The sequence below is a fragment of the Kitasatospora sp. NPDC048540 genome, assembly GCF_040651175.1.
In the GTDB taxonomy this organism is placed as follows: Bacteria; Actinomycetota; Actinomycetes; order Streptomycetales; family Streptomycetaceae; genus Kitasatospora.
In genome coordinates this window covers 1-55,453 of record NZ_JBEZIR010000046.1, presented here as the reverse complement: position 1 = coordinate 55,453, position 55,453 = coordinate 1, and the positions used below count along the sequence as shown (strand labels likewise).

Annotated in this window: 53 protein-coding genes and 1 tRNA gene (1 of these 54 cut by a window edge); 33 read left to right on the top strand and 21 right to left on the bottom strand. The window is 73.9% G+C overall.

Going from position 1 to position 55,453, the window contains the following annotated elements; genetic code table 11:
- On the top strand, window positions 1-569 hold the 3' portion of the coding sequence (locus AB0D08_RS19760; RefSeq protein ID WP_051812110.1) for a GNAT family N-acetyltransferase. The gene continues 94 nt to the left of window position 1, outside the view; the window shows 569 of its 663 coding nt (coding positions 95-663); its start codon lies beyond the left edge, outside the window; it ends in the stop codon at window positions 567-569.
- On the opposite strand, the gene AB0D08_RS19755 is transcribed toward AB0D08_RS19760, so the two are convergent.
- Window positions 550-1,029 carry a macro domain-containing protein gene (locus tag AB0D08_RS19755; RefSeq protein WP_033819681.1) on the bottom strand — a complete coding sequence of 160 codons (480 nt, stop codon included), beginning with the start codon at window positions 1,027-1,029 and terminating at the stop codon, window positions 550-552. The two genes, AB0D08_RS19760 and AB0D08_RS19755, sit on opposite strands and share 20 nt — an antisense overlap.
- A gap of 73 nt (window positions 1,030-1,102) precedes the next feature.
- Window positions 1,103-2,380: an MFS transporter gene (locus AB0D08_RS19750; protein WP_359890217.1), complete on the bottom strand. Its 1,278-nt coding sequence runs from the start codon at window positions 2,378-2,380 to the stop codon at window positions 1,103-1,105.
- A gap of 108 nt (window positions 2,381-2,488) precedes the next feature.
- Here AB0D08_RS19750 and AB0D08_RS19745 point away from each other — a divergent pair, with 108 nt between their 5' ends.
- The gene (locus tag AB0D08_RS19745) at window positions 2,489-3,475 is read left to right on the top strand and encodes a LysR family transcriptional regulator (protein WP_033818261.1); all 987 of its coding nucleotides are present in this window, start codon (window positions 2,489-2,491) and stop codon (window positions 3,473-3,475) included.
- A gap of 82 nt (window positions 3,476-3,557) precedes the next feature.
- Here the strand turns inward: AB0D08_RS19745 and dmpI are convergent, their stop codons facing one another.
- The 4 genes from dmpI to AB0D08_RS19725 form a co-directional block, all read right to left on the bottom strand.
- A complete protein-coding gene (dmpI, locus tag AB0D08_RS19740) occupies window positions 3,558-3,740 on the bottom strand; it encodes a 4-oxalocrotonate tautomerase DmpI (protein WP_033818262.1) in 183 nt (60 codons plus the stop codon).
- Between the two features lie 112 nt (window positions 3,741-3,852).
- Window positions 3,853-4,773, bottom strand: coding sequence for a LysR substrate-binding domain-containing protein (locus tag AB0D08_RS19735; protein WP_033818263.1), 921 nt, complete (start codon window positions 4,771-4,773; stop codon window positions 3,853-3,855).
- A gap of 184 nt (window positions 4,774-4,957) precedes the next feature.
- Entirely contained in the window at window positions 4,958-5,563 is a 606-nt protein-coding gene (locus tag AB0D08_RS19730) for a YceI family protein (RefSeq protein ID WP_033818264.1), read from the bottom strand.
- A gap of 195 nt (window positions 5,564-5,758) precedes the next feature.
- The gene (locus AB0D08_RS19725; RefSeq protein WP_359890212.1) at window positions 5,759-6,295 is read right to left on the bottom strand and encodes a DinB family protein; all 537 of its coding nucleotides are present in this window, start codon (window positions 6,293-6,295) and stop codon (window positions 5,759-5,761) included.
- 300 nt (window positions 6,296-6,595) lie between these two features.
- On the opposite strand from AB0D08_RS19725, the gene AB0D08_RS19720 reads away from it, so the two are divergent.
- From AB0D08_RS19720 to AB0D08_RS19690, 7 genes are all read left to right on the top strand, one after another.
- Complete coding sequence (locus AB0D08_RS19720) at window positions 6,596-9,811, top strand: DEAD/DEAH box helicase (protein ID WP_359890210.1); 3,216 nt, start codon at window positions 6,596-6,598, stop codon at window positions 9,809-9,811.
- A gap of 80 nt (window positions 9,812-9,891) precedes the next feature.
- A complete protein-coding gene (locus tag AB0D08_RS19715) occupies window positions 9,892-10,134 on the top strand; it encodes a hypothetical protein (RefSeq protein ID WP_359890208.1) in 243 nt (80 codons plus the stop codon).
- 205 nt (window positions 10,135-10,339) lie between these two features.
- Window positions 10,340-11,311 carry a hypothetical protein gene (locus AB0D08_RS19710; protein WP_359890206.1) on the top strand — a complete coding sequence of 324 codons (972 nt, stop codon included), beginning with the start codon at window positions 10,340-10,342 and terminating at the stop codon, window positions 11,309-11,311.
- Window positions 11,312-11,531: 220 nt separating this feature from the next.
- Window positions 11,532-11,963, top strand: a complete 432-nt coding sequence (locus tag AB0D08_RS19705; RefSeq protein WP_359890203.1) for a hypothetical protein — start codon at window positions 11,532-11,534, stop codon at window positions 11,961-11,963.
- 93 nt (window positions 11,964-12,056) lie between these two features.
- On the top strand, window positions 12,057-12,521 hold the full coding sequence (locus tag AB0D08_RS19700) for a helix-turn-helix transcriptional regulator (protein ID WP_359890201.1): 465 nt from the start codon (window positions 12,057-12,059) through the stop codon (window positions 12,519-12,521).
- A gap of 67 nt (window positions 12,522-12,588) precedes the next feature.
- Window positions 12,589-13,140 (top strand): hypothetical protein, encoded by a 552-nt coding sequence (locus AB0D08_RS19695; RefSeq protein WP_033818134.1) that lies wholly within the window; start codon window positions 12,589-12,591, stop codon window positions 13,138-13,140.
- Between the two features lie 197 nt (window positions 13,141-13,337).
- Entirely contained in the window at window positions 13,338-13,676 is a 339-nt protein-coding gene (locus AB0D08_RS19690; protein ID WP_255369491.1) for a DUF2516 family protein, read from the top strand.
- 144 nt (window positions 13,677-13,820) lie between these two features.
- Here the strand turns inward: AB0D08_RS19690 and AB0D08_RS19685 are convergent, their stop codons facing one another.
- Entirely contained in the window at window positions 13,821-15,560 is a 1,740-nt protein-coding gene (locus tag AB0D08_RS19685) for a fused response regulator/phosphatase (RefSeq protein ID WP_359890198.1), read from the bottom strand.
- Between the two features lie 216 nt (window positions 15,561-15,776).
- Here AB0D08_RS19685 and AB0D08_RS19680 point away from each other — a divergent pair, with 216 nt between their 5' ends.
- Window positions 15,777-16,340, top strand: coding sequence for an O-acetyl-ADP-ribose deacetylase (locus AB0D08_RS19680; RefSeq protein ID WP_033818132.1), 564 nt, complete (start codon window positions 15,777-15,779; stop codon window positions 16,338-16,340).
- 442 nt (window positions 16,341-16,782) lie between these two features.
- Here the strand turns inward: AB0D08_RS19680 and AB0D08_RS19675 are convergent, their stop codons facing one another.
- Window positions 16,783-17,607, bottom strand: coding sequence for a class I SAM-dependent methyltransferase (locus AB0D08_RS19675; protein WP_359890195.1), 825 nt, complete (start codon window positions 17,605-17,607; stop codon window positions 16,783-16,785).
- Between the two features lie 465 nt (window positions 17,608-18,072).
- On the opposite strand from AB0D08_RS19675, the gene mshA reads away from it, so the two are divergent.
- Together mshA and AB0D08_RS19665 are read left to right on the top strand one after the other, a co-directional pair.
- Window positions 18,073-19,398 (top strand): D-inositol-3-phosphate glycosyltransferase, encoded by a 1,326-nt coding sequence (gene mshA / locus AB0D08_RS19670; RefSeq protein ID WP_051814223.1) that lies wholly within the window; start codon window positions 18,073-18,075, stop codon window positions 19,396-19,398.
- Window positions 19,399-19,631: 233 nt separating this feature from the next.
- The gene (locus AB0D08_RS19665; protein ID WP_359890192.1) at window positions 19,632-20,198 is read left to right on the top strand and encodes a YbjN domain-containing protein; all 567 of its coding nucleotides are present in this window, start codon (window positions 19,632-19,634) and stop codon (window positions 20,196-20,198) included.
- 58 nt (window positions 20,199-20,256) lie between these two features.
- Here the strand turns inward: AB0D08_RS19665 and AB0D08_RS19660 are convergent, their stop codons facing one another.
- Complete coding sequence (locus AB0D08_RS19660; protein ID WP_359890189.1) at window positions 20,257-21,555, bottom strand: MFS transporter; 1,299 nt, start codon at window positions 21,553-21,555, stop codon at window positions 20,257-20,259.
- Window positions 21,556-21,702: 147 nt separating this feature from the next.
- On the opposite strand from AB0D08_RS19660, the gene AB0D08_RS19655 reads away from it, so the two are divergent.
- A complete protein-coding gene (locus tag AB0D08_RS19655) occupies window positions 21,703-22,461 on the top strand; it encodes a phosphoglyceromutase (protein ID WP_033825389.1) in 759 nt (252 codons plus the stop codon).
- A 133-nt stretch (window positions 22,462-22,594) separates the two neighbouring features.
- Here the strand turns inward: AB0D08_RS19655 and AB0D08_RS19650 are convergent, their stop codons facing one another.
- Together AB0D08_RS19650 and phoU are read right to left on the bottom strand one after the other, a co-directional pair.
- Window positions 22,595-22,774, bottom strand: a complete 180-nt coding sequence (locus tag AB0D08_RS19650) for a hypothetical protein (protein WP_359890187.1) — start codon at window positions 22,772-22,774, stop codon at window positions 22,595-22,597.
- A 179-nt stretch (window positions 22,775-22,953) separates the two neighbouring features.
- Entirely contained in the window at window positions 22,954-23,637 is a 684-nt protein-coding gene (gene phoU, locus AB0D08_RS19645; protein WP_033825388.1) for a phosphate signaling complex protein PhoU, read from the bottom strand.
- A 314-nt stretch (window positions 23,638-23,951) separates the two neighbouring features.
- Here phoU and AB0D08_RS19640 point away from each other — a divergent pair, with 314 nt between their 5' ends.
- Window positions 23,952-25,235, top strand: a complete 1,284-nt coding sequence (locus AB0D08_RS19640) for an ATP-binding protein (RefSeq protein WP_033825387.1) — start codon at window positions 23,952-23,954, stop codon at window positions 25,233-25,235.
- The gene (locus AB0D08_RS19635) at window positions 25,232-25,927 is read left to right on the top strand and encodes a response regulator transcription factor (protein WP_033825386.1); all 696 of its coding nucleotides are present in this window, start codon (window positions 25,232-25,234) and stop codon (window positions 25,925-25,927) included. Before AB0D08_RS19640 ends, AB0D08_RS19635 begins: the two co-directional genes overlap by 4 nt.
- A 99-nt stretch (window positions 25,928-26,026) precedes the next feature.
- Here the strand turns inward: AB0D08_RS19635 and AB0D08_RS19630 are convergent, their stop codons facing one another.
- The gene (locus tag AB0D08_RS19630) at window positions 26,027-26,731 is read right to left on the bottom strand and encodes a hypothetical protein (RefSeq protein ID WP_033825385.1); all 705 of its coding nucleotides are present in this window, start codon (window positions 26,729-26,731) and stop codon (window positions 26,027-26,029) included.
- Window positions 26,732-27,182: 451 nt separating this feature from the next.
- Here AB0D08_RS19630 and AB0D08_RS19625 point away from each other — a divergent pair, with 451 nt between their 5' ends.
- The 7 genes from AB0D08_RS19625 (at window position 27,183) to AB0D08_RS19595 (ending at window position 34,218) form a co-directional block, all read left to right on the top strand.
- Window positions 27,183-27,665 (top strand): CarD family transcriptional regulator, encoded by a 483-nt coding sequence (locus AB0D08_RS19625; protein WP_014136563.1) that lies wholly within the window; start codon window positions 27,183-27,185, stop codon window positions 27,663-27,665.
- 229 nt (window positions 27,666-27,894) lie between these two features.
- Complete coding sequence (ispD, locus tag AB0D08_RS19620; protein WP_033825384.1) at window positions 27,895-28,647, top strand: 2-C-methyl-D-erythritol 4-phosphate cytidylyltransferase; 753 nt, start codon at window positions 27,895-27,897, stop codon at window positions 28,645-28,647.
- Window positions 28,637-29,218: a 2-C-methyl-D-erythritol 2,4-cyclodiphosphate synthase gene (gene ispF, locus AB0D08_RS19615; RefSeq protein ID WP_082527189.1), complete on the top strand. Its 582-nt coding sequence runs from the start codon at window positions 28,637-28,639 to the stop codon at window positions 29,216-29,218. The genes ispD and ispF overlap by 11 nt, the downstream gene beginning before the upstream one ends.
- Window positions 29,219-29,332: 114 nt before the next feature.
- Window positions 29,333-29,725 (top strand): PPOX class F420-dependent oxidoreductase, encoded by a 393-nt coding sequence (locus AB0D08_RS19610; protein WP_033825382.1) that lies wholly within the window; start codon window positions 29,333-29,335, stop codon window positions 29,723-29,725.
- A 210-nt stretch (window positions 29,726-29,935) separates the two neighbouring features.
- Window positions 29,936-31,330 carry a cysteine--tRNA ligase gene (cysS, locus tag AB0D08_RS19605; RefSeq protein ID WP_359890182.1) on the top strand — a complete coding sequence of 465 codons (1,395 nt, stop codon included), beginning with the start codon at window positions 29,936-29,938 and terminating at the stop codon, window positions 31,328-31,330.
- Window positions 31,331-31,414: 84 nt separating this feature from the next.
- On the top strand, window positions 31,415-32,410 hold the full coding sequence (gene rlmB, locus AB0D08_RS19600; RefSeq protein ID WP_359890179.1) for a 23S rRNA (guanosine(2251)-2'-O)-methyltransferase RlmB: 996 nt from the start codon (window positions 31,415-31,417) through the stop codon (window positions 32,408-32,410).
- A gap of 182 nt (window positions 32,411-32,592) precedes the next feature.
- The gene (locus tag AB0D08_RS19595; protein WP_359890176.1) at window positions 32,593-34,218 is read left to right on the top strand and encodes a DoxX family membrane protein; all 1,626 of its coding nucleotides are present in this window, start codon (window positions 32,593-32,595) and stop codon (window positions 34,216-34,218) included.
- Window positions 34,219-34,370: 152 nt separating this feature from the next.
- Here AB0D08_RS19595 and AB0D08_RS19590 read toward each other — a convergent pair whose 3' ends face one another.
- The 3 genes from AB0D08_RS19590 to ugpC all read right to left on the bottom strand — a co-directional run bounded on the left by AB0D08_RS19590 (window position 34,371) and on the right by ugpC (window position 37,180).
- A complete protein-coding gene (locus tag AB0D08_RS19590) occupies window positions 34,371-35,123 on the bottom strand; it encodes a nucleotidyltransferase family protein (RefSeq protein ID WP_033820418.1) in 753 nt (250 codons plus the stop codon).
- 308 nt (window positions 35,124-35,431) lie between these two features.
- Window positions 35,432-35,869, bottom strand: a complete 438-nt coding sequence (locus tag AB0D08_RS19585; protein WP_033820417.1) for a hypothetical protein — start codon at window positions 35,867-35,869, stop codon at window positions 35,432-35,434.
- A gap of 219 nt (window positions 35,870-36,088) precedes the next feature.
- Window positions 36,089-37,180, bottom strand: coding sequence for a sn-glycerol-3-phosphate ABC transporter ATP-binding protein UgpC (ugpC, locus tag AB0D08_RS19580; protein ID WP_033820416.1), 1,092 nt, complete (start codon window positions 37,178-37,180; stop codon window positions 36,089-36,091).
- 303 nt (window positions 37,181-37,483) lie between these two features.
- On the opposite strand from ugpC, the gene AB0D08_RS19575 reads away from it, so the two are divergent.
- Together AB0D08_RS19575 and AB0D08_RS19570 are read left to right on the top strand one after the other, a co-directional pair.
- A tRNA-Thr gene (locus tag AB0D08_RS19575) sits at window positions 37,484-37,557 on the top strand.
- Between the two features lie 210 nt (window positions 37,558-37,767).
- Entirely contained in the window at window positions 37,768-38,004 is a 237-nt protein-coding gene (locus tag AB0D08_RS19570) for a hypothetical protein (RefSeq protein WP_033820425.1), read from the top strand.
- A 221-nt stretch (window positions 38,005-38,225) separates the two neighbouring features.
- Here AB0D08_RS19570 and AB0D08_RS19565 read toward each other — a convergent pair whose 3' ends face one another.
- On the bottom strand, window positions 38,226-38,657 hold the full coding sequence (locus AB0D08_RS19565) for a helix-turn-helix domain-containing protein (protein WP_082526507.1): 432 nt from the start codon (window positions 38,655-38,657) through the stop codon (window positions 38,226-38,228).
- A 95-nt stretch (window positions 38,658-38,752) separates the two neighbouring features.
- On the opposite strand from AB0D08_RS19565, the gene AB0D08_RS19560 reads away from it, so the two are divergent.
- Window positions 38,753-39,103 (top strand): DoxX family protein, encoded by a 351-nt coding sequence (locus AB0D08_RS19560; protein ID WP_033820423.1) that lies wholly within the window; start codon window positions 38,753-38,755, stop codon window positions 39,101-39,103.
- 36 nt (window positions 39,104-39,139) lie between these two features.
- Here the strand turns inward: AB0D08_RS19560 and AB0D08_RS19555 are convergent, their stop codons facing one another.
- A complete protein-coding gene (locus tag AB0D08_RS19555) occupies window positions 39,140-39,823 on the bottom strand; it encodes a hypothetical protein (protein WP_359890171.1) in 684 nt (227 codons plus the stop codon).
- Between the two features lie 238 nt (window positions 39,824-40,061).
- On the opposite strand from AB0D08_RS19555, the gene AB0D08_RS19550 reads away from it, so the two are divergent.
- Window positions 40,062-41,327, top strand: coding sequence for a hypothetical protein (locus tag AB0D08_RS19550; RefSeq protein WP_359890169.1), 1,266 nt, complete (start codon window positions 40,062-40,064; stop codon window positions 41,325-41,327).
- Between the two features lie 43 nt (window positions 41,328-41,370).
- Here AB0D08_RS19550 and AB0D08_RS19545 read toward each other — a convergent pair whose 3' ends face one another.
- The gene (locus AB0D08_RS19545; RefSeq protein ID WP_051812394.1) at window positions 41,371-43,146 is read right to left on the bottom strand and encodes a hypothetical protein; all 1,776 of its coding nucleotides are present in this window, start codon (window positions 43,144-43,146) and stop codon (window positions 41,371-41,373) included.
- A gap of 188 nt (window positions 43,147-43,334) precedes the next feature.
- Here AB0D08_RS19545 and AB0D08_RS19540 point away from each other — a divergent pair, with 188 nt between their 5' ends.
- The 3 genes from AB0D08_RS19540 (at window position 43,335) to AB0D08_RS19530 (ending at window position 44,920) form a co-directional block, all read left to right on the top strand.
- A complete protein-coding gene (locus AB0D08_RS19540; RefSeq protein ID WP_233289023.1) occupies window positions 43,335-43,826 on the top strand; it encodes an Lrp/AsnC family transcriptional regulator in 492 nt (163 codons plus the stop codon).
- A 100-nt stretch (window positions 43,827-43,926) separates the two neighbouring features.
- Window positions 43,927-44,160 (top strand): hypothetical protein, encoded by a 234-nt coding sequence (locus AB0D08_RS19535; RefSeq protein ID WP_033820413.1) that lies wholly within the window; start codon window positions 43,927-43,929, stop codon window positions 44,158-44,160.
- Window positions 44,161-44,365: 205 nt separating this feature from the next.
- Window positions 44,366-44,920, top strand: coding sequence for a methylated-DNA--[protein]-cysteine S-methyltransferase (locus AB0D08_RS19530; protein WP_033820412.1), 555 nt, complete (start codon window positions 44,366-44,368; stop codon window positions 44,918-44,920).
- 78 nt (window positions 44,921-44,998) lie between these two features.
- Here the strand turns inward: AB0D08_RS19530 and AB0D08_RS19525 are convergent, their stop codons facing one another.
- Window positions 44,999-46,093, bottom strand: a complete 1,095-nt coding sequence (locus AB0D08_RS19525; protein ID WP_033820411.1) for an ATP-grasp domain-containing protein — start codon at window positions 46,091-46,093, stop codon at window positions 44,999-45,001.
- A gap of 953 nt (window positions 46,094-47,046) precedes the next feature.
- Here AB0D08_RS19525 and AB0D08_RS19520 point away from each other — a divergent pair.
- A complete protein-coding gene (locus AB0D08_RS19520) occupies window positions 47,047-48,099 on the top strand; it encodes a family 2 encapsulin nanocompartment cargo protein polyprenyl transferase (RefSeq protein WP_033820410.1) in 1,053 nt (350 codons plus the stop codon).
- A gap of 132 nt (window positions 48,100-48,231) precedes the next feature.
- Here AB0D08_RS19520 and AB0D08_RS19515 read toward each other — a convergent pair whose 3' ends face one another.
- Window positions 48,232-49,236: an NAD-dependent epimerase/dehydratase family protein gene (locus tag AB0D08_RS19515; RefSeq protein WP_359890164.1), complete on the bottom strand. Its 1,005-nt coding sequence runs from the start codon at window positions 49,234-49,236 to the stop codon at window positions 48,232-48,234.
- A gap of 262 nt (window positions 49,237-49,498) precedes the next feature.
- Between AB0D08_RS19515 and AB0D08_RS19510 the strand changes: the two genes are divergently transcribed.
- The 3 genes from AB0D08_RS19510 to AB0D08_RS19500 all read left to right on the top strand — a co-directional run bounded on the left by AB0D08_RS19510 (window position 49,499) and on the right by AB0D08_RS19500 (window position 53,279).
- Window positions 49,499-50,902, top strand: a complete 1,404-nt coding sequence (locus tag AB0D08_RS19510) for a DUF1214 domain-containing protein (protein WP_359890162.1) — start codon at window positions 49,499-49,501, stop codon at window positions 50,900-50,902.
- Window positions 50,903-51,046: 144 nt separating this feature from the next.
- Window positions 51,047-52,489 carry a DUF1254 domain-containing protein gene (locus AB0D08_RS19505; protein WP_359890159.1) on the top strand — a complete coding sequence of 481 codons (1,443 nt, stop codon included), beginning with the start codon at window positions 51,047-51,049 and terminating at the stop codon, window positions 52,487-52,489.
- Between the two features lie 118 nt (window positions 52,490-52,607).
- Window positions 52,608-53,279 carry a GAP family protein gene (locus AB0D08_RS19500; RefSeq protein ID WP_359890156.1) on the top strand — a complete coding sequence of 224 codons (672 nt, stop codon included), beginning with the start codon at window positions 52,608-52,610 and terminating at the stop codon, window positions 53,277-53,279.
- A 79-nt stretch (window positions 53,280-53,358) separates the two neighbouring features.
- Here AB0D08_RS19500 and AB0D08_RS19495 read toward each other — a convergent pair whose 3' ends face one another.
- Window positions 53,359-55,212: a sigma-70 family RNA polymerase sigma factor gene (locus AB0D08_RS19495; RefSeq protein ID WP_359890220.1), complete on the bottom strand. Its 1,854-nt coding sequence runs from the start codon at window positions 55,210-55,212 to the stop codon at window positions 53,359-53,361.
- Between the last annotated feature and the right edge of the window lie 241 nt (window positions 55,213-55,453).

The following is a 55,453-nucleotide window of genomic DNA, read 5'->3' as shown; positions in this document are numbered from 1 at the left end:
AGGCCGCCTACCGCGGCATCGTGCCGCCCGGGGCGCTCGACGACGCGGGGCCGGCCTGGCAGCGCGAGCTGTGGCAGCTACGGCTAGGCGCGTACTACGGCGAGCCGGCCGAGACCCCGGTCCTGCTGCTGGCCGAGCCGGCGCCGCACCCCCGCGGCGGCCGGCCGGAGCCACATCCGGACGGCGGCCGGCCGGAGCCTCGGCCGGACGGCGGGCTGCTCGGCTTCGCGTACCTGGTGCCGGAGGCGGACGGCCGCGCACTGCTGGACAACCTGCACGTCCGCCCAGGACACACCGGCGCCGGCATCGGGCGTCGCCTGCTCCGGGCGGCGCTGGCCGCCGCGGACGGCCCGGTCCGGCTGCACGTCCTGCGGGCCAACCGCCGGGCGGTCGCGTTCTACCGGCGCGAGGGCGGGGTGCGCACGGCGGAGGGAGTGGCGGAGTTCCCGGGCGGGTTCCTGCTGCCCCAGGACGAGTACGGCTGGCCGGCGGCCGCGACCGGTCGTGGGGACGGCAGTGGCGCTGGGGGCGACACCGGCCGTCGGGACGTCACTGGTCGTAGACGGTGACCCGGACCCCGCGGGCGGTCAGCCGGGCGCGGACCATCGGCTCGACCAGGTCCCAGCGGCCGCCCGCCAGCCCGCAGCCGATCCGCGGCATGTGCACGGACGCGCCCAGCAGCAGCGCCTCGGTGCCCAGCCGGGCCAGTGCGGTGTCGAGGGCCGGGTAGCGGACCGGGGTGCCCGTGGAGCGACCGGTCCTGATGCCGCACTGGCCCACCATGTTGGCCACCCACAGGGTGGGGCCGACCCGCACCAGTTGCAGCGAGCCGAGACCGAAGTCGTTGCGCGCCCGCTCCTGGTGCCAGCGCCGGTACGCCGCCTCCGGCTCGGGCCAGCGCCGGGACAGTGAGAGCACGAAGCCCTTGCCCCAGCGGCCCAGGTCGTTGCAGACGTGCGCGATCACCTTGACGCCCTTGGCCTGTGGGGCGGTGGCGTCACCACGCAGGTACTCGATCGCCGCCTCCATGGACCGGAGCCTAAGGGGAGGCACTGACACGGCGCCGACGCGCGGCTGACCGCCCGCTCGACCCTCCGCCGCGTCACGCCGTCGCGGGTGCGGGTGCGGGCGGTCCGGCAGGACGCGCCGGGTCGGCCGGTTCGGACGGATGGGCCGGTTCGGACGGCGGGGCCGGCCGGCGCAGGTGGCGGCCGCCGGCGACCGCGGTCAGCAGGGCCAGCAGCGCGGCCGCGGCGGGCACCGCGTACCCGGCGCCGGGCGCGGCCCGTTCGGCGACCGCCCCGCCGAGCGCGGAACCGGCGGATATCCCGGCGAGGATGCCCGCGACCGCGACCGCCATGCCCTCGTTGAGCTGCCGCGGCGGCAGCAGTTCCTGGATCAGCGTCATACCGCTCACCATCGTGGGTGCCGTCCCGCACCCGGCCGCCAGCAGGGCCGCCGCGAGCGTCACCGGCCCGGCGCCCGCCAGCCCCGCGGCCAGCGGCAGGAGCAGCAGGACCGCCATCGCGCCGATCCCCGCCGTCAGCCGGGCGGCCGGCGAGCGGCGCGGCGGGCGCAGCCCGTACAGCAGGCCGCTGACGCACGAGCCCGCCGCCACCAGCGCCAGCAGGACGCCCGCGAGCGACCGGCGGCCGAGCGCGTCGGTGTAGGCGACGGTGGTGACCTCCAGCGAGCCGAACACCACCCCGGTGGCGAGGAACGCCAGCACCAGCACCCGCAGTCCGGCCGAGCGCAGGGGAGCCCGGGTGCCCGGCGGGACCGGCCGGACCGGCGGCTCGGTGGCGCGCCGGGCCGCGAACAGCAGCGCGCCGGCGGTGCCCAGCACGCCCGAGGCGAGCAGCGCGGCCTCGGGGGCGACGGCGGTGCTCAGCAGCATCGCCAGGACCGGGCCGGCCATGAAGCAGAGTTCGTCCAGCGCCTGTTCGAGCGAGTTGGCGTGGTGGCGGGCCACCGCGTCGTCCCGGTACAGGTGCGCCCACCGGGCCCGCGCCATCCCGCCGAAGTTGGGCGCGCCGGCGCCGGCCGCCGAGCACACCAGGAGGGTCCAGTCGGGCGCGCCGCCACGGACGCAGGCCACCAGCGCGGCGAGCGGTGCCAGCCGGACCAGCGTCGCGGGCACGGTGACCCTGGCCTGGCCGTACCGGTCGACCAGCCGGCCGAGCAGCGGCATCCCCACCGCCCCGGCGACCACCCCGGCCGCCACCACCCCGCCCGCCAGCGCGTACGAGCCCCGCCGGTCGGCGACCAGGACCAGGGTGGCGACACCGTTCATGGTGAAGAAGAGCCGGGCCACCAGCCCGGACAGGGTGAAGGCGAGGGCGCCGGGAGCGGCGAGGACACGGCGGTACGGGGAAAACACGGGTCTCCAAGGGGAATCGGGTGGGTCCCCAGCCTCTCGGCGGGCCGCGCCCGCGGTCCAACACCTGTTCGGTGCGATTGACGCACCGGTGTTGTTAATCTCTGCCGCATGCCCGCCGACCTGCATCCCCGCCTGCTGCGCGGCTTCGTGGCGACCGCCGAGACCCTGCACTTCGGCCGGGCCGCCGAGCGGCTGCACCTCGCCCAGCAGGCGCTCAGCCGGGACGTCCGGACCCTGGAACGCGCCCTGGGAGGACCGCTGTTCCTGCGCTCCACCCGCAGCGTGGAGCTGACCGCGGCCGGGCTCGCGCTCCTGCCCAAGGCCCGCCGGCTGCTGGCCCTGCACGACGAGATCCTGACCGGCTCGCATGCCCGGCCGCTGCTGGTCGACCTCAACAGCGAGCCGGGCGGCCCCGATCCGGCCGAGGCACGGGTGCTCGAAGCGGCCCGCCGGGCGCTGCCCGAGCAGGAGCTGCTGGCCCGATTCCACGGCGGGCTGGTGGCCGCGGCGGGCGAGTTGGTCGCCCACCGGCTGGATGTCTCGTTCGGCCGCTTCGCCGGGCTCCCGGCCGTGCTGCGCAGCCAACTCACCCACGTACCGGTCCGGTTGGAGCGGATGGCGGTGATCCTGCCGGTGGACCATCCGCTCGCCGGGCTGGCGGAGGTGCCGCTGCGCGCGCTGGCGGGCCACCCGGTGGACATCTGCGCGGGCAACCCGGCGACCAGCGAGTGGACCGATCTCGGCCGCCGACTCCTCGACGAACACGGCCTGGTGGCCGCGCCGGGGCGGGCGCCCGCGGTCGGCCTGGGAGAGTTCGGCCGCTATCTGGCCAGGCACCGCGAACCGGTGCTCTCCACCACCGGCGGCCCGGAGATCCCCGGCGGGGTCACCCGCCCGCTGGTCGAGCCGGTCGCGTTCAGCCTGCTGGGGCTGGTCCACCGGCCGGACCTGCGGCACCCCGGGCTGACCGCGCTGTGCACCGCGGCGGCCGAACTCGGCGCGGCGGAGGGCTGGTTGCGGCTGCCGCCGGGCAGCTGGCTGACGTCCGAGGACGCGGCCCTGCTGCCCGGCCGCGGCCACCGGGGCCGGCCGTGACGGCCGTGACGGCCGTGACGGCCGTAGCGGTGGCGGCGGCGGTGGCCGTGATGGCGGGCGGGCCGGTCCGGCGGCGGCGGCGTCAGTTGTCCGCGGTCAGCCGGCCGGCGGTGCCCCAGCTGTCGGTCGGTACCTCGTGGATCCAGACCTGGACGGACTCGGCCGGGATCCGGTAGGCGTCCACGAACGCGTCGGTGATCCGCTGCACCAGCTCGCGCTTGAGCTCGACGGTCCGGGGGCCCTGCTGAACGGTGACGACGGGCATCTGCTGCTCCTCGACTCGGTGTCGGGGCCGGTACCTCGTCCCGGCCCCGCGGTTGGGACCAGTCCACCCGACCCGGAGCCGTGGACCCAGACCCGATTCGCTCCGGCAGCGATCACGATTGACGATCGTCGCAGGTGGGAGCCGTCTCCCCGGCGCGGCAGGCGGCGAGCACCAGCGGGGGCGGCGGTACGCGGGGACGCAGCGCCAGCGCGGTGGGCAGGGCGAGGCCGGGGGAGCGCACCGGCCGGAAGACCACCCGGGGGATCTGCATCATGCGGGCGTTGGCGGCGTAGACGACCGTCCACATCGGAGGCCCGGTGCCGATCGCGGCCAGGGTGTCCTGGAGGGTGCTGGAGGCCGGGCCGGGGACCGGATCGAAGCCCGCGTCCCGGCAGGCGGCCAGGACCAGGTCGACCAGGGCGGGGTGGTTGCGGCGCTCGGTGAGCCGCAACGGGAGGGCGGCCAGGTCGGCAAGGCCGATCTCGGACCGGTCGGCCAGCGGGTGCCGCGCGGGCAGGGCGACCAGCAGGGGCTCCGGGTCGACGGGCAGGAAGCGCAGGGCCGGGCTCCGGTCGGGCACGGCACCGCGGACGAAGGCGGCGTCGAGGTGCCCGTCGGCCAGCCGGTCCAGGCGTTCGCCGACCGGCAGGGAGTGCAACTCGACCCGGACGGCGGGGGCGTGGCGCTGGTACGCGTCGAGGATGCGGTCGAGGCGCTCGCCGAGACCGGTGATGGTGCCGAGCCGCAGCACCCCCGGTGTGGCCAGACCGGGCGCGGCCAGGCCGGCCACGGCGGCCTTGGCAGCCTGTTCGGCGGTGAGCACCTGGCGGGCGGCGGGCAGGAACAGCTCGCCGGCCCTGGTCAGCCGGACGTACCGGGGCGAGCGGTCGAACAGCTCGACCTTCAGCTCGCGTTCCAGCCGCCTGATCTGCTGGCTGACGGCCGGCTGGCCGAGCAGCAGCCGCTCGGCGGCCCGGCCGAAGTGGAGTTCCTCCGCGACGGCGACGAAACAGTGCAGTTGGCGCAGCTCCATGCGGATCCCCCCCGGTCGGCCCGGGTCCCATTGTCGCGGAGACTGCGTGGCCGCAGGGCAGCAGGGCGGCAGGGCAGCGGGCGTCGCGCGGCGTGGGTGGCACGGGCCGGGGTCGGGTACGGCGGCGCCCCCACCGGTGGGGGCGGTGGGGGCGGTGCCGGGACAGTCGGTCGGGTCGGCCGGGTCAGGCCGCCTTCACTGCGGAGATGTCCAGGGTGAGCTTGACCTTCTCGCCGATCAGCACGCCGCCGGTCTCCAGGGCCGCGTTGTAGGTCAGGCCCCAGCTGGTGCGGTCCACGGTGGTGCCGCCCTCGAAGCCGACCCGGTCGGCGCCGTACACGTCGGTCGCGGAGCCGGTGAAGTCGAGGTCCAGCACGACCTGGCGGGTGGTGTCCTTGATGGTCAGGTCACCGTGCATCCGGTAGGTGTCGGAGTCGATCCGCTCGGCGGTGGTGGACTTGAAGGTGATCTCGGGGTACGTCTCGGCGGCGAAGAAGTCGCCGGTGCGCAGGTGCTCGTCGCGCTGGGCCTGGTTGGTGTTGACCGAGGCGACCTTGATGACCAGCTCGGCGGTCGAGTTGGCCGGGTTGGCGCCGTCGAGGTGGAGCTTGCCCTCGTACTCGGTGAACTCGCCGCGGACGTTGGTCACCATCGCGTGGCGGACGGCGAAGCCGATCCGGCTGTGGGTCTGGTCGATGGTGTAGTCGCCGGTCAGGTGAGCCAGGTCCGGGCCGGTGGTGGCCTCGGCTACGGCGACGGCGGTGTCGTTCTTGCGGCTGAAGATGCCCATGGTGGGTGCTCCTCGGGTCGGAAGCCAATTGTTGAGGCTTCAACTTGTCGATGGCTCCACCATAGACCCGTTTCGTTCAATGTTCAACCACCAGTTTCGGCCGACGTGCCGCCGCCGCGTCATTCAGGCGCGGGGTGGGCAGGGGGCGCGGCCCGGTCGAGGCCGCCCTTCGCCGCCCTGCCGACCCGCCCTTGCTCAGGCCGCGCCGGTCTCGTCGACCAACTCGAACGCCGTCTTCCCGTCCAGCGTCTCGCGGATGATGTCGGCGTGGCCGGCATGCCGGGCGCCCTCCTGGATCAGGTGCAGCAGCACCCAGCGGGCCGTCCGGCGGCTGTTCGGCGGGAACCAGGGAGCGGTCGGCAGCGGGAAGTCCACCGCCAGGTCGGGCAGCTCCCGGATGATCTTCTCGGTCTCGGCCGCGACCTGCTCGTAGGTGTCCAGCCAGGCCGCCAGCGTCTCGCCCTCGGCCAGCCGGTACTCCTCCGCCCAGTCGTTCTCGTCCGGGGTGGCGTGCACCCCGCCGCCCTGCAGGTTGTCGACGATCCAGAACCGCTCGCACCGGGCCGCGTGCTTGATCAGCACGGTGAGGGAGAGTGCGCTCACGGTCGGGGTGCTCGCGGCCTGCTCCTCGGTCAGCCCGTGCACCGCGCGGCGCAGACCGCCGCGCTGGGCGGCCAGGAAGGACAGCAGGGCCTCGCGCTCGTCGGTCTCCGCGTTCACCAGGGTGGGCATGTCGGTCGCCTCTCGTCGGCTGCGTCGTCGCCGGACGCCCCTGCGGGTCCCGGCTCTCGGTGTCACCGACGTTATCGGCGGATGCGGACAGCTTCGGTCCTCTTCTGCGCCCGTACCGCCCCGACCGCCCCGCCTGCCTCTACCGCCTCACTCCGTCCCCGCGTCCGCTGCCGTCCCCGCGTCCGGCCGCTGCCCCCGCAGGGCGGCCGGACCGGGCCCGTCCCGCTCCGCGCCACCGGGCTAGGGTGAAAACCGACCGGCGGCCGGCAGCGGCCACCGCGCGTACGGAAGGCACGCCGCATGTACGCCCTGCACGCACTCTGGCGCAGCGACGGCCGCCTCGCCCTGTGGGCCGAGGACGCACGGGCCTTCCGCTCCGTCCGGGTCGAACCGGGCAGCCGCGCCCACCCGTACGCCTGCTCCGCCGCCGCCGTGGCCGAGCTGCTCGCCGGCATCGGACCCGCGCTCGGCTGGCTGGCCGAACAGGGCGCCGAACGCTGGACCGGCCTCCACCTCCCCACGCTCGGCGGACGGCCCGCACCCTCCCCCGACCTGCCCGTCGGCGCCACCACCGGCGGGGTCGCCCTCGCCGTCTGGCGGGTCCCCAGCCTGGTGTTCGAGCCCGCCGAGGCGGCCCAGCTGCTCGGCGGCCTGGACGACCCCCGCTGGGCCGGAGCCACCGCCGACCTCCCGGGCACCGGACCGGTCGAGGTCGCGTACGGCGCCTCGCTGCGCTGGCTGACCGCCGTCCACGACCTCGCCTGGCGGCTGCTCGGCCGGGGACGGGTACTGCCCGTGATGAGCACGGAGGACGGCGTCCCGTACGCCCGCTGGCAGGCCGCTCCGGACCGGCCGGGCCGCGCGGAGGCGGACGCCCTCGCGGCCGGCTGCCCGCCGGTCTGCCGCGCGGAGGACGTCCCCGGCGCGCAGCCCACCGGCCGGGCCCTGGTCGCCACCCTGCTCGACACCCTCACCGACCAGGAGGCCAGGGCCGCCCTGGCCGCCACCACACCCGACCCGGTCCCCGCCGACCACCCCACCGAGCAGTGGCTGGCCGCACTCGCCACCGCCGACGGCCGGCTCCCCGGCCCGCCGCCCGGCCTGCCCGAACGCCTCGCCGCCTGGTACGACGACCGCCCCGAACGGCGGCCACTACGCCTGTGCCTGCGGCTGACCGAGCCGCTCGGCCCTTCCGACGGCGACCCCGACGGCCTGCCCGCCGTCGACGACTGGCGGCTCGACTTCCTGCTCCGGCCCACCGAACGCCCCTCGCTGCTGGTCACCGCCGCCGACCTATGGGCCGGCGGCCCGGCCGCCGCCGCGCTCACCCACGCACTCGCCAGCACCCCCGGTCCGGCCGCGGAGGGCGGCCCCGGGCCTGGTGGCAACCCCGACCCCGGCGGCAACCCCGACCCCGACGGCAACCCCGACCCCGCCCGTACAGCCGACCCCGCCCGTAGTCCCGGCCCCGCCCGTACACCCGCCGACGACCCCGTGGAGCTGTACCGCGCCGAGCTGGAATGCGCAGCTCTGCACCACCCCGCCCTGCGCGCCGCCCTTCGCTCGTCCCGGCCCACCGGCCTCGCCCTCGACCGCGCCGCCGCCCTCGACTTCCTGCGCGAGGCCGCGCCCCGGCTCGCCGACGCGGGCTTCGGCGTGCTCCTCCCGTCCTGGTGGCAGCGCCGCCCACGGCTCGGCCTGCTGCTCACCGCCCGCACCCCGACCCCCGGCGCCGTCCAGCAGCCCGGCCGGATCGACCGCGACGACGTGCTGGACTTCCGCTGGCAGCTCGCGGTCGGCGAACTCGCCCTCACCCAACAGGAACTGACCGAACTCGCCGCCGCCCAGCAGGGCCTGGTACGGCTGCGCGGCCAGTGGGTCGAGGTCGACGCCGGACAGATCGCCGCCGCCCTCGACTTCCTCACCCGGCAGGGCGCGGGCGTGATCGACGCGGCGGACCTGCTGCGGCTGGCGCTCGACGGCACCGGGCCCGTCCCCGGCCTGCCGGTCACCGCCGTGCACGCCGACGGCCCGATCGGCGACCTGCTGGCCGGCCGGGCGGTCGACACCGGCCCGCCGCCCGCGCTGCCCGCCGACTTCACCGGCGTCCTGCGCCCCTACCAGGAACGCGGACTGGCCTGGCTGGCCGCCCTCGCCCGGCTCGGCCTCGGCGCCGTGCTCGCCGACGACATGGGCCTCGGCAAGACCGTCCAGACCCTCGCGCTGCTCGCCACCGAGCGGGCCGCCGGGGCCACCGGCCCCACCCTGCTGGTCTGCCCGATGTCGGTGGTCGGCAACTGGCAGCGCGAGGCGGCCCGCTTCGCCCCCGCCCTCGCCGTGCACGTCCACCACGGCGCCGACCGCGACCTCCCGGACACCACGGCCGACCTGGTCATCACCACCTACGGCCTGGTCCAGCGCGACCTGGACGCGCTGCGCCGCACCCGCTGGCGGCGGATCGTCGCCGACGAGGCCCAGCACATCAAGAACAGCGGCTCCGGCCAGTCCCGGGCGATCCGTTCGCTGCGTTCCGGCCCCCGCATCGCCCTCACCGGCACCCCGGTGGAGAACCGGCTGGCCGAACTGCACGCCATCCTGGACTTCGCCAACCCCGGCCTGTTCGGCAGCGCCGAGTCCTTCAAGGAACGGTTCGCCGTCCCGGTCGAGCAGGCGGGCAACCTCGATGCCGCCGCCCGGCTCCAGCGCCTCACCGGCCCGTTCGTACTCCGCCGGCACAAGAGCGACCCCGCGGTCGCCGGCGACCTGCCCGCCAAACAGGAGTTCACCGTCCGTTGCAGCCTCACCGCCGAGCAGGCCGGGCTGTACCAGGCCGTGGTCGCCGACCTGCTGGCCCGGCTCGACGGCATCCGTGGCGTCGAGCGCAAAGGTGCGGTGCTGGCCGCGATCGGCCGGCTCAAGCAGGTCTGCAACCACCCCGCCCAACTGCTCGGCGACGGCTCCGCGCTGCCCGGTCGCTCCGGCAAACTCGAACGACTGGAGGAGCTCCTCACCGAGGCCCTCGCCGAGGGGGACCGGGCCCTGGTCTTCACCCAGTACGCGACGTTCGGCGCCCGGCTGCGCCGCTACCTCGGTGGGCGGCTCGGCCGGGAGGTGCTGTACCTGCACGGCGGTGTGCCCAAGCACGAACGCGACGAGCTGGTCGAACGCTTCCAGTCACCCGACGGGCCGCCGGTGTTCCTGCTGTCGCTCAAGGCGGGCGGCGCCGGGCTCAACCTGACGGCGGCCAACCAGGTGATCCACTTCGACCGGTGGTGGAACCCGGCCGTCGAGGACCAGGCCACCGACCGGGCGTTCCGGATCGGCCAGCGCCGCGACGTCCAGGTCCGCCGCCTGGTCTGCACCGGCACCGTCGAGGAACGGATCGCCGAACTGATCGACGCCAAGCGGACGCTGGCCCGGACCGTGGTCGGCGAGGGCGAGCAGTGGCTGACCGAACTCCCCGCCGAGCAACTGCGTGAACTGCTCACCCTGTCCGCCGACATGATCGGAGCGTGACCATGGCCGAGACCGCGCCCGTGTCGGGGCCCGCGCCGGGGCCTGTGCCGGGGCCCGTGCCGGACCTTGACGAACGGCCGTTGGCAGACTGCCTGGAGGGCTTCTGGGAAGGCAGGTTCGCTGTCCGGCGGGACCCCGCGGACCCCGCGGAGCCGGCGGACGTCGCGGGCGGAGGCGACGGCCCGGGCGGGGGCGAGGGCGACGGCGCGGGAGGCGGCGTGCGGACGGCGCTCGACGGCCTCGGCCCGTCCGGCATCACGGTCCGCGGCCGCGACCTCGCCGACCTGCTGGCACCCGCCTACCGGTGGTTCACCGGCGGGTGACGCCACCGCTGACACCACCGCCGTGAGCAGGCGGCGAGGGTGACGGGAGGTGCGCGGGAGGCGCGTGGGAGGTGCGCGGGAGGTGCCTGGGAAGGGGCGCGGTGCGGCCGGGCTGCCGGGTACCGGGGGCGGGTGGGGGCGGGGTAGCCTCGGTCCACCCCGGCGGCCGTCGGGGGCTGACCGAGGTGACCGGGGGGCCGGACGGATGGGTGGACGGCGGGCCGAGATCGAGGCGCGGGTCGAGCGGGACTGGGGCCTGGAACTCCCCGAGTCCGTCTTCACGTTCCACGACTTCCTGGAGCAACTCGACCCGGTGTCCGCGGGGGCGTTGCGGGACCTCGGCCACGCACCGATGGGGGTCATGGACCTGTTCGCCGACCCGGCGCTCCTGCCCCGCGACGGTGTCGACGTCCGCGCGCACGGCCGCTACTACCGCGACCCGCCGGAGTTCCTGACCTTCCTGCACGGCGGCACCGACGGCCTGCACTACGGCCTGTGGTTCGACGACGGCCGCACCTGCACCTCGGTCGCCTCGTACTGGAACAACGACGGTGCCGGCATCGACAACACCTTCGCGACCCCGCTGGAGGCGGTGCGCGCGGCCGTCGAACGTGCCTGGCGCGACCTCGACGACGACGATCCGGGCCACCCGGCGGTGATCGAGTCCCGCTCCCGGCTGGTCCGGCTCCGGTCCGCGGTGGGCGAGTTCGAGACCGGCGACCGGCCGGAGACGGGAACCGGCTACCTGCGCGCGTACACCCACGACCTGACCCGGCCGCCCGTCGCCACCGACCGGATCACCACCCTGGACGGTGCCGGTGCCCTCGCCGACGGCACCACCGCGCTCGACCGGCCCGCCCACAACGCGGCGGACGAGTACCTGTTCGCCACGCACATGGACGTCGTGTTCGAGGACCGGGAGCAGCTGGCCGAGTGCGTCACCGAAGCCCGCCGCCGCTGCGCGGCGGGCGACCCGGCCGAGGCCCTGGTGCTCGGCCGTGACCTGCACTGGGCGTCCTACGGCGACCCGGTCCGCGAGGCCCACGCACAGGAGCTGCTCGCGTCGGCGTACCGCGCGCTCGGCCGCCCGGCTCTCGCCGGGATCGCCGAAGCCCACCACCTGCACCGGGCCCTGCGGTCCGTCGACCTCCTGGACCGCTCGCCGGCCACCGGCTGAGCCGGCTTCTCCTCGTCGGACGGGTGCGGCTGCTGTCCCGTCCCGGCGACGTCCTCGGCCACGTCCGGGCATCCTGGCATCCTGGCACCGTGCGGGGTCGGCGTGCCGCCCCCGCGGGGCGAGCCCTGGAACCGCCGGCCTCCGCCGTGCCGTCCCCACCACGATGAACGGGGAGAGCGTGGGGGAGCCGCGAGCGGGCATACGGGCGGGTGCCGGTTGCTTGGCGTTCGCCGTCGGCCCTGTCCTTGGCCTGATAGCCGATTTCCGGGCCGGCGGTCTGATCAGCAGCACCTGGTCCTCCTGCATGGACCTGCCGTGGCAGACGGCGTACGACATCACGGACGATCCCAGGTTCGACCTCGTCGGGGACTTCCCGATGCTCGCCGCGTACTGTCTCGCCTTCCCCCTCGGATGCCTGGCGACGCTGCTCGTGGTGCGGTCACGGGACCGTCTCACCGTGGTGCTGGCGGGCAGTATGGTCGGCCTGCTGGCACTCTTTGCCGTCTTCGCAGTCGATCTGACGAGCAATCTCTCCCCGCCGCGCGGAAATTACCTCCAGTCGCGTTGCCCGCACGGGGTGCCACCGTGGTGGCCTGCCTTCCTGCCGGTACGTGACTCCGGGCCGCCGAGCGGCTTCGAGCACCGAGGATGATCGATTGGCAGGGTGGCGGGCAGGGCGGCGCGCCGGCTTGCTGTTGCTAGCGGCTTGCTTGCAATTGCAAGCGGGCGGGTGCAGACTGCTGGCATGGCCTCACTGAACGTCGGCTCGCTCGGCGAGTACATCCGCGAGCAGCGCCGCAACGCGCAGTACTCGCTGCGGCAGCTGGCCGAGGTCGCCGGAGTGTCGAACCCGTACCTCAGCCAGATCGAGCGCGGGCTGCGCAAGCCGAGCGCGGAGATCCTGCAGCAGATCGCGAAGGCGCTGCGGATCTCGGCCGAGACGCTGTACGTGCAGGCCGGGATCCTCGAGGAACGGGACGGGGACGCGCCCGCGCTGCGGGCGGCGATCCTGGCGGATCCGCTGCTCAACGAACGCCAGAAGCAGGCGCTGCTGGCGGTCTACGAGGCCTTCCTCAAGGAGAACCGCGAGACCGGGGAGAGCAGCGGGGCCGCTGCTGCCACCGGGACCGTGCCCGCCACCCCTCCGGCAGGATCCGCCGATGCCGATGCCGATGCCGATGCCGATGCCGACACCGGCGCTACCGGCTGACCGCACCGGCACCACCCAGACTTCCGACCGGCCCGCCGGGCCGTCCACGCACACAGGAGGACCGGACATGCCCATCACCGACGACATCAAGAAGACCCTCTCCGACCCGACCCCGCTGTACGCCCTGGCGGGCGTCGGCGACCTCGCGTACGAGAAGCTGCGCGAAGTGCCGGGCAAGGTGGAGGAGCTGACGGCGGATCGCAAGGCCACCCAGGAGAAGGCGGCGGCGCGGTTCCAGGAGGCGCAGGCCGCCCTGGTCGGCGCTCAGGCGAAGGTGACCGAGACCGTCAACACCCTGCCCACCGACCTCAAGGAACTGCAGGAGAAGGCGCAGACCTTCGCGCTCCAGCAGGTCGGCCGCGCGGCGGAGCTCGCGGTCAAGGCCATGGAGGCCTACGAGGAGCTGGCCGTGCGCGGCAAGGCCGTGGTGGACAAGGGCCGGGGCGGTTCCGCCGAGGCCGGCTCCGCTGCCGCCGAGCAGCCGGCCGAGGTGACCGAGGTCGTGGTGGACTTCGAGGCCCGTTCGGCGGCCGGTGAGCCCGTCGAGGGGGAGCTGGTGGACGACGCTCCCGCGCCGAAGAAGACTACCCGGGCCCGTAAGGCCGACACCGAGAAGTAGCAGTGGGCGACGCCGGGTGCCGGCCGGCCGGCTGGGCACGTCCGGAGGCCCCGGCCCGTTCTCATCGGGGACAGCGGTCGTCCGTGCCACGATGGAAGGGGTGCCCTCGCGGCACCCTGGCTGCGGCCGGCATTCCCGGGTAGAAGCCGACCCGAAGCGACCGCAGCCGAGCCGAAGAGGCAGTGAGGAGACAAGCGGTGCAGCAGTTCCTGCTCTTCGACGTCCTGAATCCGTTCTGGTGGCTCGCCATGGCGATCATCGGATTCAAGGCGGTCGCGTTCGTCGATGCCCTGATCAGGCGCGACGATGCGTACCGGGCGGCGGACAAGAAGCCCAAGGCGTTCTGGCTGATCCTGCTCGGGCTGTCGCTCGGCCTGGATCTGCTCTTCCCCGTGAACGTCACGAGCGGCTTCCTGACCCTCGCGGGCCTGGTCGCCTCGATCGTCTACATGGTCGACGTCCGGCCCGCGATCAAGCAGCTGACGGACGGGCGGGGCGGCGGCCGCCGCAACATCGGGCCGTACGGGCCCTGGTAGCCCGGAGCCGAGTGGCTCCCGCAAGGTGATGCCCGGCGCGTGATGCCTGGAGCGTGATGCCTGGAGGGTGGTGGCCGTTGGCCGCCACCCTCCGTCACGTCCGGGCTCCGCGCAGGGGCGCGGGCACCGGTGCCGGCGCCGTGCTCAACCCATGATCAACGGGATCGGGTTGCGCTCCAGCAGCAGTACCGCGACGTCGTCGGTCAGTGCTCCGCCGTTCAGCTCCTCCACCTCCGCGATGGCGCTGTCGACCAGTCGGCCCCTGGTCAGCCCGGCCGCCTGGTGGTCGGCGACCAGGTCGATCAGACCGTCCTGCCCCAGCCGCCGTGAACCCGCGCCGACCCGGCCCTCGACCAGACCGTCGGTGTACAGGAGCAGCCGCCAGCCGGGCTCCAGCTCCAGCTCCAGCCCGGGCCAGGCCGAATCGCAGTCGTCGCACGGCAGCAGACCGAGCGCCGGCCCGGCGTGCTCGGCCGGGAGCAGCGCGGGCCGTCGGCCGCCTGCCAGCAGGAGCGGCGCGGGGTGGCCGGCCAGGTAGAGCCGGGCCCGGTCGCCGGGCTCGGGTCCGCCGGCCCGGTCGGGGTCGGCCTCCGCCGGGGTGGCGGGGGAGAGGACGAGCATGCAGAGGGTCGCGAAGATCTCGTCGCTGCGCCGCTCGTGTTCGAGGACGTGCTGCAGGGTGGTGAGCAGGGCCTGGCCGGAGAGGCCGGCGAACACCAGCGTCCGCCACGCTATCCGCAGCGCGACGCCCAGCGCGGCCTCGTCCGGGCCGTGCCCGCAGACATCGCCGATCACCACGTGGACCGTGCCGTCGTCCGTCCGGACCGCGTCGTAGAAGTCGCCGCCCAGCAGGGCGCGGCGGCGGCCGGGGCGGTAGCGGCGGGTGAAGGCCAGCCCGGCGCCGTCCAGCAGCGGGGTGGGCAGCAGGTGGCGCTGGAGGCGGGCGTTCTCCTGGCCGCGCAGTTCGGCCTCGACCAGGCGGCGCTGCGACTCGTCGGCGCGCTTGCGCTCCACCGCGTACCGCAGGGCACGGGCCAGCAGGGGGCCGTCCGTCTCGTGCTTGATCAGGAAGTCCTGGGCTCCGGCCGCGACCGCGGCGGCCCCCAGCTCCGCCCCGGCGGCGTCGGTCAGGACGACGACGGCCGTGTGCGGGGCGCGGCGCAGCAACTCGCGAAGCCCGTCGAGGCCGTCGGACTCCTCCGGGCCGGTGTGCCCCTGGGACCCGGTGGGCCCGTGCGGCGCGGTGCCCGTGCCCGGGGCGGTGGCAGTGGTGGCTGCGGTGGTGGGATCCGGTTCGGTGGTGGTGCGGTCCCCGGGGCCGCAGGGCGCGGCGAGGTCGAGCAGTACACAGGTGAACCCGGCCGCGGGTGGCCGATCTCCCGGGCGCTGCATGCCCCGGCGCGCGGCCAGCGGCGCGGCGGACAGCAGGGCCACGGCCTGCTCGACGCCGCGTGCCCAGTGCAGCTCGACGTTGGCACCGCTCTCGGCGACCAGGGTCTTGATCAGTTCGATGTCGGACGGGCCGTCCTCGATCACCAGCAGGTGGGCCGGGGGCTCGCTGCCGGGCTCGGGGCGGCGGGCCGCTGCTGCCGCGGTGGCCGGGCCGGCGGGCGGTGTCCTGGGGAGGCCACTGGGAGGGGAGCCGGGGCCGGTCGTGCGGGGACTGTCGACGCGGGCCCGGGGATGCGGTATCGGCGTGGCGGCGCCGGACTCGGGAGTGTGGTCGCGGTAGGTGTGCACCCCGCCGGCCCGCTTGGCGGCGCGGCCGATGGCGGGCGCGCTGCCTGATGCGGGGCCCGGCCGTCGCGCGGTGTCGGCGGCGTCCTCGGCAGTACCGGCGGCGCTGCCGGTACCGGACGCCCGCCCGTCTCCCGTTCCGGGCATTGGTCGGTCCTCCCTTTCCCCGACTGGCCAACGGCTGAGGTCCGTGTGCAGTGCCCGCCTGGCACCGCGGGTCGGGGAGCTTCTCGCGACCATAACGTGATCTCCGGGGATTTCTCTGACCGAGCGCCGACGATGTGGTTATTGCCACGCTCTGGAGTGGTTTACGGGCTACGGTGTGGGCCCCGGCAGGCGGGGGCCGATGGGAGGTCGGGGGTCGTGACGCGGATCACGATGGTGCAGGGTGACATCACGGAGCAGCAGGTGGACGTGGTCGTCAATGCGGCCAACTCCTCGCTCCTCGGCGGGGGTGGCGTGGACGGCGCGATCCACCGCAAGGGCGGACCGGCGATCCTCGCCGACTGTCGGAGGCTGCGCGACTCGCACTACGGCCGCGGCCTCGATGCGGGCCGGGCCGTGGTGACCACGGCCGGCCGGCTGCCGGCCCGTTGGGTGGTGCACACGGTGGGGCCGGTCTACTACCCGGACCTCTACGAGGAACGGGCGGAGTTGCTGTCCTCCTGTTATCGGGAGTCGCTGCGGCTGGCAGCTGAACTGGGCGCGCGGTCGGTGGCGTTCCCGGCGATCTCTACCGGGGTGTACCGGTGGCCGATGGAGGACGCGGCGCGTATCGCCCTCACGGCGGTGACGGAGGCGGTGGCGGACCCCTCGGTGGTGGCAGGGACGGCGCCGGCCGAGGTGCGGTTCGTGCTCTTCGGTGCGGATGCGTTCGAGGTGTTCGATCGGGTGCGGCAGGAGCTGGGGCGCCCTGGGGCGCGGTAGCCCGGTGGTGTGTTCGAGTCGGCCCGCGACGGCGGGTGCGGTGGTGCGGGTGGCGGGTGTGGCGGAGTGGGTCGGAGTGGGCAGAGGAGCTGAACGGGCCTCAGGTGGCCTGCGTGGCAGCTCGTGCGACTGCCCCCATGGTGGCGTGACGGGGCGTCAACACGCCAGAGTAATTCGATAACTCGTTCGAGTGAATCGCCGGAAGCACGGCCCGGAGCCCGAACGGGAGACCGGCTCGATGCCCTGCTCGATGCCCGGCTCGGCACCCAGGTCAGCGGCCCAGCGGCGGGTCCGGCGGCGCCACCGGCCGGTGGCGGCCCCGCCCGTCGGATACCGGTTCCGCCCGGCCGAACGCCCCTCGTGCCCGGCGGACGCCTGCCGTGCGGACGCCTGCCCTGCGGCCGGCCTGCCGTGCGGCCGGCGGTCCCGCGGGCACCCGCCGTCAGGGCGCCAGCGCGGACCACTCCAGGGTGATCTCGCCCTGCCGCCACCGTCCACGTGCGTCCACCAGCGGCCAACTGCCCGCCAGCGCCCCGCAGGTCGCCACCCAGCGCTGGCGGGCACCGAACGCGCCGTACGGTGCGGCAGCCGCCCAAGCCCGGTCGAAGTCGGTGAGGAAGGTGTGCACCGGCCGGCCGGGCACGTTGTGGTGGATCAGCGCCTTGGGCAGGCGTTCGGCCAGGTCGGAGGGGCGCTCCAGGGTGGCGAGCCGGGCCGCGAAGGTCACCGTCCGGGGCCCCTCGGGGCCGAGCGCGACCCAGACGTGCCGCCGGCCGATCTCGTCGCAGGTGCCCTCGACCAGCAGCCCGTCCGGCGCCAGCCGTCCGCACAGCCGCGCCCAGACCTCGGCCACCTCCCGTTCCTCGTACTGCCGCAGCACGTTGGCGGCCCGGATCAGCTGGGCCGGTCCGCCGTCCAGCGGCACCTCGAAACCGCCCCGCCGGAAGGTGAGCAGCGGCGGCACGGCGTACGGCAGCGCCGCCGCGACCCGCTCGGGTTCGATCTCGATGCCGACCACCCGGGTGTCGGGCCGGACGGTGCGCAGCCGGGCCGAGAGCTCGACGGCGGTCCAGGGCGCCGCACCGTAGCCGAGGTCGACGGCGACCGGCGGGCGGTCGGCGGTACGCAGCGTCGGGCCGAGGGTGTGGGCGATCCAGCGGTCCATCCGGCGGAGCCGGTTGGTGTTGGTGGTGCCGCGGGTGACCGTGCCGACCGGCCGGGTCGGGCGTGCCCCGCGGGCGGCGGGAGAGTCGGACGTGGCGGGCATGCCCGCAGCCTACGTGGCGGCGGGCGCGCCCCCGGGCCCGCGCCCGGCCCGCCCGTGACGCTTGCCACACCCCTGCCCCGGCCGTGCCGCGGCCGCGCCCCCGCCCGCCGTACCGGCCGCGCCCCCGCCCGCCGTACCGGCCGCGCCCCCGCCCGCCGTACCGGGCGCGGCCCGCCGCCCGCCCGCCCGATCTCGGCGGCGCGGCCGGGAATACCGGTCGACTCCCACTCGGTTGTGACTCAAGACGTGTGCCCGCCCGGAGCCACCGGCCCCGGGCGTTCGCATGCGGACGGGCCGTGCGACGGAGCGCGGGCACGTCGCCGAGCAGCAGCGCGACCGGCGGGACATCCGCGTACCGCCGGCCGAGCAGGTACCGACCGGGCAGCACAACGGGCAGCACAAGGAGGCATCAGCCAGGTGACCCAGCACCTCGCACGGGCCGTGGCCCGACGTGACCGGCTCACCCTGCCGTCGACCCGGGGCCGCCTCCAGTCGTTGGTGGCCTCCCGGTCCCGTCGTCCCCGCCGGATCGCGATGCTCAGCGTCCACACCTCCCCGCTGCACCAGCCGGGCACCGGCGACGCGGGCGGTATGAACGTCTACATCGTCGAGCTGGCCAAGCGGCTCGCCGAGCTGAACATCGAGGTCGAGGTCTTCACCCGGGCGGTCAGCTCGGAGGACGCGCCGACCGTCGACCTCGCCCCCGGGGTCCTGGTCCGGCACGTCACCGCGGGCCCGTACGAAGGACTGATCAAGGAGGACCTGCCCGCCCAGCTGTGCGCCTTCACCCACGGCGTGCTGCGCACCGAGGCCGGGCACCGGCCGGGCCACTACGACCTGGTGCACTCGCACTACTGGCTCTCCGGCCAGGTCGGCTGGCTCGCCGCCGAGCGCTGGGGCGTCCCGCTGGTGCACACGATGCACACGATGGCGAAGGTGAAGAACGCGGCGCTGGCCGAGGGCGACACCCCGGAGCCGGCCGCCCGGGTGATCGGCGAGACCCAGGTGGTCGACGCCGCCGACCGGCTGATCGCCAACACCGCCGAGGAGGCCGCCGAGCTGTCCCGGCACTACGCGGCCCGCCAGGACCAGCTCGCGGTCGTCCACCCCGGCGTCAACCTGGAGGTCTTCCGCCCCGGCGGGACCGGTGGCCGCTCGGCCGCGCGGGCCCGGCTCGGGCTGCCGCCGGCCGCGGCGGTCCTGCTGTTCGCCGGGCGGATACAGCCGCTCAAGGCGCCCGACGTGCTGCTGCGCGCCGTCGGGGTGCTGCTGGAGCGCGAGCCGCAGCTGCGCGAACACCTGGTGGTGCCGGTCGTCGGCGGCCCCTCGGGCACCGGGCTGGCGCGTCCGGAGAGCCTGCACAAGCTGGCCGCCCAGCTGGGCATCTCGGACGTGGTCCGGTTCTGTCCGCCGGTCGGTCAGACCCAGCTGGCCGACTGGTACCGGGCGGCCACCGCCCTGGTGATGCCCTCCTACAGCGAGTCCTTCGGCCTGGTCGCCCTGGAGGCGCAGGCCTGCGGCACCCCGGTGGTGGCGGCGGCCGTCGGCGGTCTGCCGGTCGCCGTCCGGGACGGCGTCACGGGCACCCTGGTCCCGGGCCACGACCCGCAGGACTGGGCCCGCGCGCTGCGCCCGTACGTCACCGACCCCGGGCTGACCGAGCGGCAGGGCCAGGCTGCGGCCCGGCACGCGGCCGGGTTCGGCTGGGACGCCGCGGCCCGTGCCACCGCGGAGGTCTACGCGGGCGCGCTCGCCCGCCCGGACCAGCGCACCGGCGCCCGGCTGCGCTGACCCGGCCGCGGCCGTTCGGTCCCGGCCCACGGCACCCGGGAGACCCGGTGTGAGCCACCGCGCACCCTTGCCGACCTGCATCGATGGGCGGATTCCGGTGGTTGGGGTGTGGCCGCGCGCCCCACGGGGTTCGTCCGGGGGAGCGGTGGCGCGAGCCACCGGAACGGGTGGCGGGCGACCGGCCGCCCGGCGGTTGCTGCACCCGGGCTCTACCGCCGAGTAACGTCTCTCCCATGGCAATCCGCACCAAGGACGAGTCCCTCACTCTGCTGCGCACCGCGCTCGACGAGGCGGGGGTGGCCTGGGAGCAGGCCATCACCGACCCGTACACACTGGTGGCCACGCTGCCCGGCGTCCGGAAGCTCTCCACCACCTGCGCCCTGCGGGTGGGTGACCACACCCTCTCGGTCAACGCCTTCGTGGTCCGCCGGCCGGACGAGAACCACGAGGCCGTCTACCGCTGGCTGCTGGAGCGCAACACCCGGCTCTACGGGGTCGCGTACGCCGTCGACCCGCTCGGTGACGTCTACCTGGCGGGGCGGCTGCCGCTGGAGGCGCTCACCCCCGACACCGTCGACCGGTTGCTCGGCACGGTGCTGCAGAACGCCGACGAGCCCTTCAACACCCTGCTCGAACTCGGCTTCGCCACCGCGATCCGGCGCGAGTGGGAGTGGCGCACCAAGCGCGGGGAGTCCACCCGCAACCTGGCGGCCTTCGCCCACCTCGCCGGACCCACCACCGCCACCGCCCCCATCGCTGCCACCACCGCTGCCCCGGAGACCCCGCCCGCCGACAGCTGACCGGACCCACGACGGCCGAGCCCGGCGCCCACCGGCACCCCGAACCGGCCGAGGCCGCTCAGGACGGCACCGCGACCCCACCGCCGGGCGCGGCCGCCACCTCCCCGTCGGCCGCATCGGCCCCCGCCACCCGGGCCCCGCCCCCGGCGTCGGCCGCCGCCCTCCGGCCGACCAGCAGGAACGCGCCCGCAGCCACCGTCCCGCACACCCCGCACGCCAGCCACACCACCGCGCTGCCCGCATGCTGCAGCAGGTAGCCGCCGGCGAGCGGCCCGAGGAACGACGCCAGCGACCAGGACAGCGAGTGGACCCCCTGGTAACGGCCGCGCGCCCCGGCGGGGGAGAGCTCGGCGACCAGGCCCATCATGGTCGGCGCGGCCATGATCTCGCCGATCGTCCAGACCGCGACCGTGACGGCGAAGAACGCGGCCGACGAGCCCGCGAGCGCCGTCAGCCCGAAGCCCCAGCCGGTCAGCAGCGCGCTCACCACCAGCAGCGCGGTCCGGTTGCGGCCCTCCATCAGCCGGCCCATCGGCAGCTGGAGCACCACGATCAGCAGCCCGTTCAGGCCGATCACCAGGCCGTAGCCGCTGGTGGAGATGCCCGCCTCGCCCATGTCGATCGCCAGCGTGGTGCTGCCCTGCTGGGCGACCAGCGCCAGCAGCAGGTTGACCCCGACCAGCGCCATGAACCGGCCATCCCGGAAGACGGTCCCGAGGCCGGTCCGCGGCTCCTCCCGGACCGCCGCCGCCGACCGCTCGGGCCGGGTCTCCGGGATCCGGACGAACACCATCACCGCGCAGATCAGCGTGGTGAGCGCGTCCAGCAGGAACAGCGGCAGATAACCGTGCGCGGCGATCAGACCGGCGACCGCCGCCGAGACGCCGAAGCCGATGTTGATCGCCCAGTAGTTCAGCGAGTAGGCGCGCACCCGGTCCGGCGCCGGCACCAGGTCGGCGATGATCGCGGAGATCGCCGGCCGGGCCGCGTTGCTCGCCAGGCCCACCAGGAAGGCCACCACCGCGATGGCCACCGGGCCGTCCGCAAAACCGAGCGCCGCCGTCGACACCGCCGTGGACAGCTGCGCCGCCATCAGCGTCGGGCGCCGGCCCAGCCGGTCCGCGAGCACCCCGCCGAGCAGCGAGGCGATCGCCGAACCGGCACCGAACAGGCCCGCCACCAGACCCGCGTACGACGCCGGGTAGCCCCGCCCGACGGTCAGGTACAGCGCGAGGTAGGTGACCACGAAGCCGCCGAGCCGGTTCACCAGGGTCGCCGCCCACAGCCACCAGAACTGCCGGGGCAGGCCGCCCACGGACTCCGACAGGACGGTGCGCAGACGGGACGGTGCGGGCAACGGGTGCTCCCGGGGCAGCAGGCCGCCCACCAGCCGGAATGCGGTGAACCGGCCAGCGGGGCAGTAAGTGTCACTAATGGAATCGACACCTTACCCGGCGCTCATCGGACCGACTACCCGATTTCCGCCTCCACTAAGCTGTCGGCCATGGCTGACACGACCTACCGACTGATCCTGCTCCGCCACGGCGAGAGCCAGTGGAACCAGAAGAACCTCTTCACCGGCTGGGTCGACGTCGACCTCAACGAGAAGGGTGAGAAGGAGGCCGCACGCGGCGGCGAGCTGCTGGCCGCCGAGGGCTACTTCCCCGACGTGCTGCACACCTCGCTGCTCCGCCGCGCCATCCGCACCTCGCAGATCGCCCTGGACAAGGCCGACCGCCACTGGATCCCGGTCCGCCGCAGCTGGCGGCTGAACGAGCGCCACTACGGCGCCCTGCAGGGCAAGGACAAGGCCCAGACGCTGGCCGAGTTCGGCGAGGAGCAGTTCCAGCTCTGGCGCCGCTCGTACGACACCCCGCCGCCGGTGCTGGCCGACGACAGCGAGTACTCGCAGGCCGGCGACGCCCGCTACGCCGACATCCCGAGCGAGCTGCGCCCGCGCACCGAGTGCCTCAAGGACGTCGTCGAGCGGATGCTGCCGTACTGGTACGACGCGATCGTCCCGGACCTGGCCGCCGGCAAGACCGTGCTGGTCACCGCGCACGGCAACAGCCTGCGCGCCCTGGTCAAGCACCTGGACGGCATCTCCGACGAGGCCATCGCGGGCCTCAACATCCCCACCGGCATCCCGCTCGCCTACGAGCTGGACGCCGACTTCAAGCCGCTCACTCCCGGCGGCCGCTACCTCGACCCGGAGGCCGCCGCGGCCGCCATCGAGGCGGTCAAGAATCAGGGCAAGAAGTAGGCCTCACGGCGAAACGGCCCCTCACCTGCGCGGACAGCGCGGGCGGGGGCCGTTGTCGTTCCCGGGCCGCCGTCGTTCCCCGGCCGCCGCCCGTCCCGGGGCGTCGGTGGGCCGCCCGGCGGGCCCGTGCGGGTCAGTGGCCGCCGCAGCAGCCCCCGGAGGCGCCGCCGCACTGGCAGGGCGCACCGGACTGGCAGCCGCAGCCGCAGCCCGGGCCGCACCCGCAGCCGGCCGCCAGGACGGGGAGCAGCCCGGCGGCGGGCGGCTCGGTGATGCTCTTCGGCGGGGTGGTCGGGGTGGCGGTTGCCTTCATGGCGCTGGACCCTCCTCGTCGGGGCACTCCGGAGACGGGCGTGCCTGCTTTCCGAGTGAACCCGGGTGGTGCCGAGGCGTCAACGGGCGCACAGAAGTGGGGGTGCACCAACTGTGTGCGCCCCCACCTCCGGTGCTGCCGCTTCCGTCACCGCTCACCCGCCGTCCGGCGGGCCGGGGTCACTCGCCGAGGGCGGCCGGCTCGTTGGTGGCGAGGAAGTCGCCGATGTGCTCGCCGGTCACCAGGAACACCACGCGCTTGGCCACCGACACCGCGTGGTCGGCGAACCGCTCGTAGTACCGGCCGACCAGCGTGACGTCGACGGCGGTCTCGATGCCGTGCTGCCAGCGGTCGTCCAGCAGGTGCGAGAAGAGCTCGCGGTGCAGCGCGTCGATCGCGTCGTCGTCCTGCTCCAGCTCCAGCGCCTTGTCGACGTCCTTGGTGGCGATCACCAGGCCCGCCTTGGCGACCAGGCGCTGCGCGAGCTGCCCCATCTCCAGCACGATCGGGTGCAGGTCGTTGGGGACGGCGGTGTCCGGGAAGCGCAGCCGGGCCACCTTGGCGACGTGCCGGGCGAGGTCGCCGCAGCGCTCCAGGTCGGCGCTCATCCGCAGCGAGGTGACGACGATCCGCAGGTCGGTGGCGACCGGCTGCTGGCGGGCCAGCAGGTCGATCGCTCGGTTCTCCAGGTCGTGGTGCAGGCTGTTGACCTTGTCGTCGGCGGCGATCACGCTCTCCGCCAGCGCCAGGTCCGCGTCGAGCAGCGCGGTGGTCGCCCGGCCCATGGCCGAACCGACCAGCCGGGCCATCTCGATCAGTCCGTCGCTGATCGAGTCGAGTTCCTCGTGGTACGCGTCGCGCATGCTCTCTCCTCCTGGCCGTCGGCGCCGGGTGCGGCGCCGACCGGTCCATCAGTAGCTGTGTCGGTGGCGGTGCCGACCGGATGTCCCGGGCCGGGTCCCCCTCGGGAGCCGGGACGTCCGCTGCTGGTGGCGCGAATGGTAGCCGCGTCACCGCCCACACGGGCTTGCATTGCCCAGACTGATCCGTTCGGGCGACTGCCCACGGCCGATGTGGTGAATCACCGGCAGCTTGAAGGTGAATTCTCGGCAACGCGGGGCCGATGCCTTGATCGCACCCGTACGGGACCGGCCCGGCATGCGCTTACGCTGGCCGTATGGACGTGAATGTGGCCGCCGCCGCAGCCTGCGCCATAGCCGGGCTCGGCGTCGGCCTCACGGCCGCCATCGCCTTCCGTTGGAGTGAGCGCGAGCAGGCGAAGGGCAGCAACGGCGGCAGGACCAGCAGCAGGACGGGCCCGGGTGGGCCGCCGCACCAGGAACCCGCCCTGCCGCCGGGCGTGGACACCGTGCTCTCGGTGCTCCGCTCCTGCGCGATCGTGCTCGGCGAGGGCGACGAGGTGGTCAAGGCCAGCTCCGCCGCGTACGCGATGGGCCTGGTCAGGGGCGGTGCGATGGCCGTCGACCCGATGCTGTCGCTGGCCCGGGCGACCCGCCGGGACGGCGAGATCCGCCAGGTCGAGCTGGAACTGCCCCGCCCCGGCGCGGCCCGCGCCGCCGAACCGCTGGCGGTCTCGGTCCGGGTCGCCCCGCTCGGCTCCCGGCTGGTCCTGGTGCTGGTCGAGGACCTCACCGACCGCCGCCGGATCGAAGCGATCCGGCGGGACTTCGTCGCCAACGTGTCGCACGAGCTGAAGACCCCGGTGGGCGCGCTGTCGCTGCTCTCCGAGGCCGTCGCGGACGCCTCCGACGACCCGGAGGCCGTCCAGCGGTTCGCCGGCCGGATGCAGATCGAGGCGACCCGGCTGGCCAGCCTGGTCCAGGAGATCATCGACCTCTCCCGGGTCCAGGACGACCGCATCCTGGCCGACCCCGAACCCGTCCCGGTGGACGAGCTGATCGCCGAGGCGATCGACCGCTGCCGCCAGCCCGCCGCCGCCAAGCAGATCCTGATCGCGGCCGGCGGCACCGGCGACCTCTACCTCGACGGCAACCGCGGCCAGCTGGCCGCCGCACTCGGCAACCTGGTCGAGAACGCCGTCAACTACAGCCCGCCCCGCACCCGCGTGGCCATCGCCACCCGCCGGATCTCCAGCGCCGCCGCGCTGGGCGAGGCGGACGGCGAACTGATCGAGATCTCGGTGACCGACCAGGGCATCGGGATCTCGGAGAAGGACCGAGAGCGGATCTTCGAACGGTTCTACCGGGTCGACCCCGCCCGCTCCCGCGCCACCGGCGGCACCGGTCTCGGCCTCTCGATCGTCAAGCACGTGGCCGCCTCCCACCGCGGCACCGTGTCGGTCTGGAGCGTCGAGGGCCAGGGCTCGACCTTCACCCTGCGGCTCCCGGCCGGCCAGGCGCCGGACCGCACCCCCTCATCCGAACCCCGTTCCGACGCGACCGCGTCGGACTCCCTTCCTGCCCCGGAGGCCCGATCGTGACCCGAGTACTGGTGGTCGAGGACGAGGAGTCGTTCAGCGACGCCCTCTCGTACATGCTCCGCAAGGAGGGCTTCGAGGTGGCCGTGGCCGCCACCGGACCCGACGCGCTGGAGCAGTTCGAGCGCAACGGCGCCGACCTGGTGCTGCTCGACCTGATGCTCCCCGGCCTGCCCGGCACCGAGGTCTGCCGCCAGCTGCGGGTCCGCTCCAACGTGCCGGTGATCATGGTCACCGCCAAGGACAGCGAGATCGACAAGGTCGTCGGGCTGGAGATAGGGGCCGACGACTACGTGACCAAGCCCTACTCCACCCGCGAGCTGGTCGCCCGGATCCGCGCGGTGCTGCGCCGCCGCGGCGAGGACGGCAACGGCGACGGCGGCGGCGCCACCCCCGGCGCGCTGGAGGCCGGCCCGGTCCGGATGGACGTCGACCGGCACGTGGTGACCGTGGACGGCGCCAAGGTGGACCTCCCGCTCAAGGAGTTCGACCTGCTGGAGATGCTGCTGCGCAACGCCGGCCGGGTGCTCACCCGGATGCAGCTGATCGACCGGGTCTGGGGCGCCGACTACGTCGGTGACACCAAGACCCTGGACGTCCACGTGAAGCGCCTGCGCGCCAAGATCGAGCCGGACCCGGGCGCGCCCCGCTACCTGGTCACGGTCCGCGGCCTGGGCTACAAGTTCGAGCCGTAGACCGCACCGGTACCCGCGCACACCGAGAGGGCCCCCGCCACGGCGGGGGCCCTCTCGGGCGTCAGGCGCCCGGCCGGCCCGGAGGCCGGCCGGCGGTGCTCAGTGACCGGCGAGCGGGCTGCCGGAGGCCGAACCGGAGGGGACGGCCGCACCGGTGGCGGGGGCCGAGCCGGACGGGGAGCCGGACGGCGTGCCGGTGATCGTGGCGGACGGCGACGGGGAGGCCGAAGCGGCGGCGGACGGCGAGGCGCTGGAGGAGGGGGAGGCGGACGGGCCGGCCTCCGCCTTCGGGCCGAACGCGGCGTACTGGCCGACGGCCGGCAGCACCGCGGCCTCGGTGCCGACCTGGCCGGCCCGGCCGAAGACGAAGCCGGTCGGGGCGAAGCCGCCGACGCTCACCTTGACCGAGGCCACGTGGGCCGACGGCTGGTCCGGCCCGCCGAGCAGCACGGCGCCGCCCGCCGGGATGACGATCTCGGAGAGCTGGGCGCCCTTGGCGTCGGTGAAGGTCGCGGTCATGTTGTCCCCGACGGTGATCGACTTCAGCGTCTCGGGCGTGGTGCCGGAGTTGCTGATGTTCGCCGTCACGTTGGCCGGGCCCGCACCCGCGCCCTCGGCGGCGGCCCGCGGCAGCGTCACCACCACGATGTTGTTGAGCCGCAGGTAGTCCCCGAGTGAGGTGGCCGCGTTGTCCGGCTTGATCTCCAGGGTGTCCGGCGTGTTCCCGGCGGCGCAGGCCGACAGCGGGACGATCGCGGCGAGGACGAGGGCGGCGATGGCGCCGCGTCGAAGGCTCCGGCTCACGGCGGCGACTTCTCCTTGGGTGGGATCACGGTGGATGTGGATCACGGTCTGTGGTCAGCGTTCAGACTACCCACCGCAGTTATCCGGTTCTCACGGGGTGGCCCCGTGTCGCGTCCCGGTCCTGCCGGGGGCCGCCCGACGGGCCGTCTCCGGGCGTGTCCCGAGGACCCGTGCCGGGTCCCGCCCGGGGACGTGTCGCAGGTCACTGTCGGGGTGCCGCCCGGAAGGCGGCAAAAACTCAAGATCAAACCATGGTTTCGGGAGTGTTGCCAGGGGTTTCGCCGAGCTCTCGGAACGCCTCCCACCTGCGGGAAGCCGCCCTCGAACACCGGTCGCAGCATGCGATGGGGGTGATTGTCAAGCCCCGAGACCCGCCCTGACCTGCGAAAACGCCCTTCGGGTCGGCAGAAAAGCGTGTTATTCTGGAAAGCCACGGAAGGGGTCCTGTCACATGACGTTCAAGGTTGGCGACACGGTGGTCTACCCCCATCACGGGGCTGCGCTGATCGAGGCCATCGAAACTCGCCAGATCAAAGGTGTGGACAAGACCTACCTGGTGCTGAAGGTGCAGCAGGGAGATCTGACGCTGCGCGTGCCCGCCGAGAACGCGGAGTTCGTCGGCGTGCGAGACGTGGTCGGTCAGGAAGGTCTCGACCGGGTCTTCGAGGTGCTGCGTGCACCGTACACCGAGGAGCCCACGAACTGGTCCCGCCGCTACAAGGCGAACCTCGAGAAGCTTGCCTCGGGTGACGTCATCAAGGTCGCCGAGGTCGTCCGCGACCTGTGGCGTCGCGAGCGCGAGCGCGGCCTGTCGGCCGGCGAGAAGCGGATGCTCGCCAAGGCTCGGCAGATCCTGGTCAGCGAGCTCGCGCTGGCCGAGAACACCAACGAGGACAAGGCGGAGACGCTGCTCGACGAGGTGCTCGCCTCCTAAGGGCGGCCTCGTTCCACAGCACTTCTGCATGCCACGGCGCCCGATGCCGCTGTGCCACCACGGACTCGCAGTCGTCCAGGTGGTGCAACAGCACCTCGGGCGCTTCGGCATGTCCGCGGACAGCCGCCACTGCGGGGCGGTGGTCCACTAACGTGCAGCCGGAAGAGGGTCGTGCCGGGCGCCCGATGCGTACGGCAGGGCCATACCCACTGCGACTGAGGAGCGAAACCTGAACGCCACAGCACACCTCGCGGCGGCGGTGGTCCCCGCCGCGGGACGGGGCGAGCGGCTGGGCCCCGGAGCCCCGAAGGCCCTGCGCGAACTCGGCGGCGTGCCGCTGCTCGTGCACGCCGTACGGGCGCTGGCCCGCAGCCGGGCGGTCGGCCTGGTGGTGGTCGCGGCCCCGCCCGGCGGGGTGGCTGAGGTCGCCGCGCTGCTCGACAGCCACGGCCTGGACGGCAAGGACGTCCGGGTGGTGGCCGGCGGCGCCAGCCGGCAGGAGTCGGTCCGGCTCGGCCTGGCGGCGATCCCGGCGGAGACCGAGGTCGTGCTGGTGCACGACGCCGCCCGTCCGCTGGTACCGGTCGAGGTGGTCGACGCGGTGGCCGCGGCCGTCCGGGCCGGGGCCGGGGCCGTGGTGCCGGCCGTCCCGCTGGCCGACACCGTCAAGCGGGTCGAACCGCGGCCCGCCGGCTCCCCCGAACCGGTGCTGGACACGCCCGACCGGTCCACCCTGCGCGCGGTGCAGACCCCGCAGGGCTTCCTGCGCGCGACCCTGCACGAGGTGCACGAGAAGGCGCTGGCCGAGGAGGCCGGGGGCTCGCCGCCGCTGGTCACCGATGACGCCGGGCTGGTCGAGCACTACGGCGGCCGGGTGGTCGTGGTGCCCGGGCACGAGGAGGCGTTCAAGGTGACCCGCCCGCTGGACCTCGTCCTGGCCGAGGCCGTACTCGCCCGAAGGAGGGCCTCCGATGGCTTCTGAGCAGACGGCTTCTGAGCAGAGGGCTTCTGAGGAGAGGGGTTCCGGGCCGACGGCTCCCGAGCAGGCTTCCGACCGGACGGCGCCCGCCGCGCCCGTGATCCCGCTGGTCGGCATCGGCACCGATGTGCACGCCTTCGAAGCGGGCCGGCCGCTGCGGGTGGCGGGCCTGGACTGGCCCGGCTCCGAGTTCGGCCTGGCCGGGCACTCGGACGCCGACGTCGCCGCGCACGCCGCCTGCGACGCGCTGTTCTCCGCCGCCGGCCTCGGTGACCTCGGGGCGCACTTCGGCACCGACCGGCCCGAGTGGGCCGGCGCGGCCGGGGTCACCCTGCTCGCGGAGGCGGCCCGGATCGTCCGGGAGGCCGGCTTCACCATCGGCAACGTGGCGATCCAGGTGATCGGCGTCCGACCGAAGATCGGCAAGCGGCGGGCGGAGGCCCAGGCCGTGCTCTCGGCCGCGGTCGGCGCACCGGTGTCGGTCTCCGGCACCACCACCGACGGCCTGGGCCTGACCGGGCGGGCCGAGGGGCTGGCCGCACTGGCCACCGCCCTGGTGTACCGGGCGCCCTGAGCCGCCCGCGCGGCGGCGGCCGCCCGGCCGCCGGGGTGTCTCACCGGCGCGGGGCGCCACCGGATCGGTAGCTTGGCCGGGTACCAGTTGGCTCGTCACCGAGAAGAGGTCCTGATGGGTGCAGCACTTCCCGACCGCGCGAAGGAACTGCTCGACGGCAAGAGTTTCGCCGTGGTCTCCACGATCCAGCCCGACGGCAGCCCGCAGTCCTCGGTGGTCTGGGTGAAGCGGGACGGCGACGAGGTGCTCTTCTCGACCGTCCAGGGCCGCCGCAAGCACCTCAACCTGGTCCGTGACCCGCGGATCACCCTGGTGCTCAACCCGCCGGACCACCCGTACACCTACGCCGAGCTCCGCGGCGAGGTGGAGATGACCACGGAGGGCGGCCGGGAGCTGATCGACGAGCTGTCCCGCAAGTACCGCGGCGAGGACTACGGGTTCGACGGCCCCGAGGACGTACGGGTGGTCGTCCGGCTGGCCCCGCGCAAGGTGGTCGGCAACCTCTGAGACCGACGGGGCCCGGCGGCACCGCTGCCGGGCCCCTGGCCTGCGGGTTCGCCGGTCCACCCGGGCACCCGCCCGGGCCGTCGGTGTCCGTACGGCCACTCCGGGTGGCGGCCGGTCCCGCACCGCGGACGGCCCGGACCGGCATGAACCTGGCGGCGGCCCGCGCGAAAGGTGGCGGGGCACCCCCCGTCGCCCACTACGCTTGACGCTGTGAGCCTTCGCCTGTACGACACCAGCACCCGCCAGGTACGCGACTTCGTCCCGCTTGTACCGGGTTGTGTCTCGATGTACCTGTGTGGCGCGACCGTCCAGGCGGCCCCGCACATCGGACACATCCGGTCCAACCTCAACTTCGACGTGATGCGCCGCTGGTTCGGCTACCGCGGCTACCAGGTCACGTTCGTGCGCAACGTCACCGACATCGACGACAAGGTGATCGCCAAGGAGCGCGAGCTCGGCACCCCGTGGTGGGAGATCGCCTACACCAACGAGCGCGCCTTCAACGACGGTTACGCCGCGCTCGGCTGCCTGCCCCCGTCGGTGGAGCCCCGGGCGACCGGACACGTCCCCGAGATGATCGAGATGATGCAGGCGCTCATCGCCAAGGGGCACGCCTACGAGTCCGAGGGCAACGTCTACTTCGCCGTCACCACCTACCCCGACTACCTGGCGCTCTCCAACCAGGAGTTGGAGAACCTCCGGCAGCCGGAGAGCACGGGCGAGACCGGCAAGCGCGACCCGCGCGACTTCGCGATGTGGAAGCGCGCCAAGGAGGGCGAGCCCAGCTGGGCCACCCCCTGGGGCCGCGGGCGGCCGGGCTGGCACCTGGAGTGCTCGGCGATGGCGCACAAGTACCTCGGCGCGGCCTTCGACATCCACGGCGGCGGGCTGGACCTGATCTTCCCGCACCACGAGAACGAGATCGCCCAGTCCAAGGCGTTCGGCGACGACTTCGCCAACTTCTGGGTGCACAACGCCTGGGTCACCATGTCCGGCGAGAAGATGAGCAAGTCGCTCGGCAACTCGGTGCTGATCTCCGAGATGGTGCAGCGCTGGCGGCCGATCGTGCTCCGCTACTACCTGGCCGGCCCGCACTACCGCTCGATGATCGAGTACAGCGAGGAGTCGGTGCGGGAGGCCGAGACCGGGTTCGCCCGGATCGAGGGCTTCATCCAGCGGGCCGTGGAGAGCTGCGGCCCGGTCGACGCCGCCCCCGAGGTGCCGCTGTCCTTCGCCGAGGCGATGGACGACGACCTGGGCGTGCCGCAGGCCCTCGCGGTGGTGCACACCGCCGTCCGCCAGGGCAACAGCGCGCTCACGGCGGGCGACAAGGAGAGCGCGGTGGCGCGGCTCGCCGAGGTCCGTGCGATGCTCGGAGTACTGGGTCTGGACCCGCTCGACGAGCAGTGGTCCGGCGCGGAACGCGGCGACGACCTGCGCGGGGTGGTCGACTCGCTGGTCCAGCTGGTCCTGGAGCAGCGCCAGGCGGCCCGCGCCCGTAAGGACTTCGCCACCTCGGACGCCATCCGGGACCAGCTCACCAAGGCCGGTCTGGCGATCGAGGACACCCCGTCCGGCTCGCGCTGGACCCTCAACAACCAGTAACCCCGTACCCGTCGGGGTGAGGGTGGGCCGCACCGGCGCCGGTGCGGCCCACCGTATGACGCAGAAGAGACAGGAAGTACAGCCATGGCCGGCAACAGCCAGCGCAGGAACCGCCGCAACCCCACTTCCAAGAAGGGCGCGAGTGTCGGTACCGGCGGCCACAGCCGGAAGGCACTCCAGGGCAAGGGCCCGACCCCGCCCGGCGAGGCCCGCAAGGGCCACCCGAAGCAGCGCGCCGCCAACGCGGCGCTCAAGCGCGAGCGCGACGCCAAGTCCCGGGCCGGCATGCGCCGGGCCGGTGCCGGTGCCCGCGGCGGCCGCGGCGGTGCCGGCGCCGCCGAGCTGGTGGTCGGCCGCAACTCGGTGGTCGAGGCGCTGAAGGGCGGGGTGCCCGCCACCGCGCTCTACGTCATGCAGTTCATCGAGACCGACGACCGGGTCCGCGAGGCCTTCCAGGCCGCCAACGACCGCGGCGTCCCGCTGATGGAGGCCCCGCGCGCGCAGCTGGACCAGATGACCGGCGGCCTCAACCACCAGGGCCTGGTGCTCCAGGTCCCGCCGTACGAGTACGCGCACCCGGACGACCTGCTCGCGGACGCCGCCGACAACGGCGAGCCCGCGCTGGTGATGGCGCTGGACGGGGTCACCGACTCCCGCAACCTCGGTGCCGTGGTCCGCTCCGCCGCCGCCTTCGGGGCGCACGGCGTGGTCATCCCCGAGCGCCGCGCGGCCGGCATGACCGCCGGCGCCTGGAAGACCTCCTCCGGTGCGGCCGCCCGGCTGCCCGTCGCCCGGGCCACCAACCTGACCCGGGCCCTGGAGGCGTACCAGAAGGCCGGTCTGATGGTGGTCGGCCTGGCCGCCGACGGCGAGGCCGAGATCGGCGACCTGGAGCTGCTGACCGGTCCCGTGGTGATCGTGGCGGGCTCCGAGGGCAAGGGCCTGTCCCGGCTGGTCGCGGAGACCTGCGACATCCGGGTGCGGATCCCGATGCCGGGTGAGACCGAGTCTCTGAACGCCGGTGTCGCGGCGGGCATCGTGCTCTACGAGGCCGCCCGGCTGCGGGCCAAGAGCGCCTGAGAGCCGCTCGCGCGCCCTGAGGCGTACGCCTCGGGGCCGTCGTGACCGTCTCTGACGGTTGTTTGGAACTGAACCGATCGGGTCCTATCGGGCTCGGTCGGTTTTCTCATGATCACTTCAAAGCGGGGCCCGGAATCCACCCGGGAGAGTGTCCTAAGGGGCCGTCACCCGGTTAGAGGGGTGTGGACACCAGAACACCTCGGCGCCCCGGGCAGGGCGGCACGGCGGGAATAGACTCCGGGCCCGCCCTCAACACGGTCAAGGTGCCGTCCGACCCGGCGAAGCTCAGCAGCACCCAGGCCAGCTTCCGGGTCAGACTGGTCACCCCGGTTGATCCGCTGATCGACGCCCCCGCCGGAGCGGCCTTCGGCGACCCGTACGGCATGCAGAGCGGCGGCAACCCCTACAGCAACCCGTACCGGGCGGCCGGCCTCGGCACCCGCCCCATGGTCACCCCGCAGGTCGTGCTGCCCAACACCGAGGTGCCGGCCCTGGTCGGCATCGGCGCCACCCCACGGCGCAAGGCGCGGGTCACGGCCGTCACCTGGAGCGGCCAGGCCGCGCCCGGCGACCTGGCCGCCACCCGGCTGCTGGAGGCCGTCCGGCTCAGCACCGTCCCGGCGCCCGCCGGGGCGCCCGCCGGCGACGACACCCAGCAGCTCCCGCACGTCCCCTCGTACGGCCATGCGGTGCCCAGGCAGCCCGGCTCGCCGGGATCGGGCGGCCCGTCCGCCGCCCCCGCCTCCACGACGGCCGGGCAGCCCGCCTGGAGCCCGCACGGAGAGCTGCCGGCGGTCTCCGCCGCCGGCGCCGCCGAGGCCAGGCACCTGCGCGAGCCCGGCCGCCGGGTCGACCTCGGGCTGGTCCTGCTGCCGCTGCGGGTGGTGCTCGGCTCGCTGTCCGGCTACGCCGGGTTCAGCAAGCTCTGCGATCCGGTGTACTTCGACGGCGGTGACCGCGGGTCGATGATGCGCTGGCTCTCGGCCCTGCACCCGTGGAAGGCCGCCGCGCCGCTGCTCGACTTCGCCATGGCGCACCCGGTCGGCTCCGGCCTGGCGGTGGCGTTCACCGAGATCGTGGTCGGCGTGCTGACCATCCTCGGCCTCTGGCAGCGGCTGGCGGCCGGAGCGGCGATGCTGCTCTCCGCGGCGCTGCTGTTCACCGTCAGCTGGCGGGCGGTGCCGGTCTACGACACCCCGGACCTGATCTTCCTCGCGGCCTGGAGCCCGCTGCTGATCGCCGGGGCGCCGTTCGGCTCGCTGGACGGCCGGATCGCCCTGAACGCCTGGCGGCGGTACGGCTCCGAGGCGCCCGCGGCGCTGCGGCGGCGGGTGCTGCGGCGCGGCGCGGTGGTCACCGCGGTGGTGGTCGGACTCACCCTGCTGATCGGCTCGATGCTCGGCGCGGCCGTCCGCACCGGACGCGAGCAGCAGGCCCCGGTCAGCCCGCCGACCGACTTCGGCTCCCCGATGTGGCCCGGCAACAGCGCCCCCGCCACCCCCTCGCCCTCGCACAGCCCGACCCCCACACCCTCCCCGTCCCGCCCGGCGGGCTCCCCGTCGCCCGCCTCCCCCTCCCCGGGCAAGAGCAGCGGCAAGCCCAAGTCCTCGTCCAGCCCCAGTGGCAACGCCCGCCCCTCCGGCGGCGGCGCCGGCGGCGCCGGGCAGGGCGGCAGTGGCTCCGGCGGCTCCTCGCCGCGCAGCAGCAACCCGAGCACCCCAGGGCTGATCGGCGGGGTGCTCGGCAGCGGACCGGTCGAACTGCCCAAGCTCGGCCTGGAGCGGCAGACCGAGCAGAAGATGGTCTGACCGAGCCCTGGTGCCGCTCTCACGGCACGCGCAGCGGCCCCCAACCGGAGTTGTCCGTCCGGTGGGGGCCGCTGTTGCTGCTGTCGCGTTGCTGGTGCTGGGTTGTTGCTGCGTTGCTGCGTTGCTGGTGCCGCGCCGGGGGCGGAGCGTGGTCAGGCCTGGCCGCGGGCTGCGGCGAGCTCCTTGGCGGCCTCGGTGAGGTCCTTGGCGGTGTCGATGGCACGCCAGTAGACGCCCTGCGGCAGCTGGTAGCCCGCCAGCCGCTTGGCGCGGGCCAGCTGGGGGAAGGTGGTGCGCTCGTGGTCGCCGACGTCCGGCAGCAGCTCACGGAAGCCCGGCGCGAAGACGTACAGGCCGGCGTTGATCAGGAACGGCGACGGCGGTGCCTCGATGAAGTCCAGCACGTTGCCGAACTGGTCGGTCTCCACCGCACCCCACGGGATCCTCGGCCGGGCCAGCGCCAGGGTCGCCATCGCGTCGCGCTCGTGGTGGAAGGCGGCCATGTCCCGCAGGCTGAACCTGGTCCAGATGTCACCGTTGGTGGCGTACCAGGGCTCCTCCGGCCGCGGCAGCGCCTGCGAGGCGTACTTGAGGCCACCGCCGCGCCCGAGCGGCTCGGTCTCCACCACGGTCTGCACGTTCAGCGGCAGATCCGCCTTGTCCAGCCACTCCTGCAGCACCTCGGCGAGGTGCCCGCAGGAGATCACCGCGTCCGTCACACCCTCCGCGGCCAGCCAGGCCAGCTGGTGTCCGACGATCGGGGTGCCCGTACCGGGGATCTCGACCAGCGGCTTGGGACGGTCGTCGGTGTACGGGCGGAGCCGGGAACCCTGGCCGCCCGCCAGGATCACGGCCTGGGTGACGGCGGGAGCGGACTGGCTGAGGCGCGTCGAGTCTGCGGTCATGCGGACACAATAGGGGCCTCACGGGCGGCGTCCCAGCGGTCCGCCGCGGTCCGGAACCCGGTGCGGGGGCAACGCCCGCGGACGGGCGAGCCGCCGCTCGGCGCGGGGCGGACCGCTGCATCGCGCCGACAGTCCGTCAGGCGCGGCCTGTCGTGGGCCCGTCGTGGGCGGCTCGTCGGTCCACCGAGTGCGGGCGGTGGACCGACCGTGCCGGGCCGACCGATCCCGGCAGTCACCGTGCGGGGTCCGCCCGTGTGTGGGCCGCCCGTGCATGGCAGCCGGGGTGGGGCAGCCGAGGGCGGGCCGGGTCAGCCCACCACGCCGGCGGCGAACGAGCCGTCGCAGACCGGGCGGGCGAAGGAACGGGCCCGCTGGACGTCCCCCTGGTACTTGCGGACGGCGGCCCGGCCGAGCTCGGCGGACAGCGTGCTGCAGTACGGCGTCAGCGAGGGCTTCTCCCGCATGGTGCGCTCCAGCAGGTCGAGCGCGGTGCCCGGGTTGTGGGTGCGCAGCTCCTCCATCAGGTCGGCGCGCAGGGCGTCCTGCGGGGCCAGGCCCTGGGTGTTGGGGGAGACGGCGGCACGCCCGATGGTGCCGTCCCCACTGGAGGCCGCGACCACCTGCTGGTCGAGCCCGGTCGGGGGTGCCCACGGGACGCGGGTGACGGCGAGCGTGCCGGTGGTCACCAGGACCACCGGCAGGGTCAGGGCGACGGTCTGGCCGATGCGGCGAACGAGCTGTTTCACGCACAGGAGCGTAGCGGTGGGCGACCGGGCCGACGCACTCCGTTACACCATTGAGTGACACGTGTCCTGCGGACTTCGACCGATGTGTTGACGTATCGGGCTCCGACCGGCGCGAACGGGTGAGCCCCGGCCGGATCGCGGGGTGCGATCCGGCCGGGGCCCGGGAGTCTCCGTGGCGCGCTTGCCGCTGGTGTCAGTTGCTACTGTCAGCTACTGCTGTCAGTTGCTGAGGCGGGCGCCCGAGGTGGTGGAGAAGACGTGCGGCTCGCCGCCGTTCGGGACCACGTTGATGGTCGCGCCCTTGGCGGGGATCTGGCGGCCGTGCACGCGCACGACGATGTCCTTGTCCTCGCCGGCGACCTTGGTGGTGCCGTAGACGAAGCCGTCGGCGCCGAGCTCCTCGACCACGTTCACGGTGACCGCGACGCCCTCGATGCCGCCCGCGGGGACGATCTCGAAGTGCTCCGGGCGGATGCCGACGGTCACGGTCTTGTCGCTGCCGACGCCGGCCAGGTCCTCGCGGGAGATGTTGATGACCGAGCCGCCGAACTTCACGCCGCCGTCGACCAGCGGAACCTCGATCAGGTTCATCGCGGGCGAGCCGATGAAGCCCGCCACGAACAGGTTGGCCGGGCGGTCGTACATGTTGCGCGGGGTGTCGACCTGCTGCAGCAGACCGTCCTTGAGGACCGCGACGCGGTCGCCCATGGTCATGGCCTCGGTCTGGTCGTGCGTCACGTACACGGTGGTGATGCCCAGGCGGCGCTGCAGGCCGGCGATCTGGGTGCGGGTGGAGACGCGGAGCTTGGCGTCCAGGTTCGACAGCGGCTCGTCCATCAGGAAGACCTGCGGCTGGCGGACGATCGCCCGGCCCATCGCGACACGCTGGCGCTGGCCGCCGGAGAGGGCCTTCGGCTTGCGGTCCAGGTACTCGGTGAGGTCCAGGATCTTCGCGGCCTCTTCGACCTTGGTGCGGATCTCGGCCTTGTTGACGCCCGCGATCTTGAGCGCGAAGCCCATGTTGTCCGCGACGGTCATGTGCGGGTAGAGCGCGTAGTTCTGGAACACCATGGCGATGTCCCGGTCCTTGGGCGGCAGGTGGGTGACGTCGCGGTCGCCGATCCGGATGGCGCCGCCGTTGACGTCCTCCAGGCCGGCCAGCATGCGAAGGCTGGTGGACTTGCCGCAGCCGGAGGGGCCGACCAGGACGAGGAACTCGCCGTCCTCGACGTGCAGGTCCAGCGCGTCGACGGCGGGCTTGTTGCCGCCGGGGTACAGCCGGGTCGCCTTGTCGAACGTGACAGAAGCCATGACTGAGCTCTCCTTCACCGGCAGGAACGTGCCGGACGATCCGAGTAAAGGGTTGGATTGTCGTGCCGCCCGCTCGCACCGTCGTTGTGGTCTGGACCACCGATGGAGCTGGCTCTGGCGACCGTACCCGTCCGTTCATCCGCTTGTCAGCCCCCAGCGGTGGCCGATTTCGGCATCAGTCCGATCACAACCGGGACAGATCGCCCGAAGCCGCGCCCACTCCCGATATCCAACCGCACCGCCCAGCCCCTCCCGGTACACTGCCCCATGGTGCCGCCGCGGTCCGCTGCGGACGGCTACCGTGCCTCCTTAGCTCAGTTGGCCAGAGCACCGCTCTTGTAAAGCGGGGGTCGTCGGTTCGAACCCGACAGGGGGCTCAGCACCGGGGCAGCGATAAGGGCCAGCTCATGAGGGTGATCCTCGGAGACTGGCCCTTCGTCGTTGTCCGAGCGAGCTGGTCGGTCACTCTGGCCCTGTGCTGTAGCGTGCCCCGACAAGCGGGCGCCAGGCCGGCATCTCGGCGGAGTCAGGCCTGTCCGCCTGGATACGTAGGGGCGCCCCAGCCGTCGATGTGCCAGGGTCGTTCCATGGATGACGGGACAGCGCCGACCCAGCAGGCGGAACAGCTCTGGTCAAAGGTCGACCCGCTCATCTTCGAAGGCCGAAGGATCCACGCCGTGATCCAGATCCGGGAAGCGTTCGGCGTGGGCCTCCATGCCGGGGTCGACCTGCTCAGGGAACGCTATGAGACGCTCCGCAGCGAACGCCCCGAGGACTTCAAGGTCGGACACCACGACTACTGGGACGGCTTCGGCTCCCTGTAGGACCGCCGCTGGCCGGCGCACACCCGCGCGAGCGCCGGAGGCCGATCGCCGAGAAGGGGCGACCTCCGCCTACGAGTACTGCCTCGACGGAACAGGCGGACGGCCGACGCGTGTCGATGGGTCACCGGGGAGCAGAGCGGATACCGCAACGACGACGGCAGAGGCGGGTGCCCGGAGAGGGGAGCGGGCTGAAGCCCGGTGCTGGCTGCCAGGGTGTCTGATCAGAGACGGTTCAGGCTCTCATCCGCCGGAGAGGTCTTCACCAAGGTTGCCTGGTCCACCTCGATGACCCTGGCAGCCTCGGCTGCTTCCCGGAAGGCGACGACTGCCTCGCCGTTCTCCCGCGCCCATGCGGTGAGCATCCTGATGGGCCCCTCCAGGGTTCGCCCGAGATCGGTCAGGCGGTACTCCACGCGCGGCGGCGCCTCGGCGTACGCGTGCCGCTCGACGAGCCCGTTGGTCTGGAGTCGGCGCAGCGTCTGGGTCAGTACCTTGCGTGAGATGCCACCGCTCAGCTCGACCAACTCGCCGTGGCGCAACGGGCCATCGCTCAGCGCGAAGAGCGTGACCATGGACCACTTGCTGGCGATGATCTCCATGGCCAGGAGAGCGGGGCAGTCGGCGAGGAAGGAAATCCCGGGTCGCAGGCTCATGCCCGAAGGTTACCTGGAGGTACCTATCGGCCGCCTATCGTCATCGAGGTGCGCACTCCTCTCCACTCGCATCTCGCATGATTGAGGTTTCAGCCGTGTTCGTCTCCCTTGCTGTCATCACTGTGGTCATGTCTGCGCTTCTCCTGATATCGGCCGGGGCCAAGTCCCTGCGGACGCGGCACATCACCGAGCAGATGTCCACCCTCGGAGTGCCGCAGAGCATGATGGCGTTCCTGATCGGCGCTCAGATCGCCGGCGCGGCCGGTGCGATCGTCGGCCTCTGGTGGGGACCCGCCGGAATCGCCGCCGCGATCGGCCTGACGCTCTATTTCGCCGGGGCGGTCGTCTTCCACCTGCGCGTCGGCGACCGTAAGGGCGCGTCTCCGGCGGCGGTCCTCACCCTGGCCTCCGTCGCCCTGATCGTGCTGCGCGCTGCCACTCTCTGATCCGCCGCACCGCCCGGTCGTCTCGGCGGCCGGGGCCTATGCGGTCCACCGGTCGCAGTACTCGATGTGGATCTCGCGAGCATTGCCGAGGATGCCGGCGTTGGCGTGCAGTGAGGTGCAGTAGTGGGCGTGGCCGGGGTGGGCCGGGACGTGGGCCGGGCCTCGGTCGGCGACGTCGAGGAAGTGGTGCGCGGTCTCCCGGAAGACCTTCGTGCTGCCGGTCATGAACAGCGTCTCGGCGTGGAGGTGCTGGTGGAACAGGTCGCGGTTCTCCCGGTAGTGCCGCGCCGCGTAGTCGATTGCCGCACCACCGTCCTGTTCCGCCTCGGGCAGCCGCACGGTCCGGGGACGGCCGGTGTCGAGGCGGGATCGCACCTGCTTCCAGCGCGAGGGGGCGAACTGGAGCGAGTGGTGCAGGAGTACGAGGTCGAGCCGGGAGCCGACGCCGGCCGGCGACTCCCCGGCCGGCGACTCCCCGGCCGGCGACCCCCCGACCGGTGGGCGGTTGGTGCGCATCGGCAGGTGGACCAGCGAACCCGGCGAGCGTGCGGCGAGCAGCCACAGGCCGGCGATGGTCCGGGCTGTGGACCGGTCCAGGTAGGCACCCAGGTACCGGTCGTGGTCGGCGAGCGCCGCATGGGTCAACGGCTCGGCGGGGCGGATGACCCTGAACTCATCGGCTCCCAGCCGGGCCCGGTGGACGACGACCGGCAGGTTCACGACTTCTCCCTCGGGGTGCGGCGCTCACCGTCCCGCCTGTCCGGGGTGTTTCGGCGGCCCTCGTGGATGTCTGGAGGTGGGGTGATCGAGAGGTGGCCGAGCATAGCGCCGGCCTGGTAGCGCCTCGTCCCGTCCCCCGAGCACAGGGCAGGGCCAACCCCGCACACCCCGGCGAGGCCGGGAACGACCCCGGGAAACCGTTGGCGATGAAGCGCCGGCGGCGGGATGCTGACCCGCTGTGAGTGACTTCTCCTACGCAGGCCCGGCGACCCTCCGAGGCCAGCTCCAGCGCGGCCGGGGCCTCGGGGCCCGCCGCGCGCAGATGGCCTCGGACGGCGCCGACCTCGTGTACGAGTGCGTCATCTCCGACAGCCGTTGGGATCGCTGGACCGAGAGCCGGGACTCCTACCTGGCCCGGTCGATCCATCGGATGGACCTCCCGCTGGCAGAGGTCGAAAGCCGGCTGATGGCCCATGACGGCGATGACCCGGAGGAGGTCGAACTGGCCCTGCAGGTGCTCGCGCTGCTGCCGTTCCTCGGCCGCACCGACGCCGTTCCGGTCCTGCGACGCTACGCGGTCGACGGGCGCCACTGGCCGGCGGCGCTCGACGCGCTCGGGTGGACCGGGGCGTGGAAGATCCCGGAGGTCCGGGAGGGGATCGGTGCGGAGGTCGTCGCCCGCCGCGGCGATGCCGAACTGGCCGCCGCTGTGGACGGCGACCGGGAACCGTGGAGTTCCTGGGCGCGTACCCAGCCGCGGATCCGCCGCATCCTCGACGGCTACGCCGCCCGCCCCACCCCGCCGCCCGCGCTGCCCCCCGTTCCGGACAGCTACGCCGGTCTGAGCACCGCCGACCTCGCCGCGCGTATCGGCGGGGCCGCCGGGAGACCCCGGCGGCTGGCGTTGCAGGAGATGGGCCGGCGCGGCGACCCGACGGTCCTCGATCTGGCGGAGGACGCGAGCCTGCGCAACGCGGCCGGATGGACACCGGGCATCGCCGAGGCGCTCCGCCACCTCGGGACCACCGCCGTCGGCCGGGCCCGGACGTGGGCCGGCGGCAGCGATCCGACCCTCCACCGGCTAGCGGTGGGGATCCTGGCCGAGGTCGGCGAGCGGGACGACGGGCCGTACCTCCTGCACGCACTCACGACGGCCGCCGCCGCGGGCGACTGGTGCGCGACCGAGCCGGCGGCCGGAGGCCTCGGACGGCTCCGCATGACCGGGGCCACCGACGCGCTCGTCCATGTGTGGGAGACGACCGTCCACTCCTCCGCCCGGGAGGCGGTCCACCAAGGGCTGCGCGGCTGCGCACCCGGCGTGGCGGACGGCTACTCCGTGGAAGGGCTCGACGACTGCGAACCAGGCGTTCAGCAGGCCGCGTCGGCCGTCGCGCCGGACACACCGCAGGTCCGGGCGCGCCTGCGGGAGCTCCATGACGACCCGCTCGCGCCGGAGGTCCGCGATGCGGCCGGCCGGCGCCTCACGCAGTTCGCCGGCGCCTGACCCGACTGGCGGTCCCGGCCGCCGAAGCCGCCTCCGTCTCCGGTCAGGGCCGCCGGAGGATGACGGGGTCGTTGCCGAGGTCCGCGAGCAGGGCGTCCAGCTTGGCGCGGTCGACCGAGGACATCAGGAAGACGTGCACGTAGCTGCGCCGGGTGGACTCGTCGCCCGGGACCGTCAGCACGTCCTGCGAGGACAGTGACCACTTCGCCACCAGCTCGGGGCTGGGCTTGCGGAACCGTACCGTGATGGCGCCCGGGGTGCGGGCCGGCCACAGTTCGACGTCCTTCTCCAGCTCCAGCAGGCGGAGCTGCTGCTCCAGGTAGGCGGCCAGGTCCTGGGCCCGGCGGATCCGGTCGACCTGGTCCTGGTAGGAGTGCCGGGACAGGTGGTCCCAGAGGATGAGCGGCGAGAAGCCGTTCCGTGAGCCGGCGAAGGTGGTGTCCGGGGCGCCGATGTAGTCCGGCTGGGACGGCGGGGCGATCTGGTACTTGACCTTCGTCATGTAGATGCCGCACGGCCACGGCGCGCCGGGCCACTTGTGGCCGCTCATCGCGATCGAGGAGACCATGTCGAGGTCGCCGAACTCCCTGGTGGGCAGCGTGATGCCGAAGTCGAACTCCGGGAGGCGGGTGTCGGGCTCCCACCCGAACCCGGCCGGATCGTCGGCGGCCATCCGCAGGAAGGGCGCGTACCCGGCACCGAGGGCGCCGTCCACGTGGATCCAGAAGCGCCGGCGCAGATCGACCAGCGGCTCGCCGGTCCGCGGGTCCTTGCCGTACGCCACCTCGCCCTGGATCAGCCCGTACTTCTCGAAGATCGGCAGCAGGCGCTCGCACACCCCGCGGACGTCGTCGTGCGCGCCCTTGAAGGTGCTGCCGAGGTTGAGGCTGACGAAGATCGGGTGCCCCTTGGCGGCGAAGAACTCGACCAGCACCGCCAGGGCTTCCACGTCTATCTCGCCGGTGCCGTCCCAGGAGTGGCCCGAGGGCCCGCTGTGGGAGGGCACCTCGGCCGGCCACTCGCGCGGCCCCGACGCCGCGCCCGCCGCAGCTCCGCCCGCGGCGGCGGGCAGCGGGCACTCGTCCGGGTACTGCTCCGTGCCCACCGCGTGGAAGGTCTCGACACCCAGCACGTGGACGGCCTTGGCGAACGAGTAGTGGGTGTCCTCGGAGTAGAACGCCACCGGGCGGTAGGCGTTGGGGTTGCCCGGTTCGGCCGGGGCCTTGACGTACCGCGCGGCGCCGCACGGGCCCGTCGGCGGCTGGATCAGGGCCTTGCCGCTCAGGTAGTCCCGGGCGTTCCAGAGCGCGTACATGTTGCCCTCGGTGGAACCCATGGACAGCACGTAGCCCCAGTACGACTGGGGATCGGCCGCGTCGTACGGACCGTCGGCGTGCCACAGCGCGGCGTAGTAGTCGAGCACCGCGCGCTCGACGACCTTGGTGTTGGGCTTGTAGCCGCCGCTCTGGAACGGGTCACCGAGGTTGTTGATGTTGTGGTGCATGAACCGGCCGAGGTCGAAGGCGCTGCCGCCCATCTCCTGGGTGGCCTGGTACCCGAGCAGGTAGCGGCGCTTGCCCGTCAGGTAGGCGTCCATCGTGTCGAGGGCGCGCAGGCGCTGCTCGTCGTCCAGGCCGTCGGCCGGGAGCAGGAAGTCGCACAGGGCGGGCTCCTCGGCCGGTGCCAGCGGGCCGCCGGGGGCGGGCGAGGGGGCGGACGCCTGCGCGGGCACGCCGAGGGGGGACATCCGGGCGTCCGACCGTGCGGGGGCGCCGTGGCCGTGGCCCAGGTCAAGGGTCAGGGTGTCGGTTCGGCGCATGGCAGGGCTCTCCCGGGTCGCTGGGGTCGGAGGTCCCGCGGGCTGCGTCCGGGGGGTTGGCGATGGCCGATCCGATCGGGAGCCAGAATGGAACCTGTGACTCCCCGAGGGGAAGCTATCCGCAGAAGATTCGGAATCACCTCTGGAAACCTTGCGAATCATCGGTTCGGAGCGGGACGCTGGGGAGCGTGCCGAATAATCCTCACGCCCGCCAGGCGCCCATCGACGACGTGGACCGGGCGATCCTGCGGATCCTCGCCGACAACGCCCGCACGCCGAACAACGCACTGGCCGACGCGGTGGGCATCGCCCCCTCGACCTGTCTGGCCCGGGTACGGTCGCTGCGCGAGCGCGGGGTCATCCGCGCCTTCCGTGCGGAGATCGCCCCCGCCGCGATCGGCCTGCCCCTGCAGGCGATGATCTCGGTCCGGCTCCGGGCCCACACCCGTGAGCAGAACGAGAGCTTCCGCGACACCGCCCCGGACATGCCCGGTGTCGTCGCCGTGTTCCACATGGCCGGGTCCGACGACTACCTGCTCCACGTCGCACTCGCCCACCCCGACGCGCTGCGCGACTTCGTGGTGGACCACCTCACCACCCATCCCGCGGTGGCGCAGACCCGCACCAACCTGATCTTCGAGCAGATCGCCGGCCGCCGGCAGCTGGCCCCCGGCCTGTAGCGGGCGCCGGCCCCGGGGGCGTGGGGGCGTGGGGTGTGGAGGGGCGGGGCGCCGGGGGCGGTCGTACGGTGGACCGGGGGCCCCTGAGGAGGAGGTCGCTATGCCTGGATCTGTCACGATCGGCCACGCCGAGGCACTGGTACTGCTCAGCCACCCGGACGCGGAGCGGCTGACCACGATGCTGCGGCAGATGTCGTCGATGCTGGAGGCGTCCGGTCCCAACCGGCTCACCGAGGCGCAGGTGACGGAGCTCTGCGAGGGGCGGATGGAGAACCGCGGCGAGCTCACCGAGTGGTGCCGGAACCTGTCGCAGTACCTCAACGCGCATCTCTGAACGCGCATCGTTGAGCGCGCATCGCTGAGCGTGCATCTCTGAACGCGCATCGCTGAGCGCGAAGGCGTTCGGCGGCACCGGTGCCTGTGGTGGGTTCGGCCAGGGCCGCGGTCCGATTCCGCGGCCCTGGCCTTCGGCCTGTCCGCCTCGCGGAGTGCTCCGGGCTGCGGCCGTGACCGTCGGTCCCCGGGAGTAGTTTGCGGGTATGGAGATCTCCTGGGTGGCCGTCGCGACGCCGCTGCCGACCGGACCGATGCAGCTGGCGGTGACCCCGCTCGGGGTGGCGGCGGCCTCGTACGCCGGTGAGTCGTTCGCCGGGCTGCCGATCGGGGTGCCGCGCTGCACCGACCCGCGCAAGGTCGAGGCCGTCCAGGGCCGGCTGGCGGAGTACTTCGCCGGTCGGTGCCGGGAGTTCGGGCTGCCGATCGACTGGCGGTTCGCCTCCGGGCCGCACCGGAAGGTGCTGCAGCGCCTGTTGTCCGACGTCGGCTACGGGCGGACCATCACGTACGGCGAACTCGCCTCCCGCAGCGGCGTGTTCGAGGACGTGGCGGAACCGGGGCTGGCCGCCCGGACGGTCGGCCAGATGATGGGCGCCAACCCGCTGGCGCTGCTCGTCCCGTGCCACCGGGTGGTGGCGGCGGACGGACTCGGCGGATTCGGCGGCGGACCGTCCGGGATGGAGACCAAGCGCTGGCTGCTCACGCTGGAGGGCGTCCTGCCGCCGACGCTCGACTGGAACGGGCCGACCGGGGACTGATCCTCGGCCGGCCCGATCCCGTTGTGCCGGGCGCCCGGGGTCGGTCGCCGGGGCGCCGGAGCGGCCGGGCCGTGGGGCTCAGACCAGGCCGAGGACGGGCGCCGGGGTGTGCTCCAGGACGGGTGCCGCCGCCTGGCGGGGCAGCAGGCTCTGGCGCGGCAGGACCGGCTGCACGCCGGACACCAGGGTGTAGTCCGCCCCGAGGAGTTCGAGCTCGGCCGCGTGCGAGGGTGCCTCGCCGAGGGCCAGCTGGACGGCGGCCCAGGGCAGGTTCAGCCCGCACAGCCGGAGCTGGTGCAGGCCGCCGGACGGCCGGGTGTTGACGTCCAGCACGACTGGGCGGCCGCGGTGGTGGCGGAACTGCACGTTGGACAGGTACGAGACGCCGAAGTTCTCCACCAGCCGGCGGGTGGGCTCCAGGTAGGCCGGGTCGGTGGTGAAGTAGCGGCGGCGGCCCTGCTTGGCCCGGCCGACGGCGGTCAACAGCCGGCCGTCCGGTGCGGCGAGGCAGTCGACCGAGACCTCGGGGCCTTCCAGGTACGGCATCACCAGCAGGTCGGCCGGTTCGGTGGCGGCGGCCAGCGCGGCCAGCACCTGGTCGAGCTGGATCGTGCCGTCCGGGAACCCGGCCAGCCGGCGCAGGGCGAACGGCTCGCGGGTGAGTATCCGGAAGCCTTCGCCGCCGGCGCCGGTCGCGGGCTTGAGGCAGGCGCGCCCGCCGTCCGCCTCGATCTCCTCGACCGCGGCCAGCAGCTCCTCGGCGGTGCGGACATGACGCCACATCGGGGTGGGCAGCCCCAGCGTGTCCATCGCGGCGTAGCCGTCGGTCTTGCTCTCGAAGACCGCGATGGCGGCGGCGGAGGGGCAGACCAGGGCGGTGCCGACCGCCTCGAAGTCGCGACGGCGGACCGCCACGGCGAGCTGGCCGAGGCGCGGGACGAAGACGTCGATCCGGCGTCGGGCGCAGAATTCGAGGGCGAATTCCACATAGGCCTCGGGGGTGAGGCGGTCCGGTTCGAGAGAGCCGAAGTCGGCGGCGGCCAGTACCGGTGAGTCCGGGTCCGTATGCGTGGCATGGATCTCGATCGGGCGCGGCGCGGAGCGCAGCTGATCGATGAAGAAGACGTTCTCGGAGTAGGTGCGGTTCAGCCAGACGCGTACGGGGGCACTCACGGGGATCTCCCTGGACAAGGGCACAGCAGGGGGGAGGGGAGGCAGCAGGGCGCCCGGCCGGCCGTTCGCCTCTGCCGGGCCCTTGAGGTGGCACCTTAGCGGGCGCGCAGCCCCCGGTGAACGGGGGGTCGGGGGCTGTTCCGGAGGCAGCGGGCCGAGCGCCGGCGGGACGGTGCCCGGAGGGCCCGTATCTCTCCGGGTGGAGTGTCAACTCGCTTGGGGGAAGCTTGAGTTCTGGATGTGTTACGAGCGTGTGGCGGGCGGGGGCCAAGGTTGCGCGGGTGTGAATTTCCGGCAGCCGGAGTGCGGGGGCTGCGCGGGGCGCGGCCCGCGCGCCGTCGCTCGTGCCGCGGCGAGCGGTGGCGGGGTGTGGCGAAGGCCTGTTCGGGGCATCGCGGGCGGCGGGCCGGTGTGGGCATGCGCATGGCGCAAGTGGCCGGATCCGGATTCGAGTAGGTGATCGAATGGTAATCGGCTGAATGTGCTTGTCGTCCTATTTATCCAGACCTATTGATCACTCGTATGAGTGATTGCGGACTTCCCTCTAATGGCCTCAGCATGAGTGGTGCGGCGGGATGCCGCATTGCGCGCGTGCTTCGAAAAAGGTGTGAGGGGGAGGGGCGGGCCCGGATGTCGGTCGAGAACGATATCGCCATTCCGGTACGGGGCGACGGTCCGTCCGTCGGGCGGCAGGCCACCCCCGAGGCTGGTGGAAGGAGCTGACCTGCGCCGAGCGGCGGCCCGGTGGCGACCAGCAGGAACGGCAGGCACAGGCACGGCAGCGCAGGAACGGCAGCAGGAACGGCAGAGCGAATGTGCCGGCGGGAGAGCGTCGTCCCGTCCGGAGCCATGCCGGCCCGGTCCGGGTCGGCCGTACGGCGGTGCGGTGGGGCTCCCGGCGGTGCAGCCGGAGGTCCGGTGTGCCGCCGACCCGAGTTGGGGGAGGGACCAGGATGAGTATCTTCGCGCTGGAGCGTGATCACCGGGAGGGCAACGAGGCCGCCGAGGTCCTGTCGAGGACCAAGGCAGTGGTCGACCCGGCCCTGCGGGCCGCCGTCGACACCCTGCCGGAGTCGATGCGCAGGATCGCCGGCTACCACTTCGGCTGGTGGGAACCGGACGGTGCGCCGGCGCTGGCCGCCGGCTCGGGCAAGGCCATCCGGCCCGCCCTGGTGCTGGCCGCCACCCAGGCCGTCGGCGGTCCGGCGGCGGCAGCGGTCCGGCCCGCCGCCGCGGTGGAGCTGGTGCACAACTTCACCTTGCTGCACGACGACGTGATCGACCGGGACCAGACCAGGCGTCACCGGCCGACGGCCTGGCGGGTCTTCGGGACAACCGAGGCGATCCTCGCCGGGGACGCCATGCACTCACTGGCGCTGCGGATCCTCGCCGAGGACGTGCACCCCGCCGCGCCGGGTGCCGTGCGCCGGCTCGCCGACTGCGTGGTCGAGCTGTGCGCCGGTCAGCAGGCGGACTGCGCCTTCGAGCAGCGCAGTGACGTTTCGCTGGCCGAGTGCCTGACGATGGCCGAGGCCAAGACGGGCGCCCTGCTGGGCTGCGCCTGCGCGGTCGGCGCGCTGTACGCGGGGGCCGAGCAGCCGGCCGTCGACGCGATGGACGCCTTCGGCCGGGAGATCGGGTTGGCCTTCCAGCTGATCGACGACCTGATCGGGATCTGGGGCGATCCGGCGGTGACCGGCAAACCGGTCGGCGCCGACCTCGTCGCCCGCAAGAAGTCCCTGCCGGTGGTGTTCGCTCTCGGCTCCGGTACGGAAGCGGGGGAAGAACTGGCCGCGCTCTACGCCATCGACCGGCCGCTGACCCCGGCCGAGCTGGAGCGGGCGGCGCAAGCGGTGGAGCGGGCGGGAGGCCGCAGCTGGGCGCAGGGCGAGTCCTGCGAGCGGATGGCCGCCGCGATCGGGCACCTGGCGACGGCGGTGTCGGCGCCGGCCGCGGCCGACGAGTTGCTGGCGCTGGCGGAGCTGGTCACCCGACGTTCACACTAGGTTCCGAGCGGCGCACAGGTACCTTGCCCGGCGCGGTGTGTGCGGTGCAGGGCGCGCGGGCCACGGGCGGTCCGACCGGCCGACGGACGTCGGTCCGCCGGTCGGTCGGAGCGGCCGGCCCGGACGCCGGTGTCACCTGGCCTGGTCGAGGATCTTCCGCTCCTTCTCGCGGGCGATCCCTAGCGGGAGGTCGCCCTGGGCCCAGGACTCCTCGCCCGGGCCGGTCTCCTGGAGCCAGGCCCAGGTGTCGCGGACGGTCTCGGCGAGCGGGCGGCTGTTCAGACCCGCTGCGAGGGCGCGGGAGCTGTCGGCCTGCCAGGTGCCGTGCCAGTCGGGCAGGTCGGGCGTCCAGAGCGGGAGCTCGACCCAGGGGCCGACGTCGGCGGCGAGCAGGGTGTTGTCGTCCGTCCAGACCAGCTCGGCGTCGGAGCCGGTGGCGCGGATGCAGTGGCCGAGGAAGTCGCCGTAGGTGTCACGTCCCGCGGGGCCGGTGGTGATGTAGCGGCCGGTCTCCCCGCGTTCCAGCAGGTCGAGGCCGAAGGCGGCGAAGTCCCGGGCGTCGATCAGCTGCATCGGACGATCGGGGTTACCGGGGGCAAGGACCCGGCCGCCGGCGGCGATCCGTTCCAGCCACCAGGGCAGCCGGCCGACGGGCTCGTGCGGGCCGATCAGCAGACCGCAGTTGAGCAGCAGGGACCGGGCGCCGAACTCGGTGAGCAGGGCACGTTCGCAGCCGGCCTTGAGGGGGTTGCCGGGCGGCTGGTCGGGCGGGGTGTCCGCGGGGCAGGGATGGGTCGGGGAGGATTCGTCGACCGGGGCGGCGGGCCAGTCGGAGAAGGCGTGGATCGAGGAGATGAACGTGTAGTGGTCGGCGTGGTCGCGCAGCAGCCCGGCGGCCCGGGCCACGTCGTGCGGCTGCTGGCCGGAGGTGTCCACCACCGCGTCCCAGCGGCGTCCGGCGACCAGCTTCTCGAGGTCGGCCTGGCTGGTGCGGTCGCCGTGCACGGCCTCGACACCGGGCTGGTCGGCCCGGCTGACGCCGCGGTTGAAGGTGGTGACCTCGTAGCCGCGGGCGAGCGCCTCCAGGACGTAGGCCCGACCGAGGAACTTCGAGCCGCCGAGTATGAGGATCTTCATGCGATGAGCCTCTCCGAGGAGCGGCGGCGCTACCCCTGCGTTCACTCCTGGCTGAGCGTGGACGGCGGACGGTGGACGGCGCCCGGCAGCGGTCCGGACCGAGCGGGCGCCGGGCGGGGTGAGGGTGGGGTGGCGCAGCTTCCGTTCTCCGCGGGTGGTGGGGAGGGTCGACACGCCGTTCGAGTCGATGGCCGTCGATGCCTGGTGTGTCCTGGTATGTCTAGTCCGTTGGTTCGGCCCGCCACCCAGAGGAGTGCTCGGCATGGGCAACCCGGCGCTGGTCGACCCGGACACCGTGCGCAGGACCGCGGCCGAAGCCTGGATCTGGGGCTTCCCGCTCATCGAGAACTACCGGACGCTGTATCCCCGGGCGGTCGACGACGCGGACCCGCGGTACGTCGGCGGGTTCGGCGTCTTCGGTCACCGGGCCCGGCCGATCACCCCGGCTGACCCGGACCAGGTCGCGCCGGGCGGCGACCCCGAGATGCTGTGCTCCCGGGCCTGGCTGGACCTGAGGGCCGAACCATGGGTGGTCGAGGTGGCCGGGCCGACCGGCCCTGACTTCCGCTACCGGGTGGTCTCGCTGCACGACCTGGACACCCGCTGCATCGGCTGCATCGGTCCCGCCGGACCGGGCCTTGTCGGCGGCCAAGGTCCCGCGGCCGAGGGCGCCGGCCGTCGCCTGGTGGGCGGTCCAGGGTTCACGGGCGCCGTCCCGCCCGGCTTCGGCGGGATCCTGCGGGCCGGGAGCGACCTGGTCGGTGTCGTTGCCCGGACGCACCACCTGGCGGGGCCGCAGGACCTGTCGGCGCTGCGGGAGAGCCAGGCCGGGTACCGGCTGATGCCGCTCAGCGCCTACCTGGGCGGGCGGCCGCCGAGCAGTCCGTCCGAGCCGCACTGGCCGGTCTGGCGCGAGGAGGCCCGCGAGGGCCTGGACTTCTTCTCCTACCTCGACTTCCTGCTCGGGTTCCTGCCGGTGCGCCCCGCGGAGGCCGAGCTGCGTGGAAGGCTGGCCGAACTTGGCGTCGGAGCAGGCGACTTCGAACCGGCCGCCCTCCCCGTCCAACTGCGCGAGGCGATGACGCTGGGCATCGCGGACGGCCGCGCCGAGCCGGCCCGGGCGGCGACCACCGCCCTACCCGCCGACGCCGACGCCGACGCCGACGCGGACGCGGACGTCGGCACCTCGCGAGCCGGTCGCAGCGACCCGTCGTCCCGGGTGGCCGCGGTGTTCCGCGACCCGTACGCACTGCCGCCCGGCCAGGCCTGGTGCGTGGACCTCGACGTGGACCCGGGCACGGTCGGCGGGAGCGGTCGCCCACTCGGTGCGGGCGGACACGACTTCGTTCTCCACTTCGGGCCGGGCGAGCTCCCGCCGGTCCGGTACCTCTGGTCGGTGGCCGTCCACGGGCTGCCCTCCAGGCTGCCGGTCGCCAACCCGATCGACCGGTACGCGATCGGCGACCGAACCCCCGGTCTGGTCCGGGACTCCGACGGCGGCCTGACCCTGCACCTCCGGCGGGCCCGCCCGGCCGACCCGGCAGCCGCCGCCAACTGGCTGCCCGTGCCGGACGGGCCGTTCGCAGCGGTGCTCCGGCTGTACGGCCCGGACCCAGCCGTACCGGCCGGCCACTGGAGACCCCCGCGGCTGACCGTCCGGCCCTGACCGTCCGAGCCCGGACTGCCCGGACCCGGAGTGCCCGGCCAGGACCCGTCCGGCCCGGCCGAATTCATGCCCGCGTGCGCCGCGCGCCCCGGCCTGTCGCCCTCACCCGCTCCCCACCCGACGTCCCGAAGGAGAGGGAACGCCATGTCCCAGCCGGCCCCGGGGACCCTGGCCGCCGATGCCTTCATCTACGGCTACCCGCTGGTCTCCTCCCTCGCCAAGGTCGACTCCTTCCTGACCACCGGCATGGCCTCGCTGCCCGCCACCGGGTTCAACCGGTTCGGCCACGCCGACGTGCTGGCGGGGCCCGACGCCGAGTTCGTCTCCGTCAACAACGACACCGTGTACTCGATCGCCCAGCTGGACCTCTCCGGCGGTCCGCTGGTGCTGCAGGTGCCCGACACCGACGGCGCCTACTACGTGCTGCAGTTCGTCGACGCCTGGACCAACAACTTCGCGTACCTCGGACGCCGGGCCACCGGCACCGCCGCCCAGACCTGGCTGATCACCCCGCCCGGCTGGCACGGGACCCCGCCGGACGGCGTCCGCGCGGTGGTCTCCCCGACCATGGTCGCCACCATCGTCGGCCGCAACGCCTGCGCGGGCGAGGACGACATGCCCCGCGTGCGGGCCCTCCAGCGGCAGCTGACGCTCACCCCCCTGGAACCCGGCGGCGTGTACGCGGGGCTCCCCGCCCCGGATCCCGGCGTACCGGACGAGCTGCGCTTCCTCGAGCAGTTGCGGGTCTGGATGGCGGCCTTCCCGCCGGCGGCGCCGGACGTCGAGTACCAGCGGCGGTTCGCCGCGCTTGGGATGCTGGACGAGGGACACTCGCCGTACCTCGCTGCGGCCCCCGGGTGGACCCGGGCCCTGATCGAGGGGCTGGCGGCGGGCAGAGCCAGGCTGGAGGCGGCCGGCCGCCCGCCGGGGGGCCACAACACCGGCGAGTGGACCGGGAACCTGCACCTCTTCGACTACAACCTGGACCACTTCGGCCCCGGCACCCTCGACGACCCGCGGTGGCGGATCCCCGACCGCCGGGCCGCCTACCTGACCCGGGCCGTGGCCGCCAGGATCGGACTCTGGGGCAACCATGCCTACGAGGCCGCGTACTCGTCCGTCCACCACGATGCCGAGGGCGCGCTGCTGACCGGCGCCCGCTCGTACACGCTGAGGTTCGACGCGCCGCCGCCGGTGGACGCGTTCTGGTCGGTCACCATGTACGACGCCCAGGACTACTACCTGGTCCGCAACCCGGCCGGGCGGTACTCGGTGGGGGACCGTACCCCCGGGCTGGTCCACGGCGCGGACGGCTCGCTGACCCTGACGCTGCAGCACGAGCGGCCGGCCGACCCCGACGCCGCCGCGAACTGGCTGCCCACCCCGGAGGGCGAGTTCCGGCCGATGCTCCGGATGTACCAGCCGGGCCCGGCCATCCTCGACGGCTCGTACCGGCTGCCACCCATCCGCCCCACCGACCCTGCTGACCCCACCGACCCCACCGACCCCGCTGACTCGACTGGCCCTACTGACACCGCCGACCACACCGACCACAGCGACCCGGATCGGCCCGCCGGGCCCAGCTGACCTGTCCGGCCCGTCGGACGGGCGGACGGACGGCCCGTCGGGCGGACGGGTGAACCGGCGGGCTCGGCGGCCCCGAGGCCCTGCGGCGGACCGCGGACGAACGGAGCAACGAGGTCCCATGGGCGATGCCATCGGCCAGATGCTGGCCTCCGCCGTCGGCATCGCGATCAGCCCGGTGCCGCTGATCGCCGTGATCCTGATGCTGGCGACCCCTCGTGGTCAGGTGAACGGCACGGTGTTCGCCGTGGCGTGGACGGTGGCGCTGGCGGCCCTCACCACCGTCGTGGTGCTGGCGGGCAGTGGACCGGACACCGGGGGCATCCGGCCGGCCTGGTCGTGGTGGGTCAGGCTGGCCGCCGGCGTGGTGTTCGTGCTGCTGGGTGTCCGCCAGTGGCGCGCGCGGCCGCGCCCCGGGCATGTCACCGCGCCACCCGGATGGATGCAGGCCCTCGACCGTTTCACCCCGGCGAAGTCCGCCGGGCTGGCGGCGGCGCTGGTGATCGCCAACCCCAAGAACCTGGTGCTGGTGATCGGCGGTGCCGTCGCCATCGCGACCAGCGCGTCCTCCGTCGGCGGCAAGGCGGCGGCCGTGGTGCTGATGGCGCTGGTGGGATCGCTGTGCACGCTGCTCCCGCTCGCCGTCCACCTCTTCGGCGGCACCGGGTCCGCCCAGGTGCTCGGCCAGTGGAAGGCCTGGATGTCGACGCACAACAGCGCGATCGTGACGGCGGTACTGATCATCCTCGGGGCCAAGTACATCGGTGACGCGCTCTCCGGCCTGACCGTCTGACCGTCCGACCGGCCCCGCAACCCCCTTCGCCGCACGCCCCGGTGCGGCCGCCCGTCGCAGTGTCGGCAGCGGGCCGCCGTCAGGGCCCGGGCGTCCCGCCACCCGCCTGGGACGGCCCGGCCGGGCCCGGGGTGTGCTGTCCGGGCGGCGACGGCGTGGCCGGGGGCGTCGAGGACGGCGTGGCGGGACCGGACGGGGTGGGTGTCGGTGTGGGCGTAGGGGTCGGCGTCGACGTGGGGGCCGGGGTCGCGGGGGAGGTGGGGGTGGACGACGGGCCGTCGGTGGGGGTGGCCGGGGGCGGATCCGTGGGAGCCGGACCGGTGGCCTGACCGTCTCCGCCGGGGCTCCGCGGGCCGCCCTCCAGGGTGACCACCGCCTCGGAGGGCGGCAGCGCGATCCGTGCCGTCCACGGTCCGGCCGGCACCCGTGCCTCGTCGACGGTGACCGTCACCGTGATCCGCTGGCCGGGCGCCAGGGTGCCCGAGTCGCGGCTGAGGCGCAGCCAGTCGGCGTCCAGCACGGCGTGCCAGGTGATCGCGTCGCCGCCCGAGTTGGTCAGGGTGAGGACGGTTCGGCTGCCGTACTCCCGGGCGTCCACGGTGAGCCGGCCGGTCTGCTGCTGGTCGGCGGCGTCGGACACGGCGGAGGCGTCGGTGACGGCCGACCACGGCGTCAAGGTGCCCGTCGCGGGGACCCGGGCCGGCACGGGCACCGCGACTCCCCGAACCGTGGGGAGGGACGTTTCTGCAGTCGCCACACCGGCCAACTGCAGGTCACCGGCGACCGAGCCCGGCACGGCGGGCACCACCACCGGCGGTACCGGGACCGCGGGCAGTGCCGCACCGCCGACCGGGGAGGAGCCGACCCGTACCGACGAGATCGCCGCTGTGGAGTCCGACCCGCCGCCGTCCTGCTGGGCGGCCCAGAGCGCCACCACCGGGGCGGTCAGCACGGCCGCCAGCACGCCGGTGGTCACCACCCGTTGACGCACCGCCAGCGAACGGCCGGCGGCGGGAGCCCGGTGGCGCGGGAAACCCCGGTGGTCGAAGCGCGGCTCCAGGTACTCCGCCGCCTCGCCGCCGTCCGTACCCCCGCCGCTCCCGCTTCCCCCGCCGCGCCCGCCCGTACGCGCTCCCGCTCCCGCGCCCTGCCTGGCACCGCCGCGGACCGGTGCCGTCGCCCGCCGCCCGGCTGCCGCGCCCGCCAGGAACGCGGCCCCCGCGGCCCCGTCCGGCAGCTGCGCCGCCGTGCCGCCCAGCCGTACCGGCACCGGCGCGGTCAGCAGGGGCAGGCCCGGCAGTCCGGCCAGCCCGGTACCCAGCTCCCCGGCCACCCGTTCGGCGGTACCCCGGCAGGTCGGGCAGTCCACCACGTGCTGCACCAGCTCCCGGCGCAGCGCGGGACCCAGCACCCAGCCGCGCCAGCTCTCCGCCCCGACCCCGCCGAGCCTGGCCAGCACCGGACAGCTGCCCACGCCGAGCACCAGCAGCGCCGTCCTGGTCCTGCCCACCTCGGCACCGGCCGTGGCCAGCAGGTCCGCCACGGCCGGGCCGGACCGTCCGAGCACCGCCGCCACCTCCTCGGGGGAGAGCCGGTGCCGGACCGCCAGCTCCAGGGCCTCGCGCTGCTCCGGTTCGGTGCCGGCCGCCTCGGGCCAGGCGAGTGAGGCCAGTTCCCGGCGCCGCCGGTCGGCCAGTTCGGTGCCGGGGGGCTCGGCGGGCGAGCCGGAACCGCGTTCCAGCTGCTCCAGGCAGCAGTGCCGGGCCAGCGCGTACAGCCAGGCCCGCCCGAGGCCGGGGTCGGCCAGCCGGCCGCCGTGCCGCAGCGCGAGGTCCCGGACCTCGGCGACGGCGGCGAGTGCGGCGTCGTGGTCGCACAGGACGGACAGGCAGTAGGTGAAAAGCCCGTCGACACAGCGCCCGTAGGCCCGCAGGGTGGGGGAGCTGCCGGCTGCCGGGGAACCGGCGGAGGTGGGGGAGGCAAACCTGGTGGTCACGTTCCGACGGTAGAGAGAGCGGCCGGGCCGGCCCCCGGAATCCCGGCGCTTGTACTTCTTTCGGGTAACAGGATCGCCGTGTACGGGACACCGGCCGGCCCGATCCTGACGGCTGTCGTGCCCACGCCGCACCTCGCGGCCGGCGCCCGGCCCGCCCCGGCGCCGGGACGGGCCGGGC

Bases quoted from the DNA above. Each gene is read 5' to 3' on its own strand.
- AB0D08_RS19640 (WP_033825387.1), top strand. From the start codon at position 23,952: ATGGACGTGAATGTGGCCGCCGCCGCAGCCTGCGCCATAGCCGGGCTC.
- AB0D08_RS19665 (WP_359890192.1), top strand. From the start codon at position 19,632: ATGGCAATCCGCACCAAGGACGAGTCCCTCACTCTGCTGCGCACCGCG.
- AB0D08_RS19745 (WP_033818261.1), top strand. From the start codon at position 2,489: ATGCCCGCCGACCTGCATCCCCGCCTGCTGCGCGGCTTCGTGGCGACC.
- AB0D08_RS19720 (WP_359890210.1), top strand. From the start codon at position 6,596: ATGTACGCCCTGCACGCACTCTGGCGCAGCGACGGCCGCCTCGCCCTG.
- AB0D08_RS19570 (WP_033820425.1), top strand. From the start codon at position 37,768: ATGGATGACGGGACAGCGCCGACCCAGCAGGCGGAACAGCTCTGGTCA.
- AB0D08_RS19505 (WP_359890159.1), top strand. From the start codon at position 51,047: ATGTCCCAGCCGGCCCCGGGGACCCTGGCCGCCGATGCCTTCATCTAC.
- AB0D08_RS19535 (WP_033820413.1), top strand. From the start codon at position 43,927: ATGCCTGGATCTGTCACGATCGGCCACGCCGAGGCACTGGTACTGCTC.
- AB0D08_RS19655 (WP_033825389.1), top strand. From the start codon at position 21,703: ATGGCTGACACGACCTACCGACTGATCCTGCTCCGCCACGGCGAGAGC.
- dmpI (WP_033818262.1), bottom strand. From the start codon at position 3,740: ATGCCCGTCGTCACCGTTCAGCAGGGCCCCCGGACCGTCGAGCTCAAG.
- AB0D08_RS19730 (WP_033818264.1), bottom strand. From the start codon at position 5,563: ATGGGCATCTTCAGCCGCAAGAACGACACCGCCGTCGCCGTAGCCGAG.
- AB0D08_RS19700 (WP_359890201.1), top strand. From the start codon at position 12,057: ATGGCCTCACTGAACGTCGGCTCGCTCGGCGAGTACATCCGCGAGCAG.
- ugpC (WP_033820416.1), bottom strand. From the start codon at position 37,180: ATGGCTTCTGTCACGTTCGACAAGGCGACCCGGCTGTACCCCGGCGGC.
- phoU (WP_033825388.1), bottom strand. From the start codon at position 23,637: ATGCGCGACGCGTACCACGAGGAACTCGACTCGATCAGCGACGGACTG.
- AB0D08_RS19565 (WP_082526507.1), bottom strand. From the start codon at position 38,657: ATGAGCCTGCGACCCGGGATTTCCTTCCTCGCCGACTGCCCCGCTCTC.
- AB0D08_RS19695 (WP_033818134.1), top strand. From the start codon at position 12,589: ATGCCCATCACCGACGACATCAAGAAGACCCTCTCCGACCCGACCCCG.
- AB0D08_RS19755 (WP_033819681.1), bottom strand. From the start codon at position 1,029: ATGGAGGCGGCGATCGAGTACCTGCGTGGTGACGCCACCGCCCCACAG.
- AB0D08_RS19510 (WP_359890162.1), top strand. From the start codon at position 49,499: ATGGGCAACCCGGCGCTGGTCGACCCGGACACCGTGCGCAGGACCGCG.
- AB0D08_RS19650 (WP_359890187.1), bottom strand. From the start codon at position 22,774: ATGAAGGCAACCGCCACCCCGACCACCCCGCCGAAGAGCATCACCGAG.
- rlmB (WP_359890179.1), top strand. From the start codon at position 31,415: ATGGCCGGCAACAGCCAGCGCAGGAACCGCCGCAACCCCACTTCCAAG.
- AB0D08_RS19625 (WP_014136563.1), top strand. From the start codon at position 27,183: ATGACGTTCAAGGTTGGCGACACGGTGGTCTACCCCCATCACGGGGCT.
- AB0D08_RS19725 (WP_359890212.1), bottom strand. From the start codon at position 6,295: ATGCCCACCCTGGTGAACGCGGAGACCGACGAGCGCGAGGCCCTGCTG.
- AB0D08_RS19545 (WP_051812394.1), bottom strand. From the start codon at position 43,146: ATGCGCCGAACCGACACCCTGACCCTTGACCTGGGCCACGGCCACGGC.
- AB0D08_RS19610 (WP_033825382.1), top strand. From the start codon at position 29,333: ATGGGTGCAGCACTTCCCGACCGCGCGAAGGAACTGCTCGACGGCAAG.
- ispF (WP_082527189.1), top strand. From the start codon at position 28,637: ATGGCTTCTGAGCAGACGGCTTCTGAGCAGAGGGCTTCTGAGGAGAGG.
- AB0D08_RS19530 (WP_033820412.1), top strand. From the start codon at position 44,366: ATGGAGATCTCCTGGGTGGCCGTCGCGACGCCGCTGCCGACCGGACCG.
- AB0D08_RS19685 (WP_359890198.1), bottom strand. From the start codon at position 15,560: ATGCCCGGAACGGGAGACGGGCGGGCGTCCGGTACCGGCAGCGCCGCC.
- AB0D08_RS19735 (WP_033818263.1), bottom strand. From the start codon at position 4,773: ATGGAGCTGCGCCAACTGCACTGTTTCGTCGCCGTCGCGGAGGAACTC.
- AB0D08_RS19520 (WP_033820410.1), top strand. From the start codon at position 47,047: ATGAGTATCTTCGCGCTGGAGCGTGATCACCGGGAGGGCAACGAGGCC.
- AB0D08_RS19590 (WP_033820418.1), bottom strand. From the start codon at position 35,123: ATGACCGCAGACTCGACGCGCCTCAGCCAGTCCGCTCCCGCCGTCACC.
- AB0D08_RS19710 (WP_359890206.1), top strand. From the start codon at position 10,340: ATGGGTGGACGGCGGGCCGAGATCGAGGCGCGGGTCGAGCGGGACTGG.
- AB0D08_RS19675 (WP_359890195.1), bottom strand. From the start codon at position 17,607: ATGCCCGCCACGTCCGACTCTCCCGCCGCCCGCGGGGCACGCCCGACC.
- AB0D08_RS19500 (WP_359890156.1), top strand. From the start codon at position 52,608: ATGGGCGATGCCATCGGCCAGATGCTGGCCTCCGCCGTCGGCATCGCG.
- AB0D08_RS19515 (WP_359890164.1), bottom strand. From the start codon at position 49,236: ATGAAGATCCTCATACTCGGCGGCTCGAAGTTCCTCGGTCGGGCCTAC.